The following is a 56,405-nucleotide window of genomic DNA, read 5'->3' on the forward strand; positions in this document are numbered from 1 at the left end:
CTCGGCCTCCAGAGCCAACGCCGTCGCCCAGCGGGCCGCCCGCACGTTGGACAGGCTCGCTCCGTCGGCGGCGACACAGGAGCACACCGGGTCTGAGTTCTTCATCGTCGATCGCGAAGCCCCGGGTCCGGATGGCGTCGAGATGCCGTTTCAGCGCAGCCTTATCGAGGTGGGTGCGGAGGTGAAGCTTCTCGAACGGCTCGGTCAGCTAGTCGTCGAGGCAAGCTGCTGAGCATCCGTTCGGGCCGGGCGCCAGCCAGGTATTCGGCCAGCCGGTCCAGGAGGGGCGGGCCGCCTGACGAACGTTTCAGCACGGCGAGGATCTGCCGCAGCCCGCCGACCGCCAGCGGCGGGCGCTCCGGCTGCGATCCTCTGCCGCCACCATCCTCATCCACCATCCCGGGCCCCCTGTCCGGCGCAGTGCCCCAATCTCAGTACGCGTTCTACGAGACAGGTCGGCTGGCTGAAGCGAAGGACGCGTGAGCGAAAGCGGTGACCACGTTCGAAGGGACGGGCGACCCGCACGCCGCGGCAACCGTGACTGAATGGCTCGGCACAGTGCAATACGTTGTCGAGCAGTTGGCCGGCCAGCGGGCCCAGACGGGGAGTCGTTGCTTAAAAGGAGGAAGCCAGGCGAGCCGACGAGGTGGCTCAGTAGCACGACGCTCGGCGTGCCATCCTCGGCGATCAGCCGGACCTGCGCGCCGGCGAGCGCGACAACTCGGTCCTCAACGCCCTCGAAGAGAACGCGATCGTCGACGCGCAGCAGCTGGCTCACGCGAGTGAAACCGGCACCGATAGAAGCGCGTCCGCATCACAGACGACGTAGTCGGCCGCGCGGAGCAGTTCGTCGAGAGTGCTGATGCGCGGCGGGGTCACTGTAGGCCACAGAAGCTGTCTTCTCCGAGCGAGCGGGGGTGGTCCGAAGTCGTCGGGGCCGCCACTGTGGAGCGCCCAGCTGACGAAGCCCCCCGGCACCGACTCGGCAGCGAACCCCTCCTGACACGACGTGCTGACGGTGACAACCGGTATCCCCGCCATCCGGATGGCTGTCCCCGCCGGGCTGCGGGTACTCATCGAGGTGCCCGGGACTTCGGGGCGTGGTAGCGAGTTCCGGCGTTCCTGCCCGTACCGCCGGCAAGGGCGGCACGGGCGGGAACCGGCGTCGCTCAGTCCTCGTAGCACGACACGGTGAGCAGGCTGAGCAGAATGCTGTCCTGCTGCTCGTGGTGGCTGCGCTGTTCGGTGTCCAGCGACTGGAGTTCCAGCACGGAGTTCATGGAAATCACCTCCTTCCGAGTGAATCGGACCTTTCCAGGTCTTCAGGCGCCGGCCGCCACGGGTTCCTCCGCAGGTGCCGGGAACAGGGGCAGGAAGCCGGTGGGCTCCCGGAAAACGGTGTGCAGGGCCAGCAACACCCCGGCCGAGCCGGTGGCGAGATCGGTGGACAGGCGCATGAGCTGGTCTCCGGCGAACCCGATGCCCCGGCCACGCCGTTCCGCCGTCCACGACATCCGCTTCAGGTGGAAGCGGATGGCCCTGTCGTCGGGCAGGGCGTCACCCGCGAGATAGGCGAGCAATCCGGCGTGGCCGGAGAACAGCCCCGGGAAGATCCCGCTTTCCCGGCGGCAGGTGTCACGGATGCGTGTTCCGGCGTCCCTGAACCGTTCGTCGGCACGGAACCGGAGAAACTCCCGCAGCACCAGCCCGACGCCTGCGGTTCCCGTTCCCAGATAGGGCAGGGCCTTGCCGTTCCTGCGCACTTCGAGCGTTCCGCCCTTCCCCGGTGCGCAGTGCTCCAGTTCCCGACGCAACGCCAGAGACGCCAGCTCCAGCGTCTCCGCCTCGCCCGTGAGCGCGTGATGGCGCAAGAGGAACAGGGCGGCTCCGGACAACCCGTGCAGCAGCCCGGCCGCCGCGGGTTGGTCCGGCTCGGGCTTCCCGGCGCGGAGGTAGCGGCCGAGGCGCTCGGCGATCGCATCGGCTTCGGTGCGCACCACTGGGTCTTCGGTCACCTCGGCGAAGTGCAACAAGCTCAAACCGATACCGGACAGCCCGCCGAACAGGCCCTTCGTGCGAACCGGTACCCCCGAGTGGATGGCTCGGTCCAGGATCGTCAGCGCGTCGGCGCGGTGCCCCAGCAGTTCGAGCACGCAGGCCGCGCCGTGGAGCCCGTTGTACAGCCCGGGCAAGGGATCCCTGGCGGTACGGGCGGCCTCGGTCAGCCACCGCACGTGCTCGGGTACGACTTGGGCACCGGTTTTCCACAACGCGTAAAGCACTCCCGCCGCGCCGTGGGCCAAGGTGAAACCCCCGTACCGGGCCTGCTGCACGTCACCGGGAAACAACCGGTCCGGCCGCCGGGGATCCGCGGCGGCGATGATCGCATCGGCGATGCCCTTCCGCAGGGACGGCCAATCCCGGTAGCCCTCTTCCAACACATCGTCCCGCAACGGGGCGGGGCGCTCCGGTGCCGCCGGGCGGACCGACTCGACTTCGCGAACCAGGTCATCGGCCACCGTTGCGGGCACCGCGAACCGATCGGTGAGGAACCGCGCGAAGAACGTCACCTTGCGCGGGTCCCTGGCCAGCAGTGAGGTGCTCATCGGCAGGAACATCCACAGCGTCAGACACGCCAGTGCATGCCGGTCGGCCTCGATCCCGGTGCGCCCGGAAGGAAGAGCGAACCCGGGAACTCCCAGTCCCGAGTGCCGAGGCCGGTCGACAGGTGCGGCGAGTTCGAAATCGACGAAGGTGACCGTCCCATCCGGGCGGAGGATGATGTTGCGCGGGTGCAGGTCGTTGAACGCGATTCCCCGGCGGTGCAGGCCGTCGAGCACCTGGCCCACCCGCTCCCGGACGTCGAGCACCCAGTCGGTGTACCCCGCCACTTCCGCCGGGGTCGCATCGGGGACCGTGAACGGGTGCCTGCCGGAGATCGCTTGCGCCAGCGGGGTTCCCGTCACGTACTCCTCGGCGAGGAAATGGTGTTCCCAGCAGGTGAACAGCTCGAACACCGCTGGGACCCCCCGCGCGCCGGTCAACTCCCGCAGCACGTCGTGCTCGCGTTTGAGGCGGGCGACGGCGTCCTCGCCGTTGTGGTCCAGTCCGGCCCACGGCCGGGCCTCTTTCAGCACGACCTGGCGGCCGGACCGGTCCGCAGCCAGGTAGACCCCGCCACCGTTGGAAAAGTGCAGCGCACGTTCCACCCGGTACGGCAGTTTCTCCGACTCGCGGTCCTGCCGCAGGAATTCAGGGACCGGCAGCCAGGACGGTGCACGGAAGACCGGCTCCCGGCGGTCCGGGACCAGGTTCCCCTCCGGGGTCCGCAACGCCGGCACCCGCTCGCCTGAATCGTCCACTGAGGACAAACGGCCGAACGCTCCATATCGGGTGTACAGCGGCCCGGACCGCCACCGGAGGTCGCTGAGCACGTACGGCCCGCCGAAATCCGCCAGCAGCGGGCCGAGCTCCCGGAGGAGACGTTCGCACTCGTCCTCGTCGGCGGGGTAGAGCGTACAGAACTTGCCGCTGGAACCGCGGTGGGCGTACTTGGAGTTCAGGAACCACAGCATTTTCACGCTGCGCAGGAATTTGACCGCGATCGTCCGGTTCACGCAGTGTTCGAGGACAACGCCGAGCACGTGCGCGGAATCCTGCGGCGTCGCCGACACGTGCACTTTCCAGCCCTGTGCGGGCAGCTTCACCCCGTCGGGCGACCAGGAGACCCAGATCTCTTGTTCCGATCGCCGCCAGCCCTCGGGAGGATCAGCGTCAGCCGGACGGTACCGTTCGGCCCTGTCGTCCCACCGGTGCAGCGGCTCATAGAAGTCGGGATCGGCCACCGCATAGCTCTGGTACATCACGGTTTGGTCCATCAACGGGCGACCTCTGGGAAGTGCGCGGTGACCGGGGCCGTTGGCCCTAGCCGATCGGTCGACATTTCCACTCCTGCGACAAGACTGATGGGGGCGGTCCCGGCGGCGAATGGCTGCAGCCGTGTTCGGTCTGGTAAGTGTTCACTGTGGAGCAGTTCTACCGCACCGCTGAACCGCGCGCAGGACGAGCCACCGGAATTGGTGAGTGCACCGATCGAAACACGGGCCACTCGGACGGGAACACGGCGTTGCTGTCACGGCAGCACCCCGGGGTGAATTGAGGTGCGACGGGGCCACAGCGCCAAGAATGGCCGAACACATCGCAATACGCGCCGGTGATCACGTGCATGAACGTGCGGCACCCGGGGCATCCGAGTCAGCGGCGAACCGGGGGTCGCTTCCTGTCGCGCCGGCCCTCACCACGGTGTTCATGGCGGCCTTCACCCACCGCGCAAGGGCGTTCTTCACCAGACACGGCCCGCCCACATCCACCGCATCGTCACCGACAACGGCGCCTGCTACCGCGCCCACGACTTCGCCACCGTCCTACGCGCCGCCCGCCACCAGCGCATCACGCCCTACACCCCACGCCACAACGGCAAAGTCGAACGCTACAACCGCATCCTGGCCGAAGAATTCCTCTACGCCCGCGCCTGGACCAGCGAAGAACACCGCACAACGGCCCTAGTGTCGTGATTCGTTGATTCGTTGACAGCATCGGGCGAGGCTGTCGAGGATCTCGTCGGCGTCTTGGTTCAGACGAAGGGTTTCGGGTCACGGTTCCATGCGTCGATCCAGGCTTTGACGTCGGCTTCGAGTTCGGCGATGCCGCGGTGGGCGCGGCGAACAGTCGCAGCAGGATTTTCCACGCCCGCACCCCGCGGGCCGAGCTTCTCGTCGAGCACGCCAGGGCCGCCTGAGCTCACACCTCCAGGACCCGCTCGGCAGCTTCGCGCGTCGTCCCCCGACCACGTGAGACGCGTGGACGACCCGGGATGAAGGCGGCGACGACCAGGGCCAGCAGCGCCGCCGCCGCGCCGGCCAGCAGGACGGTGGTGAACGCGGTAGGGTCCGGGACTGCGCGCCCGCTCACCGTCGTGGCCCCGGCGGCGAGGAGCAGTCCGGTCACCGCGCCGGCGGCGGACGTGCCCAACGACCGGCAGAGGTTGTTCAGACCGTTGGCCGCCGCGGTCTGACCGGCGGGGACCGCGTCCATGACGAGCGAGGGCATTGCCCCGTAGGCGAGCCCGATGCCGGCCCCGACGAGGGCGGTGCAGACGAGCAACTGCCAGAGCTGGGCGTGCCACAGCGCCGCGAAGCCGTAGCTGCACGCGAGGACCAGGGCACCGGCCATGAGCGTCACCTTCGGTCCCAAGTGGATGGTCATCCTGGCCGACACCGGTGACACGGCGATCATGCACACTCCGCCCGGCGCCTGCAGGAGGCCGGCCACGAGCATCGACTCGCCGAACCCGTACCCCGCCGTCGCGGGCATCTGCAGGAGTTGGGTGAACACCAGCGAGTTGGTCAGCATGGCGAAGCCGAAGACCACCGAAGCGGTGTTGGTGAGCAGGACCTGCGGCCGGCGGCTCACCCGCAGGTCGATCAACGGTTGCGGGATGCGCAGCTCCCACGCGCCGAACAGGACCAGCAGCGTGGCAGCGCCCGCGAACGACCCGAGGGTGAGGCCGCCGGTCCACCCCCAAGTACCGCCCTGGGAGACAGCGAGGAAGAGACAGACCAGCGCTCCCGAGAGCAGCAACGCCCCCAGCGGGTCGAACCGGCCGTCCCGCGGCCGCGGCGTGCGGGGCACGACGAGCAGGACGAGCACACCCGCCGTGGTGGCCAGTCCACCCGCGGTCCAGAACAGGACCCGCCAGTCGGTGTACTGCGCGAGCGACGCCGACAGCGGAATTCCCAGTGAGGCCCCGACGCCGAGCGACGTGCTCATCACCGACGTCGCGGAGGCCTGCCGGCGCGCCGGCAGGTGGTCGCGGAGCAGGCTGATGCCCAGGGAGACCACACCAGCGGCGGTGCCCTGCAGGGCGCGACCGGTGACGAACCAGCCCAGCGAGGTGCTGAGCGCCGTCACCGCGGAACCCGTGACCAGCCAGGAAAGGCAACACAGCAGAACACGCCGCTTGCCCCACATGTCAGCGAGCCGGCCGGCGATCGGGATGGACACCGCCCCCGCGATCAACGTGGTCGTCACGGCCCACGAGGCTTTGCCGGGAGTCGTGTGCAGCAGCGCCGGCAGATGAGGGAGCAAGGGGATGACGAAGGTCTGCTGCAACGACACCGTGATCCCCGCGAGAGCGAGCACGGCGATGAGCGTCCTCGGTGGCGTTGTCACGGGTTCTTCGGGAGCAACTGCTTGGTGCTGCGCCGGAAGGCCCACACGATGACGACCACGACGAGCGCCGACAACGGCGTGCCCATCGCGATGCGGGCGACACCGAGCGCGCTGGTGTTGTCGTTGAGGTAGAGCCACTGTTGGAAGCCGAACCGGACACCCAGCACAACGGCTGCGGCGAGAGTGGCGATGGTGTGGGCGCGCAGGACCGTCCGGTCGTTCCGCCACCGGTGTTTGCGGCCGTGCACGAAGTTCCAGATGACGCCGGTGACCGGCCGGCGGAGCAGCACGGAGCCGAGAGTGATCACGAAGCCCGCCAGGTAGGCCCAAATCCCCACCGCGAAGTAGTTCTTCGCCGACCCGGTCAGTGCCACGATCCCGGCGGCGACCGCGACGCCTGCCAGGCTGCCGGACGCCGAGATCCAGCGCTCACCGCGCACGAGCCGGAACACCATCAGTCCCGCCCCCGTCAGCAGGGCGACGGTGAGCGTCACCGGTAAGGGGAGGAAGAGGTTCGCCGTCACGAACACGACCACGGGGACAGCGGAGTAGATGAAGCCCATCCGCGTGCCCATGCGGGCGAGCATCGCCTCGTCACGGGTGGGCCCCGTGTCGGAGGGTGAGGTCGTGTGGTCGTCGTCCATCGTGTCGTGTTGCTGCAATCCGGTCATAGCTGTCTCGTCCTTTCCAGCGGTAGGCCGGTGTTGGCGGAAGTGCAGGAAGGGGCGGTCGCGGAGCGCACGGGCGCCGACGTCCTGGCGAACGCGACGGCTTCGTCGAAGCGGGCTCGTTGAGCGATGAGCCGGCGGTACTTCATGACGTGGCGCTGCCCGTTCAGGGTCAGCACCCCGGTCAGGCGGTCGCCCTCGCGGTACAGCGCGACGAAGTGGTCGCCGGCCAGGTCGCCCGAGACGATCTCGACACCGCCTTCTGCCGCGACACCCGCGAACTGGATGCGCGAGCCGTACCAGTCCGACCAGAAGTACGGAACCGTCGTGTAGGGCCGGGCATCTGCCGGCGCCACCGCGTTGCGTGCGGCACGCGCCCCCTGCTCGGCGGCGGCGGACCAGTGCTCCACCCGCATCGAGCGGTCGAACAGGAGGTTGTGCCAGCGGGCGACGTCTCCCGCGACGTGGACGCCGGGTGCGCCGGCGCCGAGGAACTCGTCGCAGACCACGCCGTCGTCGACGGGCAGTCCGCTGCCGGCGAGCCACTCCGTGCGGGGCACCGCCCCGATGCCGACGACGACCAGGTCGGCGCCGATCACGGTGCCGTCGGTGAGGCGGACGCCCTCGACCCGGTCAGTGCCCTCCACCGCGGCCACGGCCTGTCCACAGCGCAGCACGGTGCCGTTGCGGGTGTGCAACGACGACAACGCGGCACCGAGCTCGGGTCCGACGGACCGGACCAGTGGGGCCGGCAGCGCCTCCACGACAGTCGCCGGCAAGCCGCGCTCGCGGGCGGCCGAGGCCACCTCGGAGCCGACGAATCCGGCCCCCACGACGACGGTGCGGGCACCCTCGTCCAGAGCACGGCGAACCGCGCGCGCATCGTCGAGCGTCCGCAGGAGGTGCACACCTGCCAGGCCTTCCGTTCCCGGCAGGCCGCGGGCCGCGGCGCCGGTGGCGATGACCAGCGCGTCGTAGGCCACCTCTGCACCGCCGGCGTGCACGACCCCGGTGTCCGGATCGAGTCCGGTGGCCGGGGTGTCGAGCAGGAGTTCCACGCCCAGCTCGTCGACGAGTTCCGCACGGCTGCGGAAGGTCACCGGTTCGGTCGAGCCTCCTGGAGCCAGCATCTGCTTCGACAGCGGCGGCCGGTCGTAAGGGAGGTGGGGCTCGTCGCCGATCAGGGTGATGCGGCCGGCGAATCCGGCCTTGCGCGCTGCCTCGACCGCACGCAGACCCGCGAGCGAGGCGCCGACGACCACGAGCGAGCGGGGTCCTGTGTGGACCGTCGTGGCGCTCACGGTTCCAGTCTCAGTGCCAGGGCCGGACAGCCCTCGACGGCCGCGGTCACCTCGTCCAGCGCGCCTTCTGGCACCTCGGTGGACAACACGACCAGTTCGCCGTTGTCGTCCACCTCGAACACGGTGGGCGCGAAGGACTCGCAGATCCCGATGCCGGTGCACCTGGCCCGGTCCAGGGCGATCCTCATCGGACAGACGCCTTCCCGTTCGCGGCACCCAGGCGGACGTGCATGGTCCGGACGCCGGGCACCATGGTCGAGCGCATCCGCAACACCTCACCGGTGAGCTCGACGCGGTCGAAGCGGGCGAGGAACTCCTCGAAGAACACACGGGCTTCCAGCCGGGCCAATGACAGGCCCAGGCAGGCGTGCTCGCCGGTGCCGAAGGCCAGGTGCGGGTTGGGCCGGCGGGTGATGTCGAACTGCTCTGCGGTGTCGCCGAAGACGTCCTCGTCGCGGTTGGCGGCGCCGTAGAGCAGCACGACCGCCTGCCCCTTCCTGATGGACCTGCCGCGCAGCTCAACGTCCTCGGTGGCCCAGCGGGTCATGTGCGTGACCGGGGAGGTGTAGCGCAGCATCTCCTCGACTGCGGAGGGGATCAGGCTCGGGTCGCCGACGAGCATCCGCAGCTGCTCGGGGTGGTTGATCAGCGCGATGGTGCCCAGCGCGATCAGGTTGCGGGTGGTCTCGTTGCCGGCGACGAGCAGCAGGTGCAGAAACGACATGAGCTCGTCGTCGGACAGGCTCTCGCCGTCGACCTCGGCGTCCATGAGGATTGAGATGAGGTCGTTGGTGCGGCGCTGTTCCCGCAGTTCGATCAGCTGGCGGAAGTACGTGGTCAGTGCCCCGAACCCCTCCTGCGAGGTCAACGTGATACCGGGGTCGGCAGAGCCGACCGAGGCGTCGGACCAGGCGCGGAACTGCTCCCAGTCCTCGGCCGGTGCCCCGAGCAGGTCGGCGATGATGCGGACGGGGACCTTCGCGACGAGCCCCTCGGCGTACTCCAGTTCGACGCCCGCTTCCGCGGAGTCGAGCACGCCGCGCACGATCGCGCGGACGTCCGGCTCCATCGCGTTGATGTGCCTCGGGGTGAAGCCCTTCGAGATCAGCTTGCGCAACGCGTTGTGCCGCGGTGGATCGGTCGTGATCAGCATCGGGCGCGGGTCGGCCGTTCGGGGCTTGCCGTCGGGCATCAGCACTCCCTTGGCCGACGAGAACAGGTGCGGCCGCGAGCCGATGAACTTGATGTCCTCGTAGCGGGTGATCCCCCAGAACCCGCCGTTGGCGCTGGTCCAGTGCACCGGCGAGTTGTGGCGCAGGTCCCGGTAGGCCGGTGCGGGATCGCCGATGTGGAAGTCCGGCAGGTGCAGCGGGTAGTTCGGTTCCACGCGCGGTTCCCTTCAGGGGGTGATGTGGGTGGCGGCGCGCTCCGGCATGGTCGCCATGACCTTCGGCCGCCGTTCAGATATGCGTTACGGTACACGTATTTTATGAGGTCGTCTACACATATATTGGCGCGCTTCCGGTGCTGCCGCCGAAGTCGGCCGAGTACCAGGGCAGGTGCTCGCGTACATTGCTTCAGGAAGCGGTGTACACGTAAATCCGCACCAGGCGGCGCGGCGTGGACCGCGCGACCTCTCCCGCCAGCTCGACGATTGGACGCGGTGACGCCGGCATGACGACTCACGGTGACGCAGGTGCTTCGACCCCTTCCCCGGCGCGCCGGGAGCGGAGCGGGCCCATGACGCGGCAGACGCTCGAGAACCGCGTCTTCGACGCGATGGCGTTGCTCACGCGGACGACGGAGGACTTCTTCGAGCGGACCGCCGGCGGCATCTCCGCCGGGCTGCGCCGCGGCACCGCCTCGCCGTTGTTCGTGCTGCACCGCACCGGACCGCTGCGCGTGTCGCAACTGGCAGAAGAGCTCGGCCTCGACCGCACGACGGTGACACGCCACCTCGACGACCTGGAGTCCCGCGGCCTGGTGACCCGGCAGCCCGACAAGCGGGACCGGCGCGCGATGGTGGCGACCCTGACCCCGGCGGCCCAGGACTTCCTCGACGACATGAGGGTGCGCAACAGGGCGTTGATCCGGCGCGTCTGCGCCGACTGGACGCGTGAAGAGCGCGCGGTGTTCGGGCGGCTGCTGCCGCGCTTCGCCATCGAGGGCGAGAAGGTGTTCGGCAACGCACCGATGCCGGACCCCGGGAGACCTCAGGGCCGTTCGCGGGGAACCGGCGGGGACCCGGCCGACCGAGGATGAGGCGGGGAGGCGGACCCGCTGGGCCTCCTGCAGAGGAAGCACGACGCCTTCAAGAGCGCTTTCTTGCACCTGAATCTGCAGACGATCCGATTCGCCCCAGCATATTCTCACCAGAGCAGTTTCACGAAGCGTTGATGATATCTCTCGGTTCCACTTTGCGCCACTGGGTTCTTGCGATCCCCGCAAATGGTGCCCACTCAGAGGCGCTCCACGAGTTACTCAGTTGCAGATACAATTATGGCAGCGACGACGTATCGCATATCGATCCTTCCGAGCCTTCATCGGACTGAATGTGCGCGAGCGCCTGAAATTGCTTTGGTTCTGTACAATAGTCCCCGGGCCTCGCTGATCGATGTATCCCACCGCCGCGCGAGGGATTCGACTATCCCGTGCAAGTCGGCGGGAGTGGCCGAACGGTTTCCGCAGCGGGCAAAGGGGCCGTCAGTTTCAAGTAGTACCCGTTCCGGCGGAAGTCGTTGAAGCAGCTCCCCGGCCTTTCTCGATCGAGCCATCAAGGGATTGATCGAGAACCAGAGTCCTACGCTGAGTGCGTCGTCAACGGCGGCCAGCGGACCGGTGTACCAGTGCAGGATTGCCGGCACTTGTGCTTGCGCAAGCCTGGTGATGGTTTCGCGTTCAGCGCCACGGCTGTGAACAGTGACTGGTCGGCTTCGCAGTTGGGGGTCGGCCAGGACGGTGCGGAGTTGTTGTGTGCGGGTCGCCGATCCGGCATGCGAGAAGTCGAGTCCGATCTCGCCGATCCAGGTGGCTTGTGGCAGCAGCCGGAGGAACCGGGCCAGATCGTGAGGGGACGCGGCGCCTGCACGCAGCGGGTGGAAGCGTAGCGCGACATCGACGCCCGCGCGTCGGCCGAGACGGTCCGTAGCAAGCGATACTGGCCGTGGTCCTCGGTCACAGCGACGACGTGCACTCCTGCCGCACGGGCCTCGTCCAACACGGCGAGGGGGTGTCGTAGCCGTCGATGTGGCAGTGCGTGTCAGTCAGCGCGCGAGTCTTCGCGACGGGAACTCCACCAGTTCGGCCAACTCGCCGTGGGCTCCGCCAACAAGCCAGGCGCGGAGCTCGGCGAGCCCGCGCCGCCAGACGCCGGTAAAAGCCGCGCGTTCGCCTTGCGGGAGAGGGCCGTTGCGGAGAACGTCTCGATCCGGTCGATCCGCGAATGTGCCGGCGATGACGGCCCGCAGGTCCGCTCCGCGGCGGCTGCGGCGGTTGAGGTCCTGCTCGTCGAACAGGTCGTAGGCGTATTCGTCGTCGTCCCATCCGACGTGCGCCAGCGAAGCGCGGCGAATCAGGCAGGGGAAGCAGTATCCGCAATTGCCTTGCTTGCGACCGACATAACGGGCGGTCTCGGGGTGCGAGCAAGGACAACCCGCAGGCTTCTAACCCTTGAGGAGGCGCCGCACGCTTTCTCTCATAGATTCTCGAGTGAGTGGAGGCGGCCATGGCTTGGGTGGAACAGAGCGGAATGCGGTCGTGGCGGGTGCGCTACCGGCGACACGGCACGGTGGATTCGGTGTCGGGCTTTCGCTCCCGGCGTGACGCCGAGGCCTACGCAGCGCATCTGGCGACCGATCGGCGCCGGAGGGTGTGGATCGACCCGGCTGATAGCGCGATCACCGTCGCCGAGTGGGTGTCACGCTGGTTTCGCAGCCTCGATCTGGCCCCACGCACCATTGAGAGCTACCGCTGCCGACTGCGCTGCCACATCCTGCCCCACTTCGGCACCACCGCGCTCGGCGCCATCACCACCCTCGACATCACCGAATGGACCAGAGAACTCAACCGAGCCGGCTACGCACCAGCCACCGTGTCGAGCCAACTCAACCTGCTCTCCATGATCCTGACCGACGCCGCCGACGAACGCCTCATCCCCTTCAACCCAGTCCGACGCCGACGGCGCCGCGGCCGACGCTCCCGACGCATTGCCCCAGAGCGGATCTGGGCCCTGCCGGATCAAGTGCTGCGCATCGCCGACCAAGCAGCGCTGCTGGGCGGCCCCATCGCCCGCCTCCTGATCATCACCGCCGCCTGGACCGGCTGCCGCTGGGGCGAACTCGCCGGACTCCATCGCGACAACATCGCTCTGGAACACGGCACGCTGACCATCGACCCCGAGTTCGGAACACTGCACGAGTCCGCCAGCACCCGCTGGCTGGGCCCACCCAAGACCCGCACCTCCGCCCGCACCATCACGCTGCCACCGTTCCTGGCCGACCTACTGCGGGAGCACCTCGCGCACCATCCCTACGAGTTCGTCTTCACCACACCCAGCGGAACCTGGCTATGGCGCTCCACCTTCATCCGCCGCGTCTTTGCGCCCCGCGGCCGACGGCAACACCGACACCGCCGACCCCGTAGCCCGCTGCCAGCCCGTCCGACCAGGCCTGACCTTCCACGGCCTGCGCCACAGCCACAAAACCTGGCTCATCGCCGGCGGCGCACCCGAGATCGCCCAAGCACGCCGACTCGGCCACCACCTCGACAACCGCGTCGTCGAGACCTACTCCCACGTGGCACCCGAAGTCGAGCAACGCCTGCTCGCCGACCTCGAACAACGCTGGCAAGCCCTCCACCCCATCCCACCAGCGCCACCCTTACCGCCCGAGCCCGACGCGGCACTCGCGGTCGTCGTCCTCCTCTTCGCCACAGCGGGGGGTCAGCCACCACGCACCACTCCCACCAGCGACGACACAAACCAAGCACCGGACGCTGCCCAGAGCAATGCCCCAGGACTGCCCCACCAGGGTCACCGCCAAGCACCTGAAACGATCACCCATGATCAACCAGCACACACAAAAAACCCCTCCGACCAGCCGAAACGACTCGATCGAAGGGGATTTTGGGAACTGTGGAGCTAAGGGGACTCGAACCCCTGCCCCCCTCACTGCCAGATCATGCAAGCCTTCTACCAGCACAAACAGAGAATGCCCTGGTCGTTCGCTACCGTTCAGCTCACCTCGGTGCCGTTGGACGCGGCTGGACATGCACCCGCGCTCCAGGTTTGCTCCAGGGAAATTGGTGTGAAGCATCGGGCGAGTGACCTCCGCCACCGACCCGCTCAGACGATCTTCGAAATGCTTCTGCACCAGCAGCGATGCCAGGGTGGGTGCGGCCCGGAATGGCCCACCGAGGACGCGGATGGTGCCCGGTGAGGACCGGCAATTCCGGCATCGGAGATGGCAGTTTCCGGCCCCACCGATGTGTCCCCTCAGCGGTATGACGAGGACCTCCGGCGCACGGTCGAGGCGCTGCAGCGCGCCGTTGGAACCAGAGCGGCCGTCCGACCGGGACCGGCGAGCCCAGGGCCGCCACAAAGGACCTAGGAAATCGAAGTCCCGGCACCGGGGGCAGTCGGCGCAATCGTTGCGGCAGGTCTCGCACACCGCGCACCGTCCCGGACAGTGCGTCGTGGTGTACAGGCCCGGTAGCGCCGCCGCGACCCGCAGGCGTTCCTGCGCCGCGCCGGTGCGCGCCACGTGCGACACGAGGGCGGACACCGCGGCGTGCACCTCGTCGGGCACGTCCGCGAGTACGGCGTCGAGCTGGCGCGTGGCGGTGTCGCGGCGCTGCAGGCGCCCGTTGAGCGCGTCCGCCAGCACGGTCGCGACCGGCGCGTCGGCCAGCGCGGCGATCGGTTCGGCCAGCCCCGTCGTCACCGACGCGGATGCCCAGCACCCGGTGCCCACTGTCAGTGTGCTCGGGCACGAAACACAGGTAGGTCTTCTCAGCCGTCATCGGTGAACCTTCATCCCAGGTACGGGCCGGTGTAGCTCAGCACCGCACGCGCGAACTCGGGGGCACGCCACGGTCGATCAAGCAGCACGGGCAACGGTACTTGCCCTCGGCTCGGACGACGTAGTTGACCACTTCTGCCCCGGCGACACGCCACCGTGGTGGCCGGACTGGCTGCCGCTCTGAGGCCTGTACCCCGTACTGCCACCAACCCCGTCGCGATGGCAAGCCCGCACCCCAGTCGGGCATGCCCCGCTGCTAACCGGTTACCGCTTGGCAAATAGGCTGGTCTTGATCGTTGCCTCCTGATCGAGCGGATCGTGCCATGGCAGAAGTCGACCGGTTCACGATTGACACCTCCAAACCCAGCATCGCGCGGGTTTACGACGCCTTCGTCGGCGGTAAGGACAACTACGAGGTGGACCGGGAGGTCCTCCGGTACATCCAGGAAGTCGCTCCGGAAGCCATCCTGGTTGGACGGCAGTGCCGTGCGTGGTTGATCCGGGTGGTCCGTTTCCTGGCCGGTCAAGCCAACGTCGACCAGTTCCTCGACCTGGGCTCCGGGTTGCCCACCGCCGAGAACACCCACGAGGAAGCCCAGCGGCTCAACGCCGAGGTGAGAGTGGTCTACGTCGACAACGACCCGACCGTCGCCGCGCACGGCCGCGCACTGCTGGAGGAGAACGAGCACACCCGCTTCCTGATGGCCGATCTGCGCAACCCCGCGGAGATCTTGGCCAGCGATGTGGTCACCCGGCATCTCGACCTGAGCCGGCCGGTGGGCTTGATCCAGTCCAATTCGCTGCACCACGTCGCCGACGACGAGGATCCGGTCGGCATCATGCAGACCTACGTCGACGCCTTGGCGGCCGGCTCCTACGTCGCGATCTCGCATCTGCACAACCCGGACGACGGCAGCTCTCGTGCGAAGCTCGCGGTCGAGTCCCAGGCGCGGTTCAACGAGATGATGGGCAGCTGCTACTACCGCACGCGCGGGGAGATCGCCGAGCTGTTCAGGGGCCTGGAAATGGTCGAACCCGGCCTGACGCACCTCTTCGAATGGTGGCCCAACGGCCCGCGCCTGACCGAACCCAGCGATGGCGAGTACAACCTGCTCGGCGGTGTCGCCCGCAAGACGTAACCCTTCTCCGGGACCTCGTGCCGCACGTGGTCCCGGCACCCTCCCGGCCGCTATCTCGTCGGCACCGTCACGACCATGTCGCGCAACTCGTAACCGCCGATGGCGTCGTTGAACGACACCCGCGGCGCTGTGTTCATCCGCACCCCCGGCAGGGCGAACAGCTTGCTGAGGAAGATGTCGGTCTCCACGATCGCGATGTTCGCGCCGGGGCACTTGTGCGCACCATCCCCGAAGGACAGGCCGTAGGCGGACACGTTGTCGAGTGGGCGCAGGGGGCATACCGCAAGCGGCCGATCGCCTACGGCCTCCGGATCGGCGTTGGTCGCGCTGAGCTGAATGTCGATGATCTCGCCGGCGGCGACAGTGACCGACTCCTCGTTTCCGGCCGGCAACTCCAGGGGTGCGGTGGCGCGCCGCCTGAGGTGCCCGACGATCGGTTCCAGCCGCAGCAGTTCGTGCAGGATCGCGAGCCGCTCGGTCTCCTCCGCGGCGCGGTAGCGCCCGAGCAGCGCGCTGTCGGTGAACAGGTGCCATGCGGCGAGGTTGACGAACTCGCGCGTGGTGACCATCCCCGCGGCGGCGAAGGTGATGCATTCACCAAGGATCTCCGCCGATGAGCAGCCCTCGTCCAGCAAGTGCGAGATCAGGTCGTCACGCCGCCCGGTGCGGCGCGCGCGGACGGCGGGCCGGACATCGTTGAGGTAGATGCCGGCCCAGTTGGTTGCCTGCCGCCAGATCCAGTAGAGCCCGTTCAAGCTGGTGAAGCCCGGCGTGCCGAATTCCTCGGGGAAGAAGCGCTCCAGCCGGCGCTGGAGACCCGGACGGCTCTCGGTCAGGCCAATCACCGCGCAGGCCACCTCGATGGCCAGGTTGAAGCTCAGATCCGACAGGTGCGCCTGCCCGGAGCCGCGAAGCTTGTCCAGTTGCTTGTCGGCGACGCTCTGCATAATCCCCCGGTAGTTTTCGTCGACCCGGCGCGATGTGAAGTACCTCGCGGTCTGCCGACGATGCTCGCGGTGCTCTGGCCCGTCCCGGTACAGAACCGGACGCCGGATCTTGGCAGGCATCTTCTCGACGGTCTCCACCCCGAGTCCAGCTTGGACGGTGTCGGTGCTGCGCAGCACGGCACGCGCGGCGGCGTAGCCGCGCACCGTCCAGACTCCGTCGGAGCTCCGGCTGATCGGGCCCCCGCCCTCAGCTTCGCCGCGATCGACCTTGCGCGCGTTCGTCCCGTCGGCCGGCATGTCGCGATCGATCCCCTCTACTGCCGGGAGAAAAGCATGGTTCGTCTCTTCTAGCAGGTTTCAGCGGCCCCGCACAGCGGCCCTGCACAGGGTAGTAGGGGAACCCACACCGGCAAGATGCAGGACAACCCTGAACCGGGAGCTCGCCCACGGGTCTCCCTTCCCAGGCCGGATTCTCTTCCTGCGCAAGGAACCAAGTCACAGGCGACTTGTCTTTGCGGGGCAGAGCGGCGGCGACGGTGTCCAGCGGTCGCCGGGTCACCGACGGCGAGAGCAGCGCGTTCCCGGCGGCGACCGCGCGGATTGCCTCTGTCACCCGCTCCGGCGGTGAGTCCTTGACCAGGAATCCGCTCGCGCCCGCACGCAGCGCTTCGTACACGTAGTCGTCGATGTCGTACGTGGTAAGCACGAGTACCCGGGTGGTGTCGCCGGAGGCGAGGATGCGCCGCTTTCTGCTTCGTTGTGACTGCGGTCGGTCGGGTCATTTGTCGAGTGTGTGGCGGTGTCGACCCAGCGGGCGAGGACGCTCAGGACGGCGAGTTGTTCGAGTGCTTGGTCTTCGGGAAGTTCGCCCTCGGTGTGACTGAGGGGGTTGCGGATGGCTGCATAGCAGCCTTCAGCGAAGCTACCGCGACCTGAAGACCCCGACGGAGCCGCCGACGCCCTGACCTCACTCGGCGAGGTCTACCACAACGACGGCGACACCGGCGCAGCTCGTGAGGTATGGAAACAAGCCCTCGAACTCCGGCAGCAGTACCACCACCCCCGCCACCGCTGATCTCGCCACCAAGCTCACGTCGATCGGCAATCGTTAGCGGCATCGGGGAAACCGGCAGACCGATCGTGCTCACACGAGTACGGTGAGTTCCCATGGGCGAGGCTGAACAGGCTAACCGGGCAGTGCGGGACGCGGTCGCTCACGCACGAGACCGGCTACACGCGCAGATCAACTCTCACCACCGAGCCGGCTTAGCGCAGTCCGAGCGGATCGAAGCCGATCAACGCATGTTGCAGGACGTGCTGGACGTGCTGAACGCCAGCTCACCGCCGGTCCCCCGCTCGATCGCCGAACTCACGTCGAGGTTTGCCCAGTCCGACAAAGCCGACCCGCTCCGCAAAGCCGCGAACCTCCTGGACCGTGCCCACCAAGCACTCGGCGAACAGGACAACCGCCAAGCCATGTGGACGGCGTACGACGCCATCGAACGCGCGTTGAGCCGGCTGCGCGAGGCCGAGAAGGAACACCCCCTGAGCTTCAAGCCGGGCAAGCTCGAGGAGCGGCGCAACGCCCTTCAGCGCGCGCTGAAGGGCGTTATGCACGAGCTGGACAACAGCGTGAAACCAGTCCTGGACCGGTGGGCCGAGACATCCGCCCTTCACCCAGCGGGCAACGCGAGCATTGCCCTCGACAAATTCCGCGAGGCGTTCGTGATCGCCGCCGAATCCGATACCGGATCCGCCAACCAGGGAGTCCTGTGGGAACTGACCGGAGCCCAGCACCGCCTCAAGCGTTACCTCAACTGGACCGAACCTGAACCCGGCGACGACGACTACGAGGAAGAACCGAGCGGGCGGGTCGGCAGCCGCCCACCCGGCCCGCGTTTTGTCGGCGACAGTGACGACAGCAGCCAGCACCGACGACAGACCTCGACATCGGCCTCCGAAGCCCCCGCCGCGTCGAAGCCTGCCGACGTCGAGGTACCGCCAGAAACGACCCCGGGGCCCTACGGCGACGTGCGCGAGTCGTGGTTTCGCCGGTTGTCGCGCCGCGGCAGGCCACGCGGGTAACCGGTGACCGGGATATTCCAAGGCGCCCTCGGCGGCGGGCGGGCGGTGCTGATCGGCTGGATCCTGCCAAGCCTGATCAACGTGCTGATCTTCGGCTTCGTCGTGGCACCGAAGCTGAGCAGGTTCGGCGAACTGAATACCGAAGCGGCTCGGGCAGCGATCTTCGGCCTGGTCACCACCACTGTGCTCGGCCTGGTCCTGGCCGCCCTGCAGACTCCGCTCTACCGGATCCTTGAAGGCTATCTCGGCTGGCCCCAGTGGCTTGCCCGAATTCGACGCCGGCGCCATCTGGCTCGCAAGCACCTGCTGCGAAACCGCGTGGACGCCGCGGCTCTCGCCGGTCAGGAAACAGCGGGCCGCCTGGCGGACGCCGACCGGCCGACCCTCGCCGCTTTCCGCGCCCACCCGGTCATCAGCCGGCACCTCCGCACGGACTTGCGCAAGGGCGTGGTCTGGCTCGCGCTGCTCGACGAGCGGCTGCACCGCTACCCCGTGGACGACCGGCAGGTCGCCCCGACCCGGCTCGGCAACGCCATCCGCCGGTTCGAGGAGTACGGGCGCAACCGGTACCGGCTCGACTCCCAGGTGCTCTGGCACGAACTGAACGCGGCCGTCGGCGAACCCGCGCGCAAGCAGACCGACGACGCCCGGATGAACGTCGACTTCTTCATCAGCCTGCTCTACGGCCACCTGCTGGTAGTCGTGACCGCCGCCGTCGACCTCGCCATCGGCGCCGCCGTCCACCCCTGGCTGGTCATCACCACGATCGTGAGCCTGCTGCCGCTGACCGTGCTCTGGTACCGCCTCGCCGTCGTGGCCACCGACGAATGGGCCGGCGCGGTCCGGGCCATGGTCAACCTGGGCCGCCAGCCCCTGGCCGCCGCACTCGGGCTCGCCCTCCCGCAGCGGATCGACGAGGAACGCTCCATGTGGCTCCTCGTCGGCGAACTCGTCAGCTCCGGGTACCACCCAGGACTGGCCGCACTGGACACCTACCGGGTCACACCCGAGGAAACGACCACGGCAGACGCCCCTGCACCCACCCCGCAGCCATCCGCCAGCCCTCCCCCACCGGCTGCGGGCGACGGGACTACGCAGAACGAAAACAGGCCGTCCGGGGCCTGAATCACTGAAGTGCGATGCTCGGCTACCCGCGACCGGGGATCGTCATCGTGACGCGCGGCCCGAACGCCTGCTCAGTAGGGCGGACAGCACTCCGTGGGTCTTGGCGAACCAGTCGAACTATGCTCTCAAGCGCCACCGAGCAAGCCACAAATGCCTCCGCCGCCACCGCGGAACCAGACGCCGCGACTACACCGCTCCCGAACACCAGGAACGCACCACGCCGGCCCCGCTCACCGCCGAAGAACGCATGTGGCACCGCAACCTCGCTGCAGACGAACAAGGCCGGACCCACAGGCGCAGAACTGCACCGAATGGCCGGCACCCACAACTACGGCCGCAGCCTCCTCCGCAAAGGGCGAGCAACTCGACGAAGGTTCGGTGTCGCCAGAGGGGCACTTCGACCGCCCCGCGGCTGGGGCGCACGAGGCCAACACTCCGAGGTGTTCGCCAGGCAACACGTGCGGTTCCTGCGCGCAGGGAAAGCCCACGGCATCCATTCGCCCGAGACACCAAGCGCACCCACCTACGCGAGGTCTTCGCCAAACTCGGCAAACACCGCTGGGTCATCGAACGATCCATCGCCTGGCTCTTCGGCTACCACCGACTCGCCATCCGCTATGACCGCTACGCCAACCACTTCTGCGCCTTCCTCACTCTGGCCGCAACCCTCACTTGTTACAAGAAACTCGCCAAATGAGACACGCTCTAATACTGCAACGACACTTCGTGATGCATTGACACTGGCGTGTCGGGTGGACACTTTCTCGTTGACCATGTATTCGATCTTGCGTGTTGGAGATGGTGACGGGCTGGTCAACGGGCTTGACGGCGTTCGCGGGGCGGTTCGCGGCGCGGTTTTCGCGAGTGGAGCCGAGGCGGCAAATGGCTTCCTACCTGCGGGGACTGCTGGCCGAGGTGGAGCGCAAGAACGGCTGGAGCTTGGCGGAGACGGTCGGTGAATCCGGTCCGCAAGGTATGCAGAGGTTGTTGAACTCCTACGCTTGGGACGCCGAGAGCGTTCGTGATGATGTGCGTACCGCGGTGATCGAAGTGCTGGCGGACACCGAACGCGGCGTGCTGATTGCAGATGAGACGGGGTTTGTGAAGAAGGGCACGAAGTCGGCTGGCGTGACACGTCAGTATTCGGGCACGGCTGGGCGGACCGAGAATTCGCAGATCGGGGTGTTCTTGGCGTACGCCTCGGATCGGGGGCGGGCTTTGATCGATCGGGAGTTGTATCTGCCGAAAGAGTGGATCGTGGATCGCGACCGCTGTACTGCGGCTGGCATCCCCGACGACGTCGGATTCGCGACCAAACCTGAGTTGGCACAATTGATGCTGGAGCGGGCGCTCACCGCGAGCATCCCGTTTGCGTGGTTCACTGCCGACGAAGCGTACGGGCAGGTGGGACGACTGCGACTCTGGCTGGAAGAACATGACATCGCGCATGTGCTCGCAGTACCAAAATCCCAGATGGTAATTTCCATGGATCTGCGGCAGCGGCGTGCCCACGCCGTCATCGCGGACGTCGCCCCGGCCGCCTGGCAGCGCCTGTCCTGCGGCGATGGCGCACAGGGGCAACGGATCTATGATTGGACGGTCGTCGACATCCGCCCCCTGCGTCGACCAGAGGTTGGACATTGGCTGCTGGCCCGCCGCTCGGTCAGCGACCCCTCTGAGATCGCCTACTACATTTGCTTCGGCCCCGCCGCAACCGACCTCCAAGAACTGGTACGTGTCGCCGGGAGACGTTGGGCGATTGAAGAAAGTTTCCAAACTGCCAAGAATGAAACAGGGCTCGACCACTACCAGGTCCGACGATACGAAGCATGGTATCGGCATATGACCCTTTCCACGGCAGCAGCGGCATTCCTTGTCATCACCCGAGACGCCGCGAAAAAAGGGGATCCACGTCCGGCCTGATACCGCTCACGTCCAACGAAATTCGCAAACTGTTCAACCGCATTACAGCACCGGTCCGGCACACAACACAACATGCGATGCACTGGTCATGGTGGCGACGAATCAGTCAAGCCCGAGCACGAGCCAGCCACTACCGACGAGGCCATCACGAAGTGTCGTTGCAGTACTAAGGAAGTGGAACAGGCGTTGAGGCTGAATTCTGCTCACCCGTTGACGGTCGGTCCTGCCTGCCGCCTGGATTCTGCTCACAGCCCAGCTTCAAGTTCCGCGACCCGCCGGAGGTCGTCAGCCAGTTCCGGTCCGCGCACCCCGGCGGCCCTGGCGCGGGTCAGCAGTTCCTGGGCCAGAGCCGGCTCACCTTGGCGGACCGCCACGTCGGCTCGAAGTACCAGCAGCTTCACGAGCTGGACCGCGGTCGGCTCCTCGTCGGTCCGATGCAGAGCCCGGTCCAAGACTTTCACCGCCAGCTCCAGGTCCTGCTTGGAATCCGCGAACAGCGAGCCCATGTGGATGGCCCGGTCGAACGTCGCCGTCGGCAACGGCCGGTGCCGCTGGTCCTCGCTGATCGGCTGGGCGATCTGGACAGTGTTCCCACCGGGATCGGTCACCAGGAACTGTCGCACCCCGTAGCTCATGTCCTTCAACGCACCCACCCGCGGAAGTCCCTCAGTGGACACTGACCCGAAGGCCTCCCGCAGCCCTTCAGTGAAGGCCGCATACAGGTAGTCGACGTCATCGGTGTCGACCAGGCAGCCATGCGCGGAGGACGTCGGATCGAACTTCTTGTCTCCGTAGAAGTTCAGCTCGATACCCCCGCGCTTCACGCTCAGAAACTGGTACGGCACCGTCTGCCGAAACGTGATCTTAAACCCCAATGCGGTGTAGAAGTCGGCCACCGACTCAATCGACTGGGCCATCAGCCTGGGAATCGTCTTCTCCGTCATGTTCCCGAAGGTAAGAGATCGACCTCTCCGCACGCACATGAAAGTGAAAACCCCGACGTTCCCTGGTCATCGGCGGTTCAGTTCTATCTGCGGGCCTCCAACACGGCCAACCACGACATCAGCGGCCTGTCGATCGACTGCTGTGGCACCGGTCGTGGCTATCGACCGCGTACGCCACGTAAGGTCGGGAGCGGAGCAGTTCCCCGACCGCGCTGGTACTCGTGCGAAGGCAACGTGCTGGTTCGCTGCCCACCGCCCACAGCTCCGGACGTCGCCCGCTGGTGTCCATGGCCAGGTGCACGAGGTCGGCCACGAGGCCGCGCTTGCGCATCACGTCCCCCCCGTTACCTTTTTCGTAGTTCCTGATCAAGGAGCTGTGGTCGCCAGGTTCGGCATGACTGATGCCCCCAGTCGAGTCCATGATCCGGGGGGTGGTGTCACTGGGCCTGGCGGCATCGAGGGACCGCTGATAGGGACACGGCCACCCCGCCGGGTAGGTCTCGTCGTAACGTGGGTGCCGGCCATCGATGCCTGACCGGCGACCACCCGCGACGGACGAAAGACGCGTGCATGAGCAGCAGTTTCGGCGTGTTCCTCGGTCTTGACGTCGGCAAAGAGTCCCACCACGCGGTGGGCCTGGACCCGGCCGGGAAGAGGCTGCACGACGGCCCCTTGCCCAACAGCGAACCCAAACTGCGAGCGCTGTTCGACAAACTCGCCAGCCACGGGCCGCTGCTGGTGGTCGTCGATCAGCCCGCGACGATCGGCGCGCTGCCGGTCGCTGTCGCACGAGCCCACGGGCACCAGGTCGCCTATCTGCCCGGACTGGCGATGCGCCGGATCGCCGACCTCTATCCCGGGCGGGCGAAGACCGACGCCCGCGACGCGTTCATCATCGCTGATGCGGCCCGCTCGCTGCCCCACACGCTGCGCCCGGTCGACGTCGGTGATGACACCCTGGCCGAGCTGGAGGTGCTGGTCGGCTTCGACGACGACCTGGCCGGTGAGGCCACCCGCCTCGGCAACCGCATCCGCGGGCTGCTCACCGGCGTCCATCCCGCCCTCGAACGCGCGATCGGCCCGAAGATCAGTCATCCGGCGGTCCTGGAAATCCTGTCCCGCTGCGGCGGCCCCACCGGAATCCGCAAGGCCGGGCGCCGCAAACTCACCGCGATAGCGAAGGCCCACGCCCCGCGCATGGGCGACAAACTGGTCGAGGCGATCATGACCGCGCTCGGCGAGCAGACTGTCACCGTCCCCGGAACCACCGCCGCGGACACCGTGCTGCCCAGACTCGCCGACAGCCTGAAAACCGTGCTCCAGCAACGCACACAGCTCGCCACCGAGGTCGAGGAGATACTCGATGCGCACCCTCTTGCCGGGGTCCTGACCTCCATGCCGGGCATCGGGGTCAGGACCGCCGCCCGCATCCTGCTCGAAATCGGCGACGCCTCCAACTTCGCCAGCTCCGCACACCTGGCCGCCTACGCCGGCATCGCCCCGGTCACTCGCGCCTCGGGCACCAGCATCAAAGGCGAACACCCCGCCCGCACCGGCAACCGCAAACTCAAACGCGCGTTCTTCCTCGCCGCCTTCGCCGCACTGCACGATCCGGCCAGCCGCACCTACTACGACCGCAAAAGAGCCGAAGGCAAGAAACACAACGCCGCCCTCATCTGCCTCGCCCGACGCCGCTGCGACGTCCTCTACGCCATGCTCCGCACCGGCACCCACTACCGACACCCCGAACCAGCCCACACCGCGGCAGCCGCTTGACAAACCCATAGGGACACCCCCCGGGGTTTCGACACCACCTGGACACACCTCGACTGGGGACCACTCGCCGGCGAGCTGTCGATGCTGCCCCGCCTCGGCTACGGGCGCACCATGCTCGCGCCCGCTCGCCGGCGTCTCACCACCGCGGAACTGCCCTGGCGGCTGTCCGGTGATGCAGCGTGCATCACCCAGTCCCACTGAGGTGATGCACGCTGCATCACCCAGTCCCACTGGCGCTGTCCTGCCACCGTCGAACAACGGCGATCATCGCCGCCACCGACAGCTTCGCCCGCGACCAGGACGGGTAATCGTCACGGCTTGCTGCCCCCGCTCCATCGCCGACCGACTCAACACGAGCGGACATCGCGCCGTATCTGGTGGCCGTGCATGGGGCCGCGTTCGGCCAGCGCGCCGAGGATGAACAGTGACCGGACCAGGGCGCCCGCCGCGGCTAACCTGCAGCTGAGCCACGGCCAGTTCCTGATAGTGGACCCGGGCGGTGTCTATCCGAGCAGCGTCAAGATCGCATGCTCGAACGGCCTTATCAGAGTCGAACCCGGCTCGGCGGTGATCCTCACCCGGCATCCACACCGGCCGGGGTCCACGTCTCCGTCGACCTCCACGACACTCCCCGACCCTCGACGAACGCCTCCACTGGCTGGCCGCTTGCGGGAGCCGGGTGGCCCTGGTGCGTGCCGCGGCCGGTTGCGTGTCCCGTACAAGGCGGAGTCGGTGTCATGGGGTGAAGAATTGTTCGAGCACGCCGGCCAGTACGTTCGGGTCGGCCACGTGTGTCTGGCTCTCGATGATCCGGCGCTCTGCCTTGGGCAGGGCCGCTGCGATCGCGTCCGCGGCGGTGTCGAAGAATCCGGGCTGCAGGCCCCCCATGTGCGGATCCGGGATGCCGCCGGTTGCCACCAGTGTCGGCTGTGTGATGGTTGCCAGCCGGGTGACCGGTGGCCGTCCGTCTCCCAGACAGGCCGCGTCGTAGGCGAGCGTGGGGGCGAGTGCTTCTAGGTTGGGCCAGAACGACGAAGCGCGTGCTCCGGCGATATCGTCGTCGGACGAGCCCGCCAGGCGCATGAACAGTTCGAGCGCGTCGCCGCGCTGACCGTCGGCGAGTGCCGCGGTCAGCCGGTCGACGTACTCCAACCACTGCTGTGCCGCGTCATCGTCGATCAGGTAAGGGACCTCGTACACGGCGATCCGGTCGATGGCGAGTCCGGCGGCGGCGGCTTCGAGTGCGAGCGCTCCGCCCGACGAGACACCGAACAGGTGCGCCGACTCACCGGCCTCGCGGATCAGCGCGTCGATGTCCTCGATCTCACGGTCCACCGCGTACGGGCTGGTGTCACCGCTGTCACCCCGGCCGCGGCGCGCGTAGTTGACGACGGTGAAGTGCCGCGCCAGCTCCGGGACGAGCGCCGCGTTCTCCGAACCGTCGTCGAGCCCGCCCCCTACCAGGATGACCGTCGGACCAGTTCCGGCGTGTTGGTAGGCGATCGACGTGCCATCTTTCGACATCACACAGATCATTCGGGCTCCTCACAGGGCCATCGCAGCATTGACTCCTAACCTAGGAGTAGTAGCTACGTATAGGCAAGTGGTGCCTGCTAGTATCGAGCGGTGCGTGGCTACGACGATCCGTGCGGCATCGCCCGAGCGCTGGGCCTCGTCGGAGAACGCTGGGCGCTGTTGGTGATCCGCGAACTGGTCTTCGGTCCGAAGCGGTTCACCGATCTGCGGCACGGGTTGCACGGCATCAGCGACAACGTCCTGTCGCAGCGCCTCCGTGAACTGGCCCAGGCGGACGTCGTGCGGCGGCGCAAACTCGGACCACCCAGCAGTACCTGGAGCTATGAATTGACCGAACGTGGCCGCGAACTGGAGCCCGTTCTGACGGCCCTCGCCCAATGGGGCAGCCGGATCCCGGTCAGCGACTCGACCAACCAGAACCTCAGTGTCGACGGGCTGATCTTCGCGTTGACCACCACCTTCGACGCCGACATCGCCGGCCGCCTCGAGACGGTCGTCCAATTGCAAGTCGGCGACGACCGCTTCCGAGCCGAGGTCAGGCATGGACATTTCCGAGTCGCGCGCGGCAACGCCAACAAAGCCGACGTCACCATCACCGCGGACTCATCGACCCTGCAGTCGCTCGTGTTCGCCGGGCAGCCGCTCGCAAAGGCTGAAGAGACCGGCAAGGCCACGACCATCGGCGACCGCCGCGCCGCCGAGCACCTGCTGCGCTGTTTTCCACCATCAGTCCGGCCCACTGCCCGAACCTGACACCCACCTGCCAACCGCACGACCTGGATATCGATCTCGCAGTGGTGGACAGCGCCGAGTCGGACCGGATGGGGCCAGCGCGCGATCTCCCCGATGACCTCGCACGTCCGGCCCGCCCACTCGATGCGGTCGGTGGGCGTGACGTCGAGGTCCATTCCGGCCGGGGTGTAGATCCGCCAGCCGGTCGTCACCATGTTCCGGGCGTCCGAGGTCGTCTCGGTCGACGAGCGAGGTTGAACGCAGACTCCGCGCACGACCGTGCGGGTTCCGGCCGTGTAGTCCAGCACGTCCGAAGATCACGCCTGGTCTCCGCGGTTGAGCCGGTAGCGGTCCACTGCCCGTGTCCAGGACTCGGGCATCGCTGCGGCCGGAGCTGAAAAGGACAGCGACTCCCCGCCCACGGTCATCGCCGAGATGCCGGGCTGCACGGTGAGCAGGTAGCGGGCCTCGGTCAGCACCGTGTCCGCGATGTTCTCGGGCACCGGGTCGTAGCCGTGGGTGTAGACCACGCGCACGGCTACCAGCTCGTTCGGCCAGCAGCGCGCCCGCCGGAGCTGCCCCTGTCGGGACCAGGTGAAATCCGTGATCGCATGGCCGCGCACCTCGACCGTGGTCACAGCCACCACGGGCGCGGCCGGGAGCGTGAGCACCGTGCAGCCGTGCCCGTCGAGCCACGCCACGTCGTCGGCCACCAGCGACACAGGGTGGCGCACGGCGCCCCGGAACCGCGCCGACGCCGAGGCCACGGCATCGGCCACGGCCGGATCGTCCTCGGCACGCCCAGCTCAGCGGGCGACGACGGCCGGGTCAGCCAGCAGCAGGAGGGGCATGGCCGTCTCCCTCCGGACCGGAGCTGCTGGCGGTGTCACCGGGGATCGCGCCGGTCTCGACGTAGCGCGCGATCGCGAGCAGGTCGTCCACGAGCGGCGGGTCGCCGGGCAGCACCCGGGCGGCCGCGTACACGCACGCCGAACGGCACGTCTGCGCGTCGGACAGGCGGGTGTGGTGACGGTGGCGCTCTGCGGGTGGGGCGGGCACAGGTCTGGGTTGCTCACGCGCCCGCAGAGCTGGCACACCCAGCGGTCGCGGTCGAGCACGGACAGGCCGATCCTGCGCCATGCGCGTGTGACCCCTCCTGCCCATACCCTGTTCATCCACGATGCCCCTGCCCATCTGACTACGTGCGTTGTCACTGACAACATACGTCGTCGCTCTAGTGTGAAAGTGTGCCCGACCAGCAGATATGTCCTGTCCTGTCCGCGTGAACCTCGCGGGTTTCGGACCTAGTTTGCGGGTCGGCTGCGGGGTTGGGGTCTAGTTTGCGGGCCGGTGACCGAGGGAGAAAACCTCTCTCGTCGAGAGATTTTGACCGCCTCCGGTCGATCTCCGGCTATTCCCGCGTTGGAAGGACTCGCTTTCGGCCTGCCACTTTCGGGTAGTACGCGCGTGATGCGGCGATCTGGGCGAATCGCCGCCAGGGTAAGGGGTATCTGAGAGATGTCAGCAAGTTTCGGTCAACAGGGAACGTGTCAGGAACCCGGTTGCCAATACTAGAGAGGTGAAGAACATGAATACTCGTCGAATTACGGCGGTGACGGTCGGCGTGTTGTTGACGATGGTGGGCGCAATCGGAACCGCTATGGCCTGGGATCCGAGCGAGACATATATGGGTTCGTACAACTCCAAGAGCAACTGCGAGCGGACAGGTGCAAGCAACGGTTACGGCCTTGGGGAGCGGTGGTCCGGTTACCGTTGCGAAGGTCGATGGGAACGGGGCCCGCGAGATGATGAGTACAGGTATGCGTTGTACGTGAAAAATTTCCAGGCGGACCCCGAAGACGACTGGGACATCGACACCACTGATCTCGTCGGTGACATTGACTGAGGACACCTAAAAGAAGGCAAGATAGTGTTACAGAGGTGAATTCCCCCACGGTTGATGTTCACAGGCGGCCATCGCTGCGCCGGGTCGGTCATGAAGCCGAGAACACTAGGTCTTGCAGCTGGTCAGCGCCGGTTGTCAGGCGCACACCGGCCGGACACTGTCCCCGTTGGCCGAGCTGCCGCCTGCGTATGCCCAGGCCACCGCGCTGGACGCCGAATCCGCAAAGTAGGTCCGGACACTCGGCCGGGAGTTGTCCGGACTTACTTTGCGTGTCGCAGGTCAGAGGCCTACCCATCCGCAAGCTTCACGTGCCCGACCGGACATGTCCGGTCGGGCACGTGTCAGCTCCGCTGAAGACCAAAGCGGTGGTTGTCGTTCTCATCCGCGCGCTCAGCGCGAACTCAGCTGGGTGACCTCGGCGTGCCCTTACGCTGCGTCCATTCCGCTTGATTCCTGCTGACGCAACGGGTGGGACCGACAACCAGGCGGTGCGAACCACTGTCGTGGTCGGTGTCACTGGATGTGGTGGGTGCTGGTTAGGGGTGCGGGAGGGCCGGGGTATCCGATGGGCAGGAACCCTCACCACAGGTTCCGGGAACCCTCCCCCGAGGGATGAAAGGAACCGCGATGATGATTCGACGAATGCTCGCGACCGCAGCGGCGGCACTGGCAATGACAGGCGGGGTGGCGGTGTCTGCGCTCGTCTCGGCCGCTCCGGCCATGGCCGAGGAGACCGCTCAGGAGGTCAGCCCGTGGGAATGCATGCGCGGGGGCGGCCACGTCGAGGGCTATGGGAACAATGCCTGGTGTTCAGGCGGAAAGTACAACGGACAACCCGTCTAGCCACAGCGCTCATCAAGGAGCCCCGCCGCGGGTTTCAGGGCCCTTCCCCAAGTCAGGAAGGAATCGCGACGATGATTCGACGGATGCTTGGGACCGCGACGGCAGCTCTGGCGATGGCAGCCGGAGGTGCGGTGATGCCGCAGGACATCAGTGCAGTAAGCCCGGCCGGACTTTGGCTATCCCCTGGGCCAGTTGCCGGACCGTGGCGATGTTCGACAGCTTCAGTTCCACTTCCGGACCGACAGTGGGCGTGCGTTTCAACAGCGCCGCGTGGCGGGTGCGGAAGTGGGGGTCCACGGGAGTGAACACCAGGGCCGACCGCACGGCCTTCGAGTTCGGGTCGCCCTTGTCCGGCGGACGCGGTTGCTGGCCGCGCACGGCGCGCAACTCCTCCCACCCGATCAGGTCGGTTTTGCGACCGGCTCGCCACCACAGTCCACGTTCATCGACGACGAAGCGGTGCGTGCGGGGGACGGAGCCGACCATGATCAGCAGGCCGCCCAGCGCGAGCGCGCCGAAGAGGAACGACGCAAGGGCCGGAGGCATATCTTTCGACGTTGCCGAGGGGGTCCCGACGTCCGGGAAGACGGCAGCCAACCCGAAGAAGACGAACATGGCCAGCCCGCCGATGAACGCCCACCGACCGGATCGGTACTCGATTACGGGCGTCCCCGGCTGGGGCGCCCAGGTCTGTTCAGGCACGACCGGCAGCGTAACTGAAGACCGCTCCGGGGCATCCCCGTTCCCATCGTTGCCAGCCTGCCGGGGACTCGAACCTGCGGCGGACTTCTGGGGCGAGCAAACGACCTGGTGACCTCGGCAAGCGGAACCAGAATCGTGCTGAGAGGTCAGGGACCTGCGCTAATTCTTCCCCTGCCCGCGCGGTGACCGTTTGACCTGGACCGCCGACGCAGTGTTGACGCCTGCGCGAAGCTGGACCTGGCCGCGCAACACACCGCTGGCCGAGGGCTTCCCCGAGCACACCCTGCTACCGCGAACGGCGAGCCCGGCGCGGTCCCCTCCCGCACCGGCCCCGGGCCGCCGCCCTCGGCACCGGCAACCCAGGTGGCTACCACCTCGCCGCGTACCACCGCCTCGTCACCTCCGCCGAGGGCGCCGCGCCTGGCCCCGCTTGCCCAGCCATCTGTCCGCGTCGACACCGACCCATTGAGCCTCAGCGACCACGGCCGCGCCATGGCGGGAAGTCAGGAGGTGCCTCAGGGCCACACCATGCGCACGGTGGTCCCGGTCGGGGTGCTGGTGACGGCCGCTTCAGGCACCAAGGCGCGGATCATCGGCAAGCCGCGCCCGCCGGAGGGGCGTGGCGGCCCGTCACGCCAGTGGCCCGTGTCGCTCACCACGATGGTGAGGAATCCGGGCTCCAGGTGCGCGGCCAGCGTCATGGTCCCGTCCTCGCGGGCGGGGTAGGCGTGCTCGACCGCGTTGGCCATGGCTTCGTACGCTGCCCGGCGGATGTCGGCGGCCAGGCCTTCGGGTACCTCGAGCGTGGTCAGCCACTCGGCGAGCACCCCGCGCAGCACACTGGCCTGCGCCGCCACCGCGGCGACCTCCCGCAGCCACGATCGCTGCGCCACCTCCGCACCCCCTCGGCACGGGGACCGGCAGGAAGATCGGGGTCAGTCATCGATGTCCTCCCTGGCACGGCCGGAGCCCGTATGCCCCGATTCGCCACCGGGCCACTCCGGGGGCGCTACCGGCAACCTCACGACCGTCAGCATTCCACTCAACGGCACCGCAGAGGGGTTCCACGGCGGCACGTCGCCCTCGCCCTCGCCGAGGTTCTCGGGTTCCTGCGCTGGCGGCGCCTCTCCCGGCAACGAGTGATCGGGCGCCGCTGCTCGCATGTTCCGCGATGCGGAACAACCTCACCATAATTTCGCGTTGACCGCACCGACACTCTTGGTGTCACTTGCCCCCACGTTCAGGTGACTAACCGACTCGAGACATCGTTTGTGGTCCTCGCGGCCCCTGCGACGCTCACAGCAGGCGGGCATGTTCGCCGCCGCAGGGAGTGGGAGAGTGCTCAACCTGGACGATGTTGCCTACACAATCAGCTACGCCCTCGTTGGTTGGCTGCAAGGCCGAGGTCAGGGGCCGGTGTGGAGATGGGCGGCCCAGAGGCTGGGGAATGGTTCGTAGCGCTGCCGGAGTTCGCGGGTGGCGTGGTGCAGCGCCTCGGCGTGGGAGAGGTTGCGGGTCAGGCCGCGGTAGAAGGCCGCAGTGAGGTCGACCGGTACGGGGTCGCGGATTTCCCACAATGTTCCGATGACGTGGGGGAAGCCCGCCGCGTGGAATGCCGACGTGAACTGGATTGCTTCGTCGAGGAACCGGCGGTCGGGTTTAGCGGTTCCGCAGGCGGAGAGGACCGCCAGTTCGACGCCGCTAGCGAACCGGGAATTCGCGACGTCGGCGACGGTGAGGGGGTTCGTTTCGTGGTCGTGGAGCAGCAGCTTGCCTGCCGACGGGTCTTGCCAATCGGCCATTGAATGGCAGGCGAAGTGCACGCGTTCGTGGTGTGGCAGCTGGGCGAGAACCTTGGCGCGGGTCGCCTGTTCGGCGGTCAGCGCGAGGTGTGCGGTGGAGTGCTCGCCGGCGAGGGCGGCTTCGCGTGCCGCGCTGGGCAGCGGATTGATCGGGTGGTCGCCGGAGGGCGTGGTGGGCATGGCGACGGTCAGTGCCGAGCGGCCGCGTCCGGTTCCTGTGCTGCCGCGTGCCCGCCGCAGCGCCTTGATCGTCGGGGTGTAGGAGGAGATCACGCGGTCCAGTGCGCCGTGGTGGTCGCGCTGGGCGGCGTGCACCGGGAGGAAGCCCAGCGGGCCGGTCGGGATCCACCACAGGCGCGGCCACGCCCGCCCGGCCGGCGGGCCGGTGAAGCCGAGGTGGTCGAGCACCGGCTGGGTGATGGTGTCCCACAGCCAGCCGAGCACATCGGTGATCTGCTCCTGCGCGCTTCGCTGCGCGGCTTCGTCACCGGTCGCCCATCGGCCGCTCGACGTTTCGACCGCACGCAGCAGTTTCCCGGCCTGCTCCGCGAGTACCTCGGTGGTCGTGCCGGGAAAGGGGAGCACGTCGAGGTCACCGCTGGCGTAGATCAGCGCGTCCGACCGGATGGGGCTGGTGTTCAACACCACCACGGGGCCGTTCACGGATTGGGCGCGCAGGTCCGCCAGTTCGAGTGGTGCCCCGAAGTCACGGTGCTCTGGCAGTGCACGGATCCCGGCGACGACCTTCTCGAATTCCGCGTGCAGCTTGCGCCGGTGCGCGCCCGCGTCCCGCCCGGCGGGCGCGTCCTCGCGCAGCAACCCGCCGAGGCGTTCGAACTCGGCGGCCAGTTCGGGTGCGTGCTCGCGCACTGCGGCCACGTCGTCGCCGTGGTCGAGTGCCCGGGACAGCAGTACCGCACGGCCGCGTTCGGCCAGCACCGCGGCCTTGCCGGGGTTCCCGGCCTGGAGCGCTACAGCGGTGGCGAGCCGGGTGACTTCCCCGGAGTGCCGCAGCCACTGTTCGCGGGCCTGTCTGCTCACCGCCTCGGCTGCCCAGCCCGAGACCAGCTCGACCGTCTCCGCCAGCACATCGCTGGCGTCGTTCCAATGCTGGTAGCGCACCAGCCATTCGCTCGCGCTCATTCCCGCGGCCGAGCGAGCGGACCGCGGCCGGGTGGCATCGCTTAGCTGGGTTCGCAGGCGCGTGACCGCTTCGGACAGGTCCCGCTCATCGCGGAAGTGCTCGTAGCGCGACAACTGCACAGCGCTCCACTGCCGCGATACCACCGCATGCATCGGGTCGTTCGAGTCGATCAGGTCAGCCACGCGCCCGAACTTGCCGAGCACATCGTCGAAGTCCATGCGTTCGCCGCTGTTGCACGCCAGCACCGCTTCGAAGTACAGCGCCTCGACGGCCAGCGGGCTGCCGGGCGGCAGCAGCCGGGTCACCATCGCGAACCGCTCCCGCAGCGGCGCGACCACCCGGGGATCCAGTTCGAGGCGCGGCGGGGTGTCGGTACGCAGGTCGCCCGGCCTGGCCAGGTCGTTCATGAACTCGCCCCAGGCGATCAGGGGCGCCAGGAAGGCTTCCCGGCCGATCTCTCGGTCAAGGCGCCGATCGGGGTGGTGATCCGGCAGCGCGCGCAGTCGCAGGTCGAACCCCTCGTGCAGGTCCGCGATCCGCTGCTGGGCGGCGAACCGCGCCATGAGCAGGCGTCCGAGCATGTCTTCGCCTTCGCGGCGTCGGGCGTCGCTCGTGCCCGGCGTGGTGAGGGAACCGCGGCACAGCTCGATCGCTTCGTCGCGATCGGCGATTTCCCCCGTCAGCATGCACCGTTCCTCCAGCAGCCAAGCCAGGCAACGCCGGTCAAGCACGGTGCGCGGGCCGGTCGGCGTGATCGCGCGAAAGCCCGAAATGGCTTCGTCGAAGTCGTTCAGGTTGTGCGTGCGCAGGGCACGCAGGCCGAGGGAGGTGGCCAGCCCTTCCAGCGCGGCCGCCCGTTTCGGCCCGCTGGTGGCCTGGACGTGCTGACGGCGCACTTCGACGGCCTGGTCGGAGTCGCCGTCGGCAGCCCGGGAATCCAGAGCGGAGGCGAGGCAAGCCAGTCGCTTCGGATGGCGCAGCGGGACAGCCGCGTCCACCCCGGCCCGCAGTTCGATGATCTCGTCGAGATTCCGCCGTTCGCCCGTGCAGTCGTAGCGCCAAAGCAGGGCTTCCGCGAGTTCGGCGGTCCACCAGCCGCGGTCGCGGTGCCGGGGCCTCAGCCGCTCCAGCATTTCCCGGCAGGTCGCCACCAGGTCGTCGGCGATGGTGAGCCTGTCCGTTTTCGACGAGAATGGGCTGCTCAGCTGGAGCTCGTAGGCCCGCCGCAACGCGCCGGCGAAACTGCTCAGTGCGTCTTTCCTCGCCCAGTGCCGGTTCGGCAGGCCGGGCAGCGAGGCCGCCAGGTTGTACAGCGCGAGGCGCAGGTCCTCTTCCCGGTCGGTCTGCCGGTAGGCGTGCCAGGCATGGACCCCCGCCACGGCCATCTTCTTGCATTGACGCGGTGATCGCGGGGTCGGCACACCCGACAGTATAGTGACGATCAGTGGCAGACGTTCACTGTCCGTGTCATCAAGGGGGCTCGCCGTGAACCAGGTGCCGTCGACGGTCACCCAGCTCGTGTTCGCGGTGCTGTTGCTCTTGCCCGGCGTGGTGTACCAGTTCACGCGGGAACGCCTGCGTGGGCCCGTGCCGGCCGAACGCGACCTCGGACACCGGGTGCTGCGGGCGGTCACCGCCTCAATCGTGCTCGACAGTGTCTACGCCGTCGCCGCCGGACCGCAGCTGATCAGCCTCGCCCGCGGTGGCGCACCGGCGGGCTGGGCCGGGCTGTCCGCGCAGCCGCGACTGGTGGGGATCGTGGCGCTCCTGCTGTTCGCGGTCCTGCCAGCGACCGCTGCCCTCGTGGTGTCCTGGTGGCAACGCCGCGGCTCGGCGGCCCGCTTCAGCACCACACCAACCGCCTGGGACCACACGTTCCGCGATCGCGGACCGTGCTTCGTGCGCGTCCGGCTCAAGGACGGCGCCTGGGCTGGCGGCTGGTACGGCAGCCGTTCCTACGCCACCTCCTACCCCGACCCCGGCGAACTGTTCCTCCAGACAGCCTGGCGATTGAGCGAGGACGGCACCTTCCTCGGCAAAGTCGAGCAGACCGCCGGCCTCTACCTGCGCGCCGAGCACATCGACGCGCTCGAACTCCTGACCACACAAAACCCCGCACCATCAGAAAAAGGCACCCCATGAGTTCCCCCAGCGAACACCAGAACCTCTTCGGCCAACCCGAATCGTCCCGCGGGTACTCCCCTCGGACCGGCCAGGAGGAAGAACCCGACACCGGGCCCCACGGCCGGGGCGCCGTGACAAACTCCACCACCGAAGACGACAACAACACGGCCTCGAACTAACACCCCTCGTGTCCAGAACAGTGCGCCGGAGCGAAGAGAACACTGCCTCCGTGACCAGAACGCACTGCTACTCGGCTCTCCGACACCGTGACTGGGTTGTTCGGCTGCTTGATCGTTTGCCGGGGGTGAGGCGCGCTGAGCGGGGTTACTCGCCGAGGACGCTGGGGTAGGCCGGGGCGATGTCATCCATGAGGTCGAGTCCGTCGACCCACCGCACCCGGTGTTCGGTGTCTTGATCTTGGTTGGCGTTCTGCCCGCCCAGCGGCGGGTAGAAGCCCGCGCCGCCGGCGGCGCTGCCACCGCGTGGACTCGCCGCCGCGCTGATGTTGCCTGACCCGGTCAAGGCGGCCGGGCCGCCGGGCTGCCCGGCCAGCGCTCCGGGACCAGCGCCGAGGACGGGGTTGGCGCCCGGTGCCCAGTTCGGGCCGCTGCCGGGGCGCGCGAGGCCGTCGGCGCCGATGAGGCCTGTAGGACCAGGTGTGCCGCCGGGTGCCGTGGTGGTCGCGGCGGCGTGGGTGCTGCCGAAATCCAGATTTTCACCCGCGGCGTCGTCAGCGTCGTTCCTGCGCGGCGGAACGTTCGGCGCGGCGTCGTCGGGCCGTGGCTCAGGCGGGGGCGCTGGTGGCGTGGGTGCCGGGTCGGTGGTGATGGCGGGGGTCGCGGCGAACGGTTGCGGCAGGCTGCGGTGGGTGTCGCGGCTGGCGTCCTCGTATTCGGTCATCACCCGTACTGCGTCGTTCTTGGCGTCGGCGGCCTGCTGTTTCTTGGGTAGATGATCGTCGAGCAGGTTGTTCATGAAGTACAACCCATCAGGCCCCTCGAGCGGGCTGACTCCGCGCCCGTCTTTGAACCAGCGTTCAGCGTAGTAGTGCACCGGTTCCGGGATCTTGCGCTGGGCTTCGGAGATGGCCGAGTTGTAGTTGTCCAGGCCGAGTCCGACGCCGTGGGCTTGGTCGCTGGCTGTGCTGGCCCACTGGGTCAGCGTGGACACCGACGCGGCGGCACGCTGCGCGGATGGGCCCTGCCAGGCGAACATCAATTCCTGCATGGTGGCCTGGATGTCGCTGGTAGCGAGGCTGAGTTCGCGAGCGAGAACACCCCAGTGGTGCGCGACCGAGCCCACCGCGCCGGGTTCTGCGGATTTGATCATCTTCCACAGTTCGTAATGCTTGTAGAACCGCCAGTTGATCGGTGCGAACACATCGGCGTCGCGTAGATTCTGTTCCCGTTCCCGTTCCCGTTTCCGCTTGACCCGCCGCTTCTTCGCGCGGCGGCGCTCCCGTGCCGACTGCCCCTCGTGGGCGGACTGATCCCGCGCGACGTCGCCTGGATGCCGGGCGTGGCTGGGGCTCACGTCCGCTGTTCCGCTGCCGCGCGGCGCAGGCCGGCGGCCGCGCTCTGGTCGTGCTCCTCATGAGCGGCCCGGACCCCGGCGAGTGTGTGCCGCAGTGACGCCAACTCGGCCAGGTAGCCCTGGAGCGAAGCCTGCACCCCGCCGGGCGCGGCGCCGCCGCGCAACCCGAATGCCTGCCGCATCGGGCGGGTCACCGGGCTGGACCCGTCCTGCAACCTCGCCCCGAGCCGCTGAGCACCAGGCAAGAAACTCGACAGGTGGTCGTAGTGACGGGCCAGCGCCGTCTCCGCCGCGATCACCTGGTCATAGTCCATGGCCAGCACGTCGGAATACGACGGCACGACCCCAGCTTCGCCTGCCCCGCTCGGGCGTTCCACATCAGCAGCCCGCGCCCGGTTGTCGCGCTCGCGCTTCTCGCGGTCGCGCTCGACCCGAGCTTGATCGCGCCCCAGCTCGGCATCTTCTCTGGTCCGCACTCTTGCCATAACCACCATCTTCACATCTCAGCTACCTGGGATGGCACCTTTGTTGCACACGCAGGCACGATCCCTGCACACCTGATCGCCCCGACCCGGCATCCACAAGATCGCCGAGCGCCAGCCACCGCCTCGCCCCGGCGGACGAGGTCGATCAGGTCCGGGATCATTGGCTCCAGGTTTTCGCGTCACGAGGGCGGGGTAAAGGTCCACCCATGTGGTTCGCACTGAGCTTGCCGTTGATCTTGATGGTGGTAGCACTGATGATGGACGGGGTGGAGCGGCGTGTCACCCCCGCCCGAGCCCGCCGTCACTGACCAGACCGGACAACCGCTGACCAGCTCGGCAATGCTGGCAACTACTGCACCGCACAGCCGTCGGCAGACTGGTCTACACCCACCACGCACTCCCCGCGGTCTGCCCGGCCCGGTTCACCGCGATCGCCACCCGCATCCTCATCCCCACCACCGAACAACCCTGGCTACCCGACCTCACCGACAGATCGTCGCCGTGCACGCAGACGAACTGTCGGACACCGGGCCACTGTGGACAGTCACCGTGGTCGGCCACGCCCAACACCAAGGCGACATCATCATTATCGCTGCGGGAACCCAATCGGCGACCCCGCCGGCCATCGATGGCCGGCCGGGCCCACCGCCTGACGTGAAACAAAATCCCTTCTAGGCCCGCACGAACAAGACCGAGTTCTCACGTAACCAAGGCGTCGGGGCGATATTCGCGCGCCAGGTGGCCAGCGGTTAGCGGTTGGCTTCGGGCTCTTCGACGGTCTGCCAGCGCCCGGCCTGGTAGAGGAAGCGGAAGCTGTCCTTGCCGTTGAGCGGCCCTTCGAGTTCGGCGGAGAGCTGCACGGTGGCGCTGGGCTTGTCGTCGACGGTGTACAGCTCGACCTCGGTGATCTGCGCGTTCTCGTAGGTCTCGCGCAGTGATTCGCTCATGCGGTTGCGCAGGTTGGTGACAGCGGCCTGGCAGGTGCCGTCCCCGAATTGCATGCCGATCCCGCGGGCTTTGGTAGGGGTGAGCAGACCGCAGGCGATGGAGGCGTTGCCGGAGACCCAGGCGTCGAGGTAGGCACGGGCGGCTTCGCGGGCGCCGTTCTCGTCGTTGGTGGTGCCCAGATCGCCGAGCTCGCTGCCGTCGTCGAGACCAGGACGGTCGCTGCTGCCGCACCCGCTGAGAAGGGCGGCGACGGCGAGCACGGACATCAGTACTACGGCGGAGTTACGCAAGGGAGCGAACCTTCCTGATGCAGTGGAAAAACGGTGTTCACGCTGACCGACATGAGGCAACTTGCTCGGACTTCGGACGGTGCGCAGGGGTCGCACCGTCGGACCGTCCTCGACGCCTATCCGATTCACCGGGCTCCGTGCGTTGTGGCACGGAGCCGAAAGCGCATGCTCGCCGAGAAATTCCATGGCCTCTCGCCTGAACGCGCGGTATCCGGGGCGCCGACTAGGACTTGGCGGCGCGACAGGTGCGGTGCCAAGTGCGGAAACCTGTGCTGGACAAGTTCCCGCCACAGTGTTGCGTTGCACCCGGAGCGCACTGTCAACCATGCGCGACATCCTGACGAAGCGATCCCACACCAGAGGTAATCGTTACCCAGGAAGGCACGAATATTGCACAACGCCGCTGGACCGACACCTCGCTGCCCGATGCCACGCCGGGCGAGTCTTCGGCGAAGGTCCGTGGCTCAGCCGATGTTCGGCCTACCCTGCGCTGGGAGCGCAGTGCAGCGGAAAGGACAGCCGTCCGAACACAGTCGCGACCGCAACATTCCGGCGACACCCTGTCAGCCTGACACGCCCTGGGCCACTCGCTCCGTGCTGCGGTCCTCGGTCGCGGCCGGGCGACATCATCGGTGTCCCGATGCCGGGGCCAAGCGCCGCCGGTGTCGAGCGGGCAGGTCGGCGGCGAACCGGCTCACCAGCCCGGCCAGGACGTCCCGATCACCCGAAGACCAGTCGTGCAGCGGTGCGGAGAGGATGCGGCGGCAGTGCAGCGTGCGCGCGACGATCCGCAGCGCGGTCCCGATTGCTTGACTGCGGTACCTCACCTCCCTCTCGGGACCCCTTCCGCAGCAGGTGGTGATCCCTGGCATGGCGCAGCCCGGCCTAGGCGGAACCACCGGGACCACGGCACGTCGAGACACCGGTGCGTTGCAGCGCGCCCTCGTCGTGCCGTGACAGACCATCGCTTTCGCCCTCGCCGCAGCAACAGCCCTGCTGGCGCATCGCCCCGATGCCGCCGCCATACCCCTGATCCGGTTTGTCCAGCCTGCCAACAGGGTAGAATCCGGGCATTGTTCGCGTAGCCGAGGGGCCTCGTCATGACTGATCCGGATGCCCTCGAGCGTTCCGATCAGCAGGCGGATTCGGCGCTGATACGCCAGGTCGCGGCATCCCCCGTGCAGGCCAGCCTGGTCCGTGAGGTGCTCACCGAGTGGATGCACACCCGCGGGCTTCCCGTCGAGTTGATCGAGGACGTCCGGCTGGCCGCGTACGAGGCGCTGGCCAACGCCGCCGAGCACGCCTACCCCGGTGACGCCGAGGGCACCATGACCCTGACCGCGCAGCTGGAACCCGGGTTCCTCACCGTCACCGTGTCCGACACCGGCCAATGGCGCGACGGTCCGCCCCGCCCCGAGGGAGGGCGTGGGCTAATCCTCGTGCGTGCGCTGACGGCGGAGGCCGCGGTGAGCAGCACCCCCACGGGCACCACGGTGCGCATGACCTGGCCCTGGGTCCAGGCCTGAACCAGCCCCACCCGGCTGTCCGGGACGGCCGCGGCGGCGTAACGCCGGAGAGCGCCAGGGCGACAAGGCGGGCAACGTCCACTTCGGAAAGGCCACCGCATGAGCCAGCAGCACTGCGTGGCTACCTTGCTGGTGGCCTGGCGCGCCGAGATCGACAGTGTGCCGTGGCCGGAGCTGATCAGCACCGATGAAGCAGTGCGGATCGTCACCAGCGCGCGCCCGCCGCGGCCACGCGCGCTGCATCGCTGGCCAGGCCGCCACCGCATCGCCATGGCTGCCGCTAGACGAGTAATGCGTAAGTGGAGGCGGTGGCCGGAGACGGACGAAGGGTGTTCAAGATCAGTTTGTGACGACCGACCTGAACACCCTTCTCACCGCACTCTACGTCAAGATCGATGACCACCTCGCCGGTAGGCGTCGCATGGGCAGACGGCCGAAACTCACCGACGCGGAGCTGGTCACCCTGGCCGTGGCTCAGGCGCTGCTCGGGTTCACCTCCGAGGCCAGGTGGCTGCGGTTCCTGCCCGTCCGGATGCCCGGCGCGTTCCGGTACCTGCCCGGCCAGTCCGGCTACAACCGTCGCCTGCGCGCCGCGTTACCGCTGATCAAGCAGGTCATACGCTGGTTGGCGGCGGACACTGACCTGTGGACCGACACCACCTGGATCGTCGACTCCACCCCGGTCGAGTGCGGACGCTCCCTGCCCACCGTGAAGCGCTCGAATTCACCGCTGACGGCACGCTCGCCGGTTGCGTGTCACCCAGCCACCCCGAGATCACTGGTGCCACCTTCACTTCCCTGGTCAACGGTACGTTCAGCTGCTTGTCCGGTTCCACCACCAACACGTCGGTCTACCACTGGAACAACGGGCACAGCAGCGTCGTCCAAGGCGGATTCGAAGTGAACCTCAAGCCCGGTGGCACCACCGTGCTCGTCCTCACCGGCACCGTGACCGCGGGACTGTTCAACGGCGCGACCGTCGTGCAGACTAAGGTGCTGCCAGTCACCAGCCTCACCGCTTGCCTGACCCCGGAAGGAATCACCAGCTCCAGCGGTACCGCCTCATTCACGGCGGTGCTGTGACACACCTATGCCGACTGGGTAAGTTGATCCGTCGAACTCACCCGAGCATGCTGCCGGTGGTCCCCGAAAGATACACCACCGTCGTCGTGGTCGGCACTCACTGCCGGAACGCGCGCCACGATTTCAGTGATTGATGCTGGTCCTGGCCGATAAACGCCGTAGTCCCACTACAGGCTCCCTACGCTTGGCCCGCGAACTCTTCGTCTGTGTTACGGCGAGGCCGCTGTCGATCAGCTGGTAGGTCAAAGCGTCGAAGTCGGCTCGCCAGTCTTCGAGCGCGGCCGCCGCAGTATCAGAACGGCGCCTGGAGAGGGGTCCGGCGCTCGCCATCTTCGCTCAGCCCCATCGGCATACCCGCCGCCCGTGGAAACCATCGGAGCGGCTACGTCGATCCGGTCGACCTCATCGAGCGCTTCGCGTGGCCGACACCGCCCGCTGCGGGGTGAATCGGTCTCGGCATGTATGGGGTTCACCGCGTTGACCGCGTTGGCGAGCAGGACGATACGCCACTCGTTGCGCCCAACACGACAATCCCGAACAAGTCAGGCTCAGGGTTCGTCTGTGGCCCACTTGCAACAGGTAGCTCTGCCACTGTGCCGCTTCTTACTCGTGAATACCCTCGTATTCTTCCGAATCAGCGGTACGTGGCAGGCGCCGGGCCGCGCATCCAGGGTGGACCTTTCACCGAAAGTCGGGTCAGCCGGCGCGCGCCGGCCACCATCCCGCTCAGGCAGAGCACCAGCACGACGCCGCCGAACAGGCGCGATTCGGTGGGGCTGTCCGGCGTCCAGCGGCGCCCGGAGCCCGGGCCCCACTCGGCGCCGGACACCAGGAACAGCACACCGATCACCGCGCCGAGACCGAGCGCGATGAGGGAGTGGATAAGCCGTTTGCGGGTGAACGGGGTCTCGCCCCGTTCACCGGCCCGGACCGCCGGGAGCGCGACGAAGCCCGCCACACCGACCAACAGGCAGGCCAGGCCGAAGACGACCGACCCGGTGAAGAGCAGCAGTACCCCGCCGGCCACGAACATCGAGCTGACCAGCACCACGAGCCCGATTCTCATGAACGCCCCCATTCCGTCACCCGATGGGATTACCCGGAGCATGAGCGGCGCCAAACCTCAGCCCGGGCCCGGCAACCAAGACGTGCGCCGGTCTCTTCCTGGTGGCTGGCCAGGGAAGACCTCGGGCCAGGTCGTTCCCTCGTCAGAGGCGGAGACTCGTGCGAGGGCACGTAATGGCCCAAGCAACCAGTCGACATGTCCGGCGCGAATATCGCCACGGTGGGAAATGTAGCGACCCCCGTCGAAGTGTCGGTTCGGCCGGTGATCACTCCGGGAGGGCGAAGCCCAGCTGTCGGAGCATGCGGCGCAGGTAGGCAGTCAGCTCCGACACCGAGCGGTCGCCGGGCGCCAGTACCAGCTGGTGAAGGACGGCTCCCCACATCATGTCGATCACCATGTCGACATCGGTGAGGGCCGGCAGCACGCCGTCCCGCTTCGCGCGCTCGAGGGTTTCCCGGGCCCGCTCGCGGCGGGGTTCGAGGTGGTGGCGCCAGTACGTGGAAAGCAGCTCCGGGTGGTCCGGCCCGGCGCCGATCATCCGGGCGGTCAGCACCCGCGCGCCGGGGTCGGTCAGCAGCTCACCCCACCGAGGCAGCAGCTCCTCGAGCACGTCGAGCAACGGACCACCGACCTCGTCGACCGCACGGACCTGCTCACGCGTGGACTCGAGCGCCTGAGCGAACAGTTCTTCCTTCGAACTCCACCGCCGGTACACGGTCACCTTCGCCACCCCGGCCCGCCGGGCGACCTGCTCGATACTCGTCCGCTCGACCCCACGCTCGACCAATAGCTCGACGGCGGCCCGCAGAATCGCCTCGTCCGCCTGCGGGTCGCGCGGACGGCCGGGACCGGTGCGTGCGGAAGTCATGGCCGCATTGTGCCAACGCCCGGCACCCGCAGCATCGCCGCCAGCCGATCCCGCAGGGCGGCGGGGTCATTGCCGCGCCAGGCGAGGTGGGCATCCGGGCGGACGAGCAGCGCGTCGCCCTCCCCTCGCAGGCCGGCCACCTCGCCCAGCGCTTCGCGGGCCTCGGCCAGCAATCCGGCCGAGCCGCCGACCAGGGCCCACGCCGGGCCGAGCTCCGCGTGCAGCCGCGTCCGAGTTCCGTCGGTGCGCTGGTATTCGCCGTCCGGGAGGCGATCACCCGGCCGCGGCGCCGGACCGCGGCCACCGAGCGGACCGCGCCGGTAGGTGACCCACAACTGCGATGCCACCCGCGTAGCCCGGCGCTGCACAACCGGCCTGCCGAGCAACGGCACCACCACCCGGTCCCGAAGTATCCGCGTGAGTGCCGTCTCGCCGAGCAGCAGCCGCGTGTTCGCCGTGGTGTTGCGCAGGACGTCCGCCGCCAGCGGCCGGCGTTCGGCCCCATAGGTGTCGAGCAGTTCGGGGCCGGCCAGGCCGCGGACCACCAAACCCAGCTTCCACGCGAGGTTCTCCGCGTCGCCGATGCCGGTGTTCATGCCCTGGCCGCCGATCGGGCTGTGGGTGTGCGCCGCGTCGCCGGCCAGCAGGACCCGGCCGCGCCGGTAGTCGGCCGCCAGTCGACGGTGAATGCGGAATACCGAAGCCCACACGGTTTCGCGGATACCGACAGGCGCCTGGCCCGCGCGCTCGACGAGCAGTTGCCGCAACTTCTCGACCACCTCATCGGGGGTGAGCCGCTCGCCGTCGTGCGGTACGTCGGCCATGAGGCGCCACAGGGTCGGCGCGCCGGGCATGGGCATGGCCAGCAGCATGCCGTCCCGGTGGTACCAGCCGGCGGAGACGCTGCGGTCGCGGTCCCAGTCGGCGTGGACGTCGGCCAGCAGGAACCGCTCGGCGACCGGCACGCCGGGGAAGTCGATCCCGGCGAGTTCGCGGACCATGCTGCGGGCCCCGTCGCACCCGACCACCCAGTCGGCGGGCGCATCCTGATCGAGGGAGGTGACTTCGGTCCCCCACTGGATGGGCACGCCCAGCTCGCTGAGCCGACGGCGCAGCCCGGCCTCGATCGAAGCTTGCGACACGAACAGTGCCTGCGTGCGCTCCCGCCGATCCGGCAGGAACCGCATGGTGGCGATCGGCCTGCCGCCGACGTGCATCCGCATGCCCACGGGCTCGAGCGACCGTTCCCGCAGGTCACCAAGGGCGCCCAGCCGGTCCAGAACCTCCACACCACGTGCGTGCAGGATATTCGCCCGCGAGGTTTCGGCAGGCCCGGCGGCCCGGTCGACGAGCCGCACCTCGACGCCCTGCGCGACCAAACCGCACGCCAACGTCATTCCGGTCGGGCCCGCTCCCACGATCAACACGGTCATGCACGAATCATATACCTAGCCGTATGCGTATCGAAATTGCTCCCGGCTGGAGTCTAGGGGCGGACGGTGCACCGCCGCCGAGGAGCCGCTTGTCGCGCGGCGTTCCGGGACCGACCCGTCACCAACGTCCTCCACGCCGCTGGTCGCACCAAACCCAGGTGCTTCGATCCTCCTGCCGTGGGCCGTTTCGACCGTGACCCCGACGGACCCTCACGTCTCGGGCTGGCTGCCCGCTTTCCGTCCTGCTGACGAACAACTTCACCGGCAGGTCGTACGACTGCGGTCTCTGCCAAGACTTCGAGTGGACCAGACGTGGACGGTCTGGGGTCTTGCCCATGACGAGTGGATTGCCGACCTGCCCGTCGTCCTCCGCCTGGAGCAAGGGCCGCAGCTCGAAATCTGCTGGGAGAAGTTCGACGACCTCTGGATCACGTGGGACACCATCGATGTGGCGGTCGAGCCGGAGGCCTGGGTGAAGTTGCCGCAGGCAGGCGACCGCGGTGGCAGCTCGCAGCGCCGGTGACGGCGTCAGCGTGGTGCTCAAGGCGGTGCACGGGGTCGGGGGCTCCGGCACGCTGGTGGTCACCCCCGAACTGGTGGCCGGCTGGGGTGGCGTGCGGGCCTTCCGGCGGCGGATGCGGCGGTCGCGGGTGGCCGGTGAGGTGGTGGTCGAGCAGTTCGTCGCCGCCACGGGCCCGTGCCGCGATGTCACGGTCGACGGCGTGGTGGCGGCGGACGGTGGCGTGCACCTGGTCGGCGCCGGGGTGATGGACGTCGACGGCACGCGGTACGCGGGTGTCCTCATCGGAGAGGGCGTGCTGCCCGCGCCCACCGGCCGGGTGGCCGCCCGGTTCGGCCTGCGGGTGGGCGAGGCGCTCGCGGCCTCCGGCTATCGCGGCTGGTTCGACGTCGACTTCGTCCCGGCCCCGGCGGGCAGGCTCGCGCCGACCGAGATCAACTGCCGGGTCACCGGCCCGGCCATCGCCTTCTGCCTGCGGGCCCGGCTGAACCGGGTACACGGCGCACCGTGGCTGGTCCGGACCTGCGACCGGCTCCGGCTGGGCGCCCGGCTGCCGGAAGACCTGCTCTACGACCACGTCCGCGGCCTCACCCAGGCGTGCGCCGGGCTGGGCGCGGTACTGGTGCCGACCATCCCGTCGTCCGGTTTCACCGAAGACCCCACCCTCGGCGTCGCGCTCGCCGCCAGGGACCGGGAAACACTGCGGCTGGCGGAAAACCTGGTCGTGTCGTCGAGCGCGGACCTCGGCCGGATGTTCGGCACGCGGACATGAACGCGGCCCGATCATCCACCGGGCGAATCGTCCCGGTCGCGGAGGTAGCGGGTGTGATCGGCCTGCTGGTGCAGCTCGGCCGCGTAGAACCGCTCGGCGATCTTCTCGGCCCCGCCCAGCAGCAGGCTGAGCTGGGTACGCAACTCGTCACCCGCGCTGTTGGCGGTGCCCGCCAGCCGTTTCGCCGACACCCACCACGGCAGGTTCAGATAGGTCTCCACCGACTGCGGCAGATCCACACGCGCCAGCGTGGTGACCGCGTGCAGCACATCGGGATTCACGCGCAGGTCTGCCGGGCGGGCGAACAGGCCGTCCAGGATCTCCGCGATCCGGCGGACCATCTCCACCGAGCCTTCGGGCATCCGGCCCGCCTGCTCGGAAACCTTACGCACCAAAGTTTCCAGCCCGGCCCGCAGCTGACCGGCCTCGGCGGCCGCGTCGGGCACCAGGTGGACCTTCTCCGGTGGCGCGAGCAGCGCCCCCGCGGCGTACAGGCCCGCGACGACCAGCGGCCAGAACGAGCCGACCACCCCGGTCAGGTAGAGCACCAGCCCGAGCAGACCGCCCGCGCAGCCGGCCAGGTTCTTCGTCGAGCCGAGATAACGGATCATTGGTACCCGCGGATTTCCTGGAAGACCTTGCCCAGATCGGTGTCACGCGCGTCGAACACCTTACCCCCGGTGAGCGACGCGACCCGGTTCAACTGGTCCACGTTGCCCTCGCCGAACAACACCGTGAACACCGGCACACCCCGCACGTTCTCGGGCATGCCGGGCAGCGCCGCCTCGAACGACGCGGCGTCCGAACCGTCGGTGTTCTCGCCGTCGGTCATCAGCACGATCGAGGTGAACCGGTTCGCGTCCTGGCTCACCAGCGGCGAAAGGACCTGGTAGCCCCGTTTCAAGCTGTCGTAGATCGCCGTGCCGCCGTCCGCAGCGAGCCCCTCGGCGAACGCCTTGACCTGGTCCAGCGCCGGCTGCGGATCCTGCTCCGGCACGGTGAACGTGCGTGGCTGCTCTGGCCCGGTGTCGAACGGGAGCATGGTGATCTCCTCCCGGCTGCGGAACTTCCGGTACCGCCCGGTCAGCGAACCGTCGGCACCGGTCAGCCCGACCAGCGCCGACCGCAGCGCGGTGATGCGATCCCCCGCCATCGAACCCGAGGTGTCGAGCACGTACAAGGTGCGGGACGGCCGCCGGATCTTGTCGAAATAGGCGGAAAGCAGCGCGTCGAAGGCTTCCTGGGTGGCCGGGAACGGCAGTTCCACCAGGCTCTGGCTGCCGAACTGCGGCCCGAGCGGCACCCCGGGCACCACCGGGCGGCGCTGCGTGGTCTCCATGATCCGGCGCTGTGCCTCCGGCGAGCGCAGGTGCTCGGTGAGCTTCTGGTAGGCCGCGCGGGCGTCGTCGCCGGTGTTGTTCAGCAGGGTGAGCGGGTAGTCCGCGGTCACCACGCCGTCGCTGGGGTAGATCAGCGTCAGCGGTTCCGGGAGCTTGCCGCCGGCGTTCATCGACAGCAGCACCGATTCGTAGTTGATCAGGCCGTCGACCTTGGCACCGGGTTCCTGTCCGATGGCCCGCCGCTGGTAGGCCTCGGACAGCCAGCCCGACGAGCCCGCCGACAGCGCCTGCGCGGTGAAGAACTCGGTCAGCGCCGGGGTCACCGCGCCGATCTGCCCGGCATCGATCGCACTGCCGGTGCCCGCCAGTGCGGAGGCCACGCCGACCAGCGCGGAGAAACCGGAGTTCGAAGCCGACGGATCGGTCATCCCGTAGGTGAACGCCTGGTTGCCCGCCTGCTCGGCGATCTCGGCCCAGCTGACCGGCCTGCCCGCCCAGCCGAGACGCTGCGCCGCGGAGGTGGACAGGCCAAGCACCACCGGCGAACTCATGACCTTGGTCTGGTTGCCCAGCCTGCTCGCCGCGCCGGGAATGCCCTGCGGGTAACGGTTCGAGGAGAACCAGAGCGCGTCGTACTTGCCGTCGGCGCCACCGTTCGCGAGTAGTTCGGTGCCCTCCAGGGTGCCGGTGAAGCTGAAGTTCACCGTGACCCCGGTGGCCTTCGCCGCCTCCTCGAGTACCGGCTTCAGGTCCTCAAGTTCACTGCCCGCGAGCACACGCAGGGTTCCCGGCTGGGGCGGCCCGGCCGGTTGCTCCGGATCGGCACCCTGACCCGTGTCGCAGGCGGCGAGCGTCGCGGCGCACGCCACCGCGACGGCGAACGCGATCAGTTTCCTCATCAGGCTCCCTCGCCTCGCCTGTCCGGTGCCGCTTCGTGCGACCGGCGCAGGTAGTCCTCGGCACGGCGGATCTCACCCGAGAGCGACTCGACCGTGCTCGCCATCGTGCGGACCGCGTCGGCCTTGAAGGTGTCGATCGCGTCGATGGAGGCGTAGATCCGGTCGAAGGACAGCCGCAGCGTCTCGACGCCGACCGCCGGATCACTGCTCGCCTTGCGGACCTCTTCGCTCTGCATCGCGAGCAGTTCACTGTTCGCCCGGATCAGCCCGTCCGTGGTCGCGCGCACCGCGTCGACCTCGTCGAGCACGTCCCGCTGCCCGGCCAGCGCCGCGCTGACCAGCAACGCCACCCGCAGCGCGGACACGGTGGTCGACACCGCGCGCTCGACCCCGCGGACCAGCTCGTCGTTGGTCCGGCGGACCAGGTCCAGCGCGAGATAGCCCTGCGCGCTGACCGCGAGCTGGGTGAGCAGATCCTGGTGCCGTTGCCGGATCGGGTGCAGTACGTCGGTCCGCAACGCGTTGGCGTGCACCGGATCGGTGAGGTCGAAGATCCGGCCTGGCGGTCGATCGCGGCGTCCACGGCCTCGGCGAAGGCGGCCGCCTCGGCCAGCTTGCCCATGGTCTGCCACAGGCGTTCCCGCTCGCCCTGGAGCACGGCGTTGTCCCGCCGCAGCACGTCCTGGCGGGCACGCAGGTCCAGCACGAGTGCGTTGACCGGCTCGTTCGCCGCCCGGTACCGGTCCAGCGCCTTCTTGGCCGCACCCGCGATCGGGATCATGCCGAGCAGTTTCCGCCCGGTGATCGGAAGTTTCGCCGGATCCAGTTCGGCGACGGTACGGCGGAGCCCGGACAGGCTCACGGTCACCTGCTGCTGCGGGGAAGCGATGTCGCCACGCGTTCCCGACAGCGCGCGGGCGGACCGGTCCAGCAGCGCGCCGGCGACGGTGGCCGCGGCCCGCATGTCGGCTTCGCCCACCGCGAGCAGCTCGTCGAGCACCGCGGTGAACTGCGGCGATCGGACATCCAGCGCTTGCAGGCGTTCGGCGAAGTGCTCGGCGCGCCGCTGGGCGGCGGCCCGGGTGCCATCGTCCAAAGTGATCAGTCCAGCGAGACGCTCGGCGGGCACCGCGGCCACCGGTTCCGGTGGCGTGAGTTCGAAGGCGTCCATCTAGTACTGCTTCTGGACCGCGTCGAGCATCCGCTCGAGCGTTTCGAACGACGGTGGTTCCACGGTGTCGATCAGATCGCCGGGCACCGGCGCCTTCGCCGCGGCGGTCACCTCGCCGAACAGGCGCGGATCGTTGGTGCGGAAACCGAAGGTGGCCGCCAGCTTGCCCAGTTCCGGATCGGTGGTCAGCAAGTGACCGACCCGATCCCCGTTGGGGGACAATGGAACCAGCGTGTGCTTTGAGTACACCGTCGGCGCGGTGTAGAGCAGCCGCATGTCGGGCCGGATCGCGCCGTCTGCGCGGACCAGCCGGTCCACGAACTGCGACTCGTAGATCAGCACCATCGGCGTTTTGCCCATTCCGGCGGCCAGGTAGTCCTCGAACGGGCCCTCGGTACTGTTCTGCGTGTAACCCTGGTCGAGGAACAGCTTCGACAGCTCCGGCAGCACCTTCGCCTCGGCCTCCGGCGAGTTGACCACGGTGTTCCCGTTGGCCACGAAGGAAACGATCGACAGGTACATCGCGGCCGAATTGGACTCGCGGGGGTCGGTGGTGGTCAGCAGCACGTTCTTGCGCGCGGGGAAGGCGGTGTTGCCGGGCAACTGGTCCCAGCGGGTACCCGCGCGGGTGATCTCGAGGTACTTCGCGATGTCGAGCACCTGGTAGTCGCCCGCGCCCTGGCGCACCACACCGTTCGCCGCGAGCAGCGAGACGATCGGCTCGAAGGTCGCGACGGCCATCGGCGACTGGAACGGCGTGTACACCCCGGTGACCGAGCGGTCACGCTGGATGCGTTGCGCTGCCGGGGAAGAGGACGGGAAGGCGAACTCGTAGCCGCCCAGGTCCACGCTCGTCGCGAGCTGCCGCGAACCGGCTGTGTCGACTTCCACCTTGAGTCCGTGCTTGGCGAAGGCGTCGACCACTCGCTGATCGGAGAAGAAGGCGAGCTTCTCCGAGCCGATCACTCCTTTGACCGTGGTCGTTTCGCCCGCCCGCGTGCCTGTCCCGGCCTCGTCCGGCCCGCCGAACACGACCACGCCTGCCACAGCCAGGACCAGGACCACTGCGGCGGCGATGGACAACCGGCGTTTCACTCGTTGCGTCTCCCCAGGTCGTTTCCCCGTGCGGACGATCCTTCATCGCCCGTGACTCGTTTGACGCGCGGGCGGCCCATCGGGAGGTGAACGCTTGATGAACGAACGGTGCCGCTGTTGCCGGGCACCGAACTACGAGTGACTTCCGTCCGGTTCCACCCATTCCGGCACACGTTTGTCCCGGTCCAGAATCAGATCCGTCTGGCCGGGCTTACGGGTGAGAACGGTTTCCTCGATGTGCACGGAAAGAAGGTTGAATGCGCCGGCTTCCCGATCGGTATCCGGCCACAGCGACGCCGCATCGTCGTGCAGGAGAGAAAGGTGCCGTTCAAGTGTGTCCTCGTCGACGGCCAGCCGAACCGGCGGATCCAGCTTTTCCTCCCGCCACGCCGAGATGACGACGCCGCCCTCTTCGGGGTGATAGGCGGCTTGTCCGCCGACCAGGTTCAGCCGGCGGACAAGCTCCCCGAGCAAATTCGGCTCCCGCATCAACACACGCCCGTCGGCAGGCTGCTCGACTTCGGGAACGAGGTGATGATCTCGCCGTCCCGCAAGGCGATGACGTTCTGCGAGCAGTACTTGGCCTTCACGTTCCCCTCCGAATCCGCGAGCCAGAAGGCCCCCTGGTAGAGGAAGGTGTCGTTGCCAGAGCGGTAATCCACTCGCTGCGGGTAGTCGAGACCGTGCTCCAGCGCGAAGTCGGCCATGTCCCGCCAGTTCCATCCGACCATGAAGGCGATGTTCTCCCAGTCCGTGATGTACCGGTCCTTGATGTGACGATAGCCGTATCCGGCAGTGCCGCACCGCAAGTCCGAGATCTGCCAGCCCGGCCCCCCGTCGGGCTGACCCGAGCCGAGCCCGAATCGCCTGACCAGCTTGTTGTCGGGATCCGAAATGCCGCACGCGGCCCACACACGGCCTCAGGCCGAATGGGCATAGCCGCACCCGACGACGTGTGGAGCGTGTAGCCACTGGATCCTGCCCATTCGCGGCCGACGCGGAGCTTGGCGCGGCAACGACCCCGATCGCCACAAAAGCGCCGGCGAGCGCAACACCAAGGCGTGCGAGAAATGATCGGTAGTTCATGATTCCCCTCTGGTTTGCTTATCCCCAAAGTCTCCCGTGGGGACCATGCCACGAGGCAACGCGACCAGAAAAAAGAGGTTCACCGATTCACTCGAACAGAGGAAAACCTTCCACTCATCGACGCGGCAGCCCGGACCAGCGGCCGCGCGGCGCACGTACGACGAAGCCGAGCACCGGTCGCGAAACGCCCACGGGCCGGGTTGAACATCATGTGGAGGTCCTTGCCCCGGACGTCGGTGGTGGTGGCCTCGTCGGGTTCCCAGCCGAAGAGGCTGCGCTGGTGGCTCCGTGATCGCATGAACGCGAGAGTTCCGGAGAAGCGATAGCCGGCACCACCTTCGGCTGAGCTCGGCGTTTCAAGCAGGACTGAAGCCTGGACCCCCTGTGCGATGACGCGTCGCCGCGCTCACGCGCGCATCGGTCATTCATGGGGGCTTCCGAATGGGCTACTGGTCCACGATCTCGTTGATGTTCAAGGCTTCTTGGCGGGTGCTGCGCGCGCAGCCGCACATCGCCGGTTTCCCGGTCCTGTCGGGCTTGACGGTCTTGCTCGTCGCCGCGGCGATCCTGACGCCGGCGTTGTTCGCCGCCCAGCGACCCGGGATGCTGGGCTGGATGCTGCTCGCCGCCGGGTGCCTCCTGGCGATCACGATGGCCACCACCTTCTTCAAAGCCGCGCTGATCTCCCAGGCCGACGTAGCGCTGCGAGGCGAGCGCGCCCGGATCGGCTCGGGACTGGTGGCGGCGGGACGCCGCTGGCCCGGGCTGCTGGCCTGGTCGGTGCTGACGCCCACGGTGTCGCTGTGCTGCGCGCGATCGAAGACCGGATGGACTTCGCCCTGCGCTTCCTGGGCGCCCTCGCCGACATCGGCTGGAACCTGATCGCCTACCTCGTGCTGCCCGTGCTCACGCTCGAAGACGTAAGGCTGCGGGACGCGCCGAAGCGCTCGGCCGAGCTGCTGCGCCGGACGTGGGGCGAGAACATCGCCGGGTACGCGGGCCTGAGCCTGCTGGGAATGGTCGCCTCGGCCACCGGCGTCGCCGCCGCGATCGGCCTCGGCTCACTGATCGGCGTCCGCGCGACTTTGTACGTCTGTCTTCTGCTGTCGCTGGTGTGGGTGCTGCTCGTGGCTGTCGTGGTAGCCACCCTCAATGGGATCTACCAGACCGCGCTGTACCGCTTCGCCACCAGCGAGCGTTCTCGGCCGCACTCGGTGACCTCGACCTCCGCGACTCCTTCTCCGGCACGGCGCGAGGGATGAGCACGGTCTGATCAGCGCCCCCGGGAGTCGCGGTCAACGGCAGGTGGCCGTCCTGATCGTGGAGCTCGGCCTGGTGATCACCGTGGTCGGATGGCAGACCAGGCTGATCCTGCGTGCGAAATTCTCCGCTCTGCAAGGAATCCAGGCGCTGGCCCTCAGCGCCCCTGTTCGCCGATGACGCGCTGAGCGGGACCAGCTTCCGAGGCTACAGAACGCACAATTGTTCCGCATGTCCCGAGCTGGGAACGACGTCGATGCTCGCGGATCCGATAGAGGCGTCGCCGACCGCCGAATGGCGGAGCACGAAGGCGCACCCGCCTTCTTCGATTTCCGCCCGCACGCGTTCCATGCCCACGTACGCGACCAATCCGCCCGGCGTTCGGGTCTGCAGAAGATTGGCCTCGCTCGTGCCCTGCAAATCACCCTCGAAGGTTTTCTTGTTCCTGATGCGAAGCAGCCGAATGCCTTCCTGCTCGTCGTAGACGTCTTCCTCCCAGAGGTCCAGCGCGAACCGCCCGGCCAGCACTTTCACAGCGATGTCGATCCCCCTTTCCGAGTGACGACATCGGCCACCACCGGGAAAACGATTATGCCGACGCCCGACTCGACACACAACAATCCGGCCATGACAATTGCCGAACGAATGATATACAAAACGTTATCGATCCGGATGAATTGGCATTGTCGAGGCCTTGAAAAGCCTTCCCGGTACGCGAGCATCACCACGACCGACAGCCGGCACACACCGGACCGCACCCACCAAGAAGCAGGGAGGCTATTGGGGAAGGACCGCGAGTACTGAGCACCCGGCGCCCGGATGTCCCGCGATGGAAGGGTGCCGTGCACAGTCACCACTGGTGAGTGGTTGCTCACCAGCCCCTTCTCCACCGGCGCCGCTCCGGTCGTCTCCGCTGGTGCCCCGATCCCCGGCTTCCGCCACCGCGGCGCATACCGGCGGCTAGGGTGCCGTGCATGACAGGCGGGGAGGTGGAGCGGTCGTCGGCTCCCACTGTGCACCAGTTGCGGATGTTCCTCACCCTCGCCGAGGAGCTGCACTTCGGCCGGACGGCCGCGCGGTTGTTCATGAGCCAACCGGCCCTGAGCCGGCAGCTCGGCGCGCTGGAGCGGCGGCTGGGGGTCGAGTTGATCGCCCGCACCAGCCGGTCGACGGCACTCACGCCGGCGGGCCAGGCCCTCCTGCCGCACGCGCGCACCGTCGTGCAGGCGATGCGGCAGCTGCAGCAGGTCGCCGACGACCACACTCACGGCCTCGGCGGGCGGGTGGTGGTCGGCACGGTCGGAGCCGAGGCGGCGATGGACCACACCACCGCGGTGCTCAGTGAGCTGCGGCGCCTCCACCCCGCCCTGGAAGTCGAAATCCGGCTGTTGAACCTGGTGGAGCATTTCCAGAGCCTGAACACCGGCGAGGTCGATGTGGTGTTCTGCCGGCCGCCGGCGCCCGACGACGTCCACACCCACCACCTGAACACCGAACCGCGGGTGGTCTGCGTCTCCGCTGACGATCCGCTGGCCGGTCGCGGTCAGGTCACGCTCGCCGAGCTGGACGGCCGGACGATCGTCTCCTTCCCCTCCGGTTGCCCCCGGGTCTGGCGCGACTTCTGGGCTGCCGACCCCCGGCCCAGCGGCGTCGCGGTCCGCTACGGTCCCGTCGTCAGCGACCTGGAGAGCCTCTACGCCGAGGTCGCCCACAGCGGTGCCATCTCCTTGCAGCCGTACGCGGCGAAGCACCTGTTCCCCCGCCCCGGAGTCGAGTTCCTCGACGTCACCGACCTGTCGCCGTGCAGTTCGGCGCTCGCCTGGCACGCCACCGCGGAGCACCGCCCGCTGATCACCGCCATTCGCCAGGCCGCCAAGAACGCGTGGCCGCGGCCCACCTGATGCCGTTCTGCTCGCGGTTGTCGAGGTCGATCGGCGGCGTGTCGGCCTTTCCGGGGAAACACCGGGGAACGCCCGGGGTGACAGGTAACGGCCAAGCTCGGGAGGGGGCCCGCCGGGGCGGCTAGCGTGCGCGGAGTCGTCAGGGCGAGGGCCGTCGGAGCGAGGGCTGTCGGGGAGGGGAACGCCGGTGGGCAACAGGCAGTTCAGGATCGCGCAGGTGATCATGTTCGCGCAGGCCGTGGCCTCGTTCGGGATCTGGATCGTGCAGTTGCTGACCATCAGCAAACGCCTCGACCACAACCAGGAGGTCGCGGGATCGGTGTGGTTCGTGATCGTGCTCAACCCCCTGATCGCGGCCCTCGTCATGCTCGCCGCCGCCTTCCTGGTCCGGCGTCCGTGGGCACGCGGCCTGGCGCTGGTAATGGAGTCAGTGGGCGCCGTGAGCGCGCTGATCAGCGTGTTCACCGGCTTCTACCAGGCGGTGATCGCGATCCTGCTGGCCATCGGCGTGATGGTGCTGGTGGCGTCCGCCCCACGGCGTTCCGTCCCGGTCCTGTGAGGAGGCTCGTTCCGGTGAAAAGTCCCGTTGTGTCCCGGTTCCGGCTGGCCGCCGTCGCCGGTGCGGCCGTCCTGCTCGTCACCGGCTGCGCCGGCCCGCCACCGATGAACTGCAGCGGGGACTTCTGCACGACGCCCGGCTACTGGCCGAGCACCGCCACCCAGATCGAGAACGGCTTCGTCGCCGTCCTGAGCGCCATCGGCGTGGTCCCGATCGTTCCCCGCAGCGCGAACGGGCCCGCCCGCCGGACGATCGGGGAATAGCGATGGACGGCGTGCGTCGCTGGACGACGATCATTCTGCTGGCCGGGCTCAGTGCCTGTGGCGCCCCCGACCCACCACCGGCCCACAGTCCAACCAGGCGACGCCGTCGCCGGCCGCCACTTCCTCGGCCGCCCCGTCCCTCGTCACCCCGGTTCAGCCCACGCTCGCCGGCCTCGCCGCACAACCGTGTCAGGCGCTGAGCCCGGAAGGCACCGTCCGGCTGGACGTGTTCATCGACGGCTCGGAAGTCCCGGACCCGAGCGGCAAAGCCTGCCAGTGGGGCGCTCAAGGCGGACTGGTGGCCTACCCGGGGGCCGACAAGACCAGGGACCCGGGCCTGCAGCACCTCACCGTGGAGGAGATCGACGGGCACCGGGCACTGCTCGGCACCGCTTCACGGGAGACAGCCGAAGGCGTCGGCGACTACGGGCACGGGCATGGTCAGGTGCTGTCGTGGTTGCTGGTCATGCGGGCGGTGAGTTCGTCGGCGGTGCGCAGCACTGCGTCGAGGAAAGGGGCCGGTGGCCGGTAGCCGTGCTCCACCACGTAGTGGAGGACCAGGGTCGGGGCGGCGTACCTCACTCCATCGGCGCCGACGGCATGGATCTCCCCGAATCCCATCAGGGTCTCCCCGGTCTGCGTGTAGGGACTCGGGACCTGTTCCACGGGAGAATCGCAGAAACCGCACACGTGGAAGCCACGCGTCAGGTTCTGCTGCACGCTCTCCAGCTTGACGAGCGCTTCGAGCAGCTCGAGGTCCCCATCCCCGGTGGGGAAATCGTGACCTGGTTCCAGCCAACCGATGTTGACCATGGGGTGGCTGGAGGGCCAGTACTCGTACGTGGAGAGGTCCGGGAAGTAGGTCACCGCGTGAGTATCTACCGCTCAAGGCGTCATCTGTGAAGGGCGTGCACCTCATCGCCAGACCGCCGAAGATGAGCAAGTCGTGGCTGTCGCTGGGACCTGGACAGCACGTCGAGCTGGTCGCGAAAGCCGCGGGGACATCAACACGGACGGTGTGGCGGTGCGTCGCGCGCAGGTTCGAGAGGCCGTTGTCCAGTGCCTGTCACGAGCGCACGATAAGAGATTCGGTGGTTCCGTCCGCACGTACTTCTCCTCGCCCTGGCCATGTCGACGAGCGCTTGCCCTCGCCCCTACTCAACCGCCGTTCCTGAGCCTGCGCGTGGGCCACTCGCTCACTTAACCGGCCTGCGTCACGGAGGTGTTGTAGGCGTCGATCGCCGCGTTCACCTCGTAGGACGGAGGTCGGCACCTTTTCTCGGTCAGTGTCGGTCGCAACAGGCGCTCATGGTCGGGTCAGCCGCCACTAGCTTTCGGTCGCGGCGGCGGTGATCAGGGTGC

57 protein-coding genes and 6 pseudogenes (1 of these 63 only partly in view) are annotated in these 56,405 nt (G+C 68.1%); 26 read left to right on the forward strand and 37 right to left on the reverse strand.

Annotation, left to right across the window (positions count from 1 at the left end):
* On the forward strand, positions 1-232 hold the 3' portion of the coding sequence (locus tag L3Q67_RS38435; RefSeq protein WP_499186321.1) for a hypothetical protein. 89 nt of this gene lie to the left of the window's left edge; only the last 232 of its 321 coding nucleotides appear in the window; its start codon lies beyond the left edge, outside the window; the stop codon is at positions 230-232.
* A gap of 1,090 nt (positions 233-1,322) precedes the next feature.
* On the opposite strand, the gene lanKC is transcribed toward L3Q67_RS38435, so the two are convergent.
* Positions 1,323-3,878, reverse strand: coding sequence for a class III lanthionine synthetase LanKC (gene lanKC, locus L3Q67_RS38440; RefSeq protein WP_499186322.1), 2,556 nt, complete (start codon positions 3,876-3,878; stop codon positions 1,323-1,325).
* Between the two features lie 412 nt (positions 3,879-4,290).
* On the opposite strand from lanKC, the pseudogene L3Q67_RS38445 reads away from it, so the two are divergent.
* Positions 4,291-4,565, forward strand: a pseudogene (locus tag L3Q67_RS38445) (integrase core domain-containing protein); the annotation flags it as partial.
* 68 nt (positions 4,566-4,633) lie between these two features.
* Here L3Q67_RS38445 and L3Q67_RS38450 read toward each other — a convergent pair.
* The 6 genes from L3Q67_RS38450 to L3Q67_RS38475 are packed head-to-tail and all read right to left on the reverse strand — an operon-like array spanning position 4,634 to position 9,587.
* A complete protein-coding gene (locus tag L3Q67_RS38450; RefSeq protein ID WP_499186323.1) occupies positions 4,634-4,783 on the reverse strand; it encodes a hypothetical protein in 150 nt (49 codons plus the stop codon).
* Between the two features lie 17 nt (positions 4,784-4,800).
* Positions 4,801-6,201, reverse strand: coding sequence for an MFS transporter (locus tag L3Q67_RS38455; protein ID WP_499186324.1), 1,401 nt, complete (start codon positions 6,199-6,201; stop codon positions 4,801-4,803).
* 26 nt (positions 6,202-6,227) lie between these two features.
* Complete coding sequence (locus tag L3Q67_RS38460; protein WP_499186325.1) at positions 6,228-6,902, reverse strand: DUF3159 domain-containing protein; 675 nt, start codon at positions 6,900-6,902, stop codon at positions 6,228-6,230.
* Complete coding sequence (locus L3Q67_RS38465) at positions 6,899-8,200, reverse strand: NAD(P)/FAD-dependent oxidoreductase (protein WP_499186326.1); 1,302 nt, start codon at positions 8,198-8,200, stop codon at positions 6,899-6,901. Before L3Q67_RS38465 ends, L3Q67_RS38460 begins: the two co-directional genes overlap by 4 nt.
* On the reverse strand, positions 8,197-8,388 hold the full coding sequence (locus tag L3Q67_RS38470; RefSeq protein WP_499186327.1) for a ferredoxin: 192 nt from the start codon (positions 8,386-8,388) through the stop codon (positions 8,197-8,199). Before L3Q67_RS38470 ends, L3Q67_RS38465 begins: the two co-directional genes overlap by 4 nt.
* Positions 8,385-9,587, reverse strand: coding sequence for a cytochrome P450 (locus tag L3Q67_RS38475; protein WP_499186328.1), 1,203 nt, complete (start codon positions 9,585-9,587; stop codon positions 8,385-8,387). Before L3Q67_RS38475 ends, L3Q67_RS38470 begins: the two co-directional genes overlap by 4 nt.
* A 353-nt stretch (positions 9,588-9,940) precedes the next feature.
* Between L3Q67_RS38475 and L3Q67_RS38480 the strand changes: the two genes are divergently transcribed.
* Entirely contained in the window at positions 9,941-10,462 is a 522-nt protein-coding gene (locus tag L3Q67_RS38480) for a MarR family winged helix-turn-helix transcriptional regulator (protein ID WP_499186329.1), read from the forward strand.
* A gap of 278 nt (positions 10,463-10,740) precedes the next feature.
* Here the strand turns inward: L3Q67_RS38480 and L3Q67_RS38485 are convergent, their stop codons facing one another.
* Entirely contained in the window at positions 10,741-11,463 is a 723-nt protein-coding gene (locus L3Q67_RS38485; protein ID WP_499191745.1) for a TatD family hydrolase, read from the reverse strand.
* A 485-nt stretch (positions 11,464-11,948) separates the two neighbouring features.
* On the opposite strand from L3Q67_RS38485, the pseudogene L3Q67_RS38490 reads away from it, so the two are divergent.
* Positions 11,949-12,203 (forward strand): annotated as a pseudogene (locus L3Q67_RS38490) (tyrosine-type recombinase/integrase); the annotation flags it as partial.
* Here the strand turns inward: L3Q67_RS38490 and L3Q67_RS38495 are convergent.
* The 3 genes from L3Q67_RS38495 to L3Q67_RS38505 form a co-directional block, all read right to left on the reverse strand.
* Positions 12,117-12,575: a hypothetical protein gene (locus tag L3Q67_RS38495; protein WP_499191805.1), complete on the reverse strand. Its 459-nt coding sequence runs from the start codon at positions 12,573-12,575 to the stop codon at positions 12,117-12,119. The pseudogene L3Q67_RS38490 and the gene L3Q67_RS38495 sit on opposite strands and share 87 nt — an antisense overlap.
* A 205-nt stretch (positions 12,576-12,780) precedes the next feature.
* Positions 12,781-13,047, reverse strand: coding sequence for a hypothetical protein (locus tag L3Q67_RS38500; protein ID WP_499191806.1), 267 nt, complete (start codon positions 13,045-13,047; stop codon positions 12,781-12,783).
* Positions 13,048-13,077: 30 nt separating this feature from the next.
* A complete protein-coding gene (locus L3Q67_RS38505) occupies positions 13,078-14,139 on the reverse strand; it encodes a hypothetical protein (protein WP_499191807.1) in 1,062 nt (353 codons plus the stop codon).
* Positions 14,140-14,540: 401 nt separating this feature from the next.
* Here L3Q67_RS38505 and L3Q67_RS38510 point away from each other — a divergent pair, with 401 nt between their 5' ends.
* Positions 14,541-15,356 carry a class I SAM-dependent methyltransferase gene (locus L3Q67_RS38510; protein ID WP_499186330.1) on the forward strand — a complete coding sequence of 272 codons (816 nt, stop codon included), beginning with the start codon at positions 14,541-14,543 and terminating at the stop codon, positions 15,354-15,356.
* Between the two features lie 50 nt (positions 15,357-15,406).
* Here L3Q67_RS38510 and L3Q67_RS38515 read toward each other — a convergent pair whose 3' ends face one another.
* Both L3Q67_RS38515 and L3Q67_RS38520 read right to left on the reverse strand, forming a co-directional pair.
* A complete protein-coding gene (locus tag L3Q67_RS38515; RefSeq protein WP_499186331.1) occupies positions 15,407-16,600 on the reverse strand; it encodes a cytochrome P450 in 1,194 nt (397 codons plus the stop codon).
* A gap of 312 nt (positions 16,601-16,912) precedes the next feature.
* Positions 16,913-17,203 (reverse strand): annotated as a pseudogene (locus L3Q67_RS38520) (hypothetical protein); the annotation flags it as partial.
* Positions 17,204-17,470: 267 nt separating this feature from the next.
* On the opposite strand from L3Q67_RS38520, the gene L3Q67_RS38525 reads away from it, so the two are divergent.
* The 4 genes and pseudogenes from L3Q67_RS38525 (at position 17,471) to L3Q67_RS38540 (ending at position 21,436) form a co-directional block, all read left to right on the forward strand.
* The gene (locus L3Q67_RS38525) at positions 17,471-18,388 is read left to right on the forward strand and encodes a hypothetical protein (RefSeq protein WP_499186332.1); all 918 of its coding nucleotides are present in this window, start codon (positions 17,471-17,473) and stop codon (positions 18,386-18,388) included.
* Positions 18,389-18,391: 3 nt separating this feature from the next.
* Entirely contained in the window at positions 18,392-19,513 is a 1,122-nt protein-coding gene (locus L3Q67_RS38530; RefSeq protein WP_499186333.1) for a hypothetical protein, read from the forward strand.
* A 541-nt stretch (positions 19,514-20,054) separates the two neighbouring features.
* Positions 20,055-20,210: pseudogene (locus L3Q67_RS38535) on the forward strand (transposase); the annotation flags it as partial.
* A 101-nt stretch (positions 20,211-20,311) separates the two neighbouring features.
* On the forward strand, positions 20,312-21,436 hold the full coding sequence (locus tag L3Q67_RS38540) for an IS701 family transposase (RefSeq protein WP_499191746.1): 1,125 nt from the start codon (positions 20,312-20,314) through the stop codon (positions 21,434-21,436).
* Positions 21,437-21,681: 245 nt separating this feature from the next.
* Here the strand turns inward: L3Q67_RS38540 and L3Q67_RS38545 are convergent, their stop codons facing one another.
* Positions 21,682-22,380, reverse strand: coding sequence for a VOC family protein (locus tag L3Q67_RS38545; protein ID WP_499186334.1), 699 nt, complete (start codon positions 22,378-22,380; stop codon positions 21,682-21,684).
* A gap of 570 nt (positions 22,381-22,950) precedes the next feature.
* Here L3Q67_RS38545 and L3Q67_RS38550 point away from each other — a divergent pair.
* Entirely contained in the window at positions 22,951-24,156 is a 1,206-nt protein-coding gene (locus L3Q67_RS38550) for an IS110 family RNA-guided transposase (protein WP_209663709.1), read from the forward strand.
* A gap of 81 nt (positions 24,157-24,237) precedes the next feature.
* Positions 24,238-24,357: a hypothetical protein gene (locus L3Q67_RS38555; RefSeq protein WP_499186335.1), complete on the forward strand. Its 120-nt coding sequence runs from the start codon at positions 24,238-24,240 to the stop codon at positions 24,355-24,357.
* A gap of 534 nt (positions 24,358-24,891) precedes the next feature.
* Here the strand turns inward: L3Q67_RS38555 and L3Q67_RS38560 are convergent.
* The gene (locus tag L3Q67_RS38560) at positions 24,892-25,680 is read right to left on the reverse strand and encodes an alpha/beta fold hydrolase (RefSeq protein ID WP_499186336.1); all 789 of its coding nucleotides are present in this window, start codon (positions 25,678-25,680) and stop codon (positions 24,892-24,894) included.
* A gap of 102 nt (positions 25,681-25,782) precedes the next feature.
* Between L3Q67_RS38560 and L3Q67_RS38565 the strand changes: the two genes are divergently transcribed.
* Positions 25,783-26,445, forward strand: a complete 663-nt coding sequence (locus L3Q67_RS38565) for a winged helix-turn-helix transcriptional regulator (RefSeq protein WP_499186337.1) — start codon at positions 25,783-25,785, stop codon at positions 26,443-26,445.
* Positions 26,446-26,741: 296 nt separating this feature from the next.
* Here L3Q67_RS38565 and L3Q67_RS38570 read toward each other — a convergent pair whose 3' ends face one another.
* Positions 26,742-27,203 (reverse strand): hypothetical protein, encoded by a 462-nt coding sequence (locus L3Q67_RS38570; RefSeq protein WP_499186338.1) that lies wholly within the window; start codon positions 27,201-27,203, stop codon positions 26,742-26,744.
* Positions 27,204-27,252: 49 nt separating this feature from the next.
* Entirely contained in the window at positions 27,253-27,483 is a 231-nt protein-coding gene (locus tag L3Q67_RS38575; RefSeq protein ID WP_499186339.1) for a hypothetical protein, read from the reverse strand.
* A gap of 520 nt (positions 27,484-28,003) precedes the next feature.
* Here L3Q67_RS38575 and L3Q67_RS38580 point away from each other — a divergent pair.
* Positions 28,004-28,330 carry a hypothetical protein gene (locus tag L3Q67_RS38580; RefSeq protein WP_499186340.1) on the forward strand — a complete coding sequence of 109 codons (327 nt, stop codon included), beginning with the start codon at positions 28,004-28,006 and terminating at the stop codon, positions 28,328-28,330.
* A gap of 627 nt (positions 28,331-28,957) precedes the next feature.
* Positions 28,958-29,173, forward strand: a complete 216-nt coding sequence (locus L3Q67_RS38585) for a hypothetical protein (RefSeq protein ID WP_499186341.1) — start codon at positions 28,958-28,960, stop codon at positions 29,171-29,173.
* Positions 29,174-29,320: 147 nt separating this feature from the next.
* Here the strand turns inward: L3Q67_RS38585 and L3Q67_RS38590 are convergent, their stop codons facing one another.
* The 3 genes from L3Q67_RS38590 to L3Q67_RS38600 form a co-directional block, all read right to left on the reverse strand.
* Positions 29,321-29,875, reverse strand: coding sequence for a hypothetical protein (locus tag L3Q67_RS38590; protein WP_499186342.1), 555 nt, complete (start codon positions 29,873-29,875; stop codon positions 29,321-29,323).
* 515 nt (positions 29,876-30,390) lie between these two features.
* On the reverse strand, positions 30,391-30,768 hold the full coding sequence (locus L3Q67_RS38595; protein ID WP_499186343.1) for an ATP-binding protein: 378 nt from the start codon (positions 30,766-30,768) through the stop codon (positions 30,391-30,393).
* Positions 30,769-31,281: 513 nt separating this feature from the next.
* A complete protein-coding gene (locus L3Q67_RS38600) occupies positions 31,282-34,332 on the reverse strand; it encodes a CHAT domain-containing protein (protein ID WP_499186344.1) in 3,051 nt (1,016 codons plus the stop codon).
* Here L3Q67_RS38600 and L3Q67_RS38605 point away from each other — a divergent pair.
* Positions 34,307-34,963, forward strand: coding sequence for a DUF6338 family protein (locus L3Q67_RS38605; RefSeq protein ID WP_499186345.1), 657 nt, complete (start codon positions 34,307-34,309; stop codon positions 34,961-34,963). The two genes, L3Q67_RS38600 and L3Q67_RS38605, sit on opposite strands and share 26 nt — an antisense overlap.
* A 306-nt stretch (positions 34,964-35,269) precedes the next feature.
* Here the strand turns inward: L3Q67_RS38605 and L3Q67_RS38610 are convergent, their stop codons facing one another.
* The 4 genes from L3Q67_RS38610 to L3Q67_RS38625 form a co-directional block, all read right to left on the reverse strand.
* Positions 35,270-36,478, reverse strand: a complete 1,209-nt coding sequence (locus L3Q67_RS38610) for a PPE domain-containing protein (RefSeq protein ID WP_499186346.1) — start codon at positions 36,476-36,478, stop codon at positions 35,270-35,272.
* Positions 36,475-36,963, reverse strand: a complete 489-nt coding sequence (locus L3Q67_RS38615; RefSeq protein WP_499186347.1) for a hypothetical protein — start codon at positions 36,961-36,963, stop codon at positions 36,475-36,477. Before L3Q67_RS38615 ends, L3Q67_RS38610 begins: the two co-directional genes overlap by 4 nt.
* A gap of 749 nt (positions 36,964-37,712) precedes the next feature.
* A complete protein-coding gene (locus L3Q67_RS38620) occupies positions 37,713-38,177 on the reverse strand; it encodes a hypothetical protein (RefSeq protein WP_499186348.1) in 465 nt (154 codons plus the stop codon).
* Positions 38,178-38,827: 650 nt separating this feature from the next.
* Positions 38,828-39,028: a hypothetical protein gene (locus tag L3Q67_RS38625; RefSeq protein WP_499186349.1), complete on the reverse strand. Its 201-nt coding sequence runs from the start codon at positions 39,026-39,028 to the stop codon at positions 38,828-38,830.
* Positions 39,029-39,301: 273 nt separating this feature from the next.
* On the opposite strand from L3Q67_RS38625, the gene L3Q67_RS38630 reads away from it, so the two are divergent.
* The 3 genes and pseudogenes from L3Q67_RS38630 (at position 39,302) to L3Q67_RS38640 (ending at position 40,810) form a co-directional block, all read left to right on the forward strand.
* Positions 39,302-39,727 carry an ATP-binding protein gene (locus L3Q67_RS38630; protein WP_499186350.1) on the forward strand — a complete coding sequence of 142 codons (426 nt, stop codon included), beginning with the start codon at positions 39,302-39,304 and terminating at the stop codon, positions 39,725-39,727.
* A 346-nt stretch (positions 39,728-40,073) separates the two neighbouring features.
* Positions 40,074-40,451, forward strand: a pseudogene (locus L3Q67_RS38635) (transposase family protein); the annotation flags it as partial.
* Between the two features lie 176 nt (positions 40,452-40,627).
* Complete coding sequence (locus tag L3Q67_RS38640; RefSeq protein ID WP_499186351.1) at positions 40,628-40,810, forward strand: hypothetical protein; 183 nt, start codon at positions 40,628-40,630, stop codon at positions 40,808-40,810.
* 634 nt (positions 40,811-41,444) lie between these two features.
* Here the strand turns inward: L3Q67_RS38640 and L3Q67_RS38645 are convergent.
* The 3 genes from L3Q67_RS38645 to L3Q67_RS38655 all read right to left on the reverse strand — a co-directional run bounded on the left by L3Q67_RS38645 (position 41,445) and on the right by L3Q67_RS38655 (position 44,177).
* Positions 41,445-41,876, reverse strand: coding sequence for a hypothetical protein (locus tag L3Q67_RS38645; RefSeq protein ID WP_499186352.1), 432 nt, complete (start codon positions 41,874-41,876; stop codon positions 41,445-41,447).
* Between the two features lie 265 nt (positions 41,877-42,141).
* Positions 42,142-42,744, reverse strand: coding sequence for a TetR/AcrR family transcriptional regulator (locus L3Q67_RS38650; protein WP_499186353.1), 603 nt, complete (start codon positions 42,742-42,744; stop codon positions 42,142-42,144).
* Positions 42,741-44,177, reverse strand: coding sequence for an FAD-dependent monooxygenase (locus L3Q67_RS38655; RefSeq protein WP_499186354.1), 1,437 nt, complete (start codon positions 44,175-44,177; stop codon positions 42,741-42,743). The genes L3Q67_RS38650 and L3Q67_RS38655 overlap by 4 nt, the downstream gene beginning before the upstream one ends.
* A gap of 301 nt (positions 44,178-44,478) precedes the next feature.
* Between L3Q67_RS38655 and L3Q67_RS38660 the strand changes: the two genes are divergently transcribed.
* Both L3Q67_RS38660 and L3Q67_RS38665 read left to right on the forward strand, forming a co-directional pair.
* Positions 44,479-44,700: a hypothetical protein gene (locus L3Q67_RS38660; protein ID WP_499186355.1), complete on the forward strand. Its 222-nt coding sequence runs from the start codon at positions 44,479-44,481 to the stop codon at positions 44,698-44,700.
* Complete coding sequence (locus tag L3Q67_RS38665; RefSeq protein ID WP_499186356.1) at positions 44,678-45,469, forward strand: hypothetical protein; 792 nt, start codon at positions 44,678-44,680, stop codon at positions 45,467-45,469. The genes L3Q67_RS38660 and L3Q67_RS38665 overlap by 23 nt, the downstream gene beginning before the upstream one ends.
* Positions 45,470-45,480: 11 nt before the next feature.
* Here L3Q67_RS38665 and L3Q67_RS38670 read toward each other — a convergent pair whose 3' ends face one another.
* The 7 genes and pseudogenes from L3Q67_RS38670 to L3Q67_RS38700 form a co-directional block, all read right to left on the reverse strand.
* Entirely contained in the window at positions 45,481-46,080 is a 600-nt protein-coding gene (locus L3Q67_RS38670; RefSeq protein WP_499186357.1) for a hypothetical protein, read from the reverse strand.
* A complete protein-coding gene (locus L3Q67_RS38675; RefSeq protein ID WP_499186358.1) occupies positions 46,077-47,708 on the reverse strand; it encodes a VWA domain-containing protein in 1,632 nt (543 codons plus the stop codon). The genes L3Q67_RS38670 and L3Q67_RS38675 overlap by 4 nt, the downstream gene beginning before the upstream one ends.
* Positions 47,708-48,340, reverse strand: a complete 633-nt coding sequence (locus L3Q67_RS38680) for a toxic anion resistance protein (RefSeq protein WP_499186359.1) — start codon at positions 48,338-48,340, stop codon at positions 47,708-47,710. The genes L3Q67_RS38675 and L3Q67_RS38680 overlap by 1 nt, the downstream gene beginning before the upstream one ends.
* A pseudogene (locus L3Q67_RS38685) lies at positions 48,331-48,879 on the reverse strand (toxic anion resistance protein); the annotation flags it as partial. The pseudogene L3Q67_RS38685 and the gene L3Q67_RS38680, both read right to left, overlap by 10 nt.
* Entirely contained in the window at positions 48,880-49,974 is a 1,095-nt protein-coding gene (locus L3Q67_RS38690; protein WP_499186360.1) for a hypothetical protein, read from the reverse strand. It lies immediately after the preceding pseudogene.
* A gap of 132 nt (positions 49,975-50,106) precedes the next feature.
* A complete protein-coding gene (locus L3Q67_RS38695) occupies positions 50,107-50,463 on the reverse strand; it encodes a hypothetical protein (protein ID WP_499186361.1) in 357 nt (118 codons plus the stop codon).
* Positions 50,463-50,888 (reverse strand): hypothetical protein, encoded by a 426-nt coding sequence (locus L3Q67_RS38700; RefSeq protein ID WP_499186362.1) that lies wholly within the window; start codon positions 50,886-50,888, stop codon positions 50,463-50,465. Before L3Q67_RS38700 ends, L3Q67_RS38695 begins: the two co-directional genes overlap by 1 nt.
* 640 nt (positions 50,889-51,528) lie before the next feature.
* On the opposite strand from L3Q67_RS38700, the gene L3Q67_RS38705 reads away from it, so the two are divergent.
* From L3Q67_RS38705 to L3Q67_RS38715, 3 genes are read left to right on the forward strand one after another with little or no spacing between them, the layout of a single operon-like run.
* Positions 51,529-51,942: a hypothetical protein gene (locus L3Q67_RS38705; protein WP_499186363.1), complete on the forward strand. Its 414-nt coding sequence runs from the start codon at positions 51,529-51,531 to the stop codon at positions 51,940-51,942.
* Complete coding sequence (locus tag L3Q67_RS38710; RefSeq protein ID WP_499186364.1) at positions 51,864-52,322, forward strand: DUF6159 family protein; 459 nt, start codon at positions 51,864-51,866, stop codon at positions 52,320-52,322. Before L3Q67_RS38705 ends, L3Q67_RS38710 begins: the two co-directional genes overlap by 79 nt.
* A gap of 43 nt (positions 52,323-52,365) precedes the next feature.
* A complete protein-coding gene (locus tag L3Q67_RS38715; RefSeq protein ID WP_499186365.1) occupies positions 52,366-52,500 on the forward strand; it encodes a hypothetical protein in 135 nt (44 codons plus the stop codon).
* Between the two features lie 27 nt (positions 52,501-52,527).
* Here L3Q67_RS38715 and L3Q67_RS38720 read toward each other — a convergent pair whose 3' ends face one another.
* Positions 52,528-52,854: a DUF3224 domain-containing protein gene (locus L3Q67_RS38720; RefSeq protein WP_499186366.1), complete on the reverse strand. Its 327-nt coding sequence runs from the start codon at positions 52,852-52,854 to the stop codon at positions 52,528-52,530.
* Positions 52,851-53,210, reverse strand: coding sequence for a hypothetical protein (locus L3Q67_RS38725; RefSeq protein WP_499186367.1), 360 nt, complete (start codon positions 53,208-53,210; stop codon positions 52,851-52,853). Before L3Q67_RS38725 ends, L3Q67_RS38720 begins: the two co-directional genes overlap by 4 nt.
* Positions 53,211-53,294: 84 nt before the next feature.
* On the opposite strand from L3Q67_RS38725, the gene L3Q67_RS38730 reads away from it, so the two are divergent.
* From L3Q67_RS38730 to L3Q67_RS38740, 3 genes are all read left to right on the forward strand, one after another.
* Positions 53,295-54,221, forward strand: coding sequence for a LysR family transcriptional regulator (locus L3Q67_RS38730; RefSeq protein ID WP_499186368.1), 927 nt, complete (start codon positions 53,295-53,297; stop codon positions 54,219-54,221).
* A 187-nt stretch (positions 54,222-54,408) separates the two neighbouring features.
* On the forward strand, positions 54,409-54,780 hold the full coding sequence (locus L3Q67_RS38735; protein WP_499186369.1) for a hypothetical protein: 372 nt from the start codon (positions 54,409-54,411) through the stop codon (positions 54,778-54,780).
* Between the two features lie 14 nt (positions 54,781-54,794).
* Complete coding sequence (locus tag L3Q67_RS38740; protein WP_499186370.1) at positions 54,795-55,043, forward strand: hypothetical protein; 249 nt, start codon at positions 54,795-54,797, stop codon at positions 55,041-55,043.
* A gap of 441 nt (positions 55,044-55,484) precedes the next feature.
* Here the strand turns inward: L3Q67_RS38740 and L3Q67_RS38745 are convergent, their stop codons facing one another.
* The gene (locus L3Q67_RS38745; protein WP_499186371.1) at positions 55,485-55,910 is read right to left on the reverse strand and encodes a DUF7919 family protein; all 426 of its coding nucleotides are present in this window, start codon (positions 55,908-55,910) and stop codon (positions 55,485-55,487) included.
* Positions 55,911-56,405 lie beyond the last annotated feature (495 nt).

The organism is Saccharothrix sp. AJ9571 (assembly GCF_021725495.1).
GTDB classification, from domain to species: domain Bacteria; phylum Actinomycetota; class Actinomycetes; order Mycobacteriales; family Pseudonocardiaceae; genus Amycolatopsis; species Amycolatopsis magusensis.

Excerpts from the sequence above, each read along its gene's own strand:
- lanKC (WP_499186322.1), bottom strand. The coding sequence starts at position 3,878 with ATGGACCAAACCGTGATGTACCAGAGCTATGCGGTGGCCGATCCCGAC.
- L3Q67_RS38460 (WP_499186325.1), bottom strand. The coding sequence starts at position 6,902 with ATGACCGGATTGCAGCAACACGACACGATGGACGACGACCACACGACC.
- L3Q67_RS38470 (WP_499186327.1), bottom strand. The coding sequence starts at position 8,388 with ATGAGGATCGCCCTGGACCGGGCCAGGTGCACCGGCATCGGGATCTGC.
- L3Q67_RS38480 (WP_499186329.1), top strand. The coding sequence starts at position 9,941 with ATGACGCGGCAGACGCTCGAGAACCGCGTCTTCGACGCGATGGCGTTG.
- L3Q67_RS38510 (WP_499186330.1), top strand. The coding sequence starts at position 14,541 with ATGGCAGAAGTCGACCGGTTCACGATTGACACCTCCAAACCCAGCATC.
- L3Q67_RS38515 (WP_499186331.1), bottom strand. The coding sequence starts at position 16,600 with ATGCCGGCCGACGGGACGAACGCGCGCAAGGTCGATCGCGGCGAAGCT.
- L3Q67_RS38525 (WP_499186332.1), top strand. The coding sequence starts at position 17,471 with ATGGGCGAGGCTGAACAGGCTAACCGGGCAGTGCGGGACGCGGTCGCT.
- L3Q67_RS38540 (WP_499191746.1), top strand. The coding sequence starts at position 20,312 with ATGGTGACGGGCTGGTCAACGGGCTTGACGGCGTTCGCGGGGCGGTTC.
- L3Q67_RS38545 (WP_499186334.1), bottom strand. The coding sequence starts at position 22,380 with ATGACGGAGAAGACGATTCCCAGGCTGATGGCCCAGTCGATTGAGTCG.
- L3Q67_RS38550 (WP_209663709.1), top strand. The coding sequence starts at position 22,951 with ATGAGCAGCAGTTTCGGCGTGTTCCTCGGTCTTGACGTCGGCAAAGAG.
- L3Q67_RS38555 (WP_499186335.1), top strand. The coding sequence starts at position 24,238 with ATGCTGCCCCGCCTCGGCTACGGGCGCACCATGCTCGCGCCCGCTCGC.
- L3Q67_RS38560 (WP_499186336.1), bottom strand. The coding sequence starts at position 25,680 with ATGTCGAAAGATGGCACGTCGATCGCCTACCAACACGCCGGAACTGGT.
- L3Q67_RS38585 (WP_499186341.1), top strand. The coding sequence starts at position 28,958 with ATGATGATTCGACGAATGCTCGCGACCGCAGCGGCGGCACTGGCAATG.
- L3Q67_RS38615 (WP_499186347.1), bottom strand. The coding sequence starts at position 36,963 with ATGGCAAGAGTGCGGACCAGAGAAGATGCCGAGCTGGGGCGCGATCAA.
- L3Q67_RS38620 (WP_499186348.1), bottom strand. The coding sequence starts at position 38,177 with ATGTCCGTGCTCGCCGTCGCCGCCCTTCTCAGCGGGTGCGGCAGCAGC.
- L3Q67_RS38630 (WP_499186350.1), top strand. The coding sequence starts at position 39,302 with ATGACTGATCCGGATGCCCTCGAGCGTTCCGATCAGCAGGCGGATTCG.
- L3Q67_RS38645 (WP_499186352.1), bottom strand. The coding sequence starts at position 41,876 with ATGAGAATCGGGCTCGTGGTGCTGGTCAGCTCGATGTTCGTGGCCGGC.
- L3Q67_RS38650 (WP_499186353.1), bottom strand. The coding sequence starts at position 42,744 with ATGACTTCCGCACGCACCGGTCCCGGCCGTCCGCGCGACCCGCAGGCG.
- L3Q67_RS38655 (WP_499186354.1), bottom strand. The coding sequence starts at position 44,177 with ATGACCGTGTTGATCGTGGGAGCGGGCCCGACCGGAATGACGTTGGCG.
- L3Q67_RS38670 (WP_499186357.1), bottom strand. The coding sequence starts at position 46,080 with ATGATCCGTTATCTCGGCTCGACGAAGAACCTGGCCGGCTGCGCGGGC.
- L3Q67_RS38675 (WP_499186358.1), bottom strand. The coding sequence starts at position 47,708 with ATGAGGAAACTGATCGCGTTCGCCGTCGCGGTGGCGTGCGCCGCGACG.
- L3Q67_RS38695 (WP_499186361.1), bottom strand. The coding sequence starts at position 50,463 with ATGCGGGAGCCGAATTTGCTCGGGGAGCTTGTCCGCCGGCTGAACCTG.
- L3Q67_RS38705 (WP_499186363.1), top strand. The coding sequence starts at position 51,529 with ATGTTCAAGGCTTCTTGGCGGGTGCTGCGCGCGCAGCCGCACATCGCC.
- L3Q67_RS38730 (WP_499186368.1), top strand. The coding sequence starts at position 53,295 with ATGACAGGCGGGGAGGTGGAGCGGTCGTCGGCTCCCACTGTGCACCAG.